Source organism: Candidatus Culexmicrobium sp. (assembly GCF_058356305.1).
Window position 1 is genome coordinate 1 of sequence record NZ_JBTVBB010000001.1, and the last position, 57,671, is coordinate 57,671.

At 33.8% G+C, this 57,671-nt stretch carries 63 protein-coding genes (1 of these 63 running past the window's edge); 33 read left to right on the forward strand and 30 right to left on the reverse strand.

What is annotated here, in order from left to right; translation table 11 throughout:
- The 3 genes from ACW8TM_RS00005 to ACW8TM_RS00015 all read right to left on the reverse strand — a co-directional run.
- The coding region (locus tag ACW8TM_RS00005) for a hypothetical protein (RefSeq protein ID WP_491531214.1) at positions 1–199 on the reverse strand (199 nt) is incomplete at its 3' end.
- 229 nt (positions 200–428) lie between these two features.
- Entirely contained in the window at positions 429–761 is a 333-nt protein-coding gene (locus tag ACW8TM_RS00010; RefSeq protein ID WP_491531215.1) for a PadR family transcriptional regulator, read from the reverse strand.
- On the reverse strand, positions 746–2,188 hold the full coding sequence (locus tag ACW8TM_RS00015) for a radical SAM protein (RefSeq protein ID WP_491531216.1): 1,443 nt from the start codon (positions 2,186–2,188) through the stop codon (positions 746–748). Before ACW8TM_RS00015 ends, ACW8TM_RS00010 begins: the two co-directional genes overlap by 16 nt.
- 124 nt (positions 2,189–2,312) lie before the next feature.
- On the opposite strand from ACW8TM_RS00015, the gene ACW8TM_RS00020 reads away from it, so the two are divergent.
- From ACW8TM_RS00020 to ACW8TM_RS00045, 6 genes are all read left to right on the forward strand, one after another.
- Positions 2,313–3,926, forward strand: a complete 1,614-nt coding sequence (locus ACW8TM_RS00020) for an ABC transporter substrate-binding protein (RefSeq protein WP_491531217.1) — start codon at positions 2,313–2,315, stop codon at positions 3,924–3,926.
- Positions 3,927–3,984: 58 nt separating this feature from the next.
- The gene (locus ACW8TM_RS00025) at positions 3,985–4,911 is read left to right on the forward strand and encodes an ABC transporter permease (protein ID WP_491531218.1); all 927 of its coding nucleotides are present in this window, start codon (positions 3,985–3,987) and stop codon (positions 4,909–4,911) included.
- Positions 4,912–4,925: 14 nt separating this feature from the next.
- The gene (locus ACW8TM_RS00030; protein WP_491531219.1) at positions 4,926–5,795 is read left to right on the forward strand and encodes an ABC transporter permease; all 870 of its coding nucleotides are present in this window, start codon (positions 4,926–4,928) and stop codon (positions 5,793–5,795) included.
- Positions 5,792–6,760, forward strand: a complete 969-nt coding sequence (locus ACW8TM_RS00035; RefSeq protein WP_491531220.1) for an ABC transporter ATP-binding protein — start codon at positions 5,792–5,794, stop codon at positions 6,758–6,760. Before ACW8TM_RS00030 ends, ACW8TM_RS00035 begins: the two co-directional genes overlap by 4 nt.
- Before the next feature lie 9 nt (positions 6,761–6,769).
- The gene (locus tag ACW8TM_RS00040; protein ID WP_491531221.1) at positions 6,770–7,747 is read left to right on the forward strand and encodes an ABC transporter ATP-binding protein; all 978 of its coding nucleotides are present in this window, start codon (positions 6,770–6,772) and stop codon (positions 7,745–7,747) included.
- 121 nt (positions 7,748–7,868) lie between these two features.
- A complete protein-coding gene (locus ACW8TM_RS00045) occupies positions 7,869–8,405 on the forward strand; it encodes an NUDIX hydrolase (protein WP_491531222.1) in 537 nt (178 codons plus the stop codon).
- 10 nt (positions 8,406–8,415) lie between these two features.
- On the opposite strand, the gene guaA is transcribed toward ACW8TM_RS00045, so the two are convergent.
- The 4 genes from guaA to ACW8TM_RS00065 all read right to left on the reverse strand — a co-directional run bounded on the left by guaA (position 8,416) and on the right by ACW8TM_RS00065 (position 10,414).
- The gene (gene guaA / locus ACW8TM_RS00050; RefSeq protein ID WP_491531223.1) at positions 8,416–9,354 is read right to left on the reverse strand and encodes a glutamine-hydrolyzing GMP synthase; all 939 of its coding nucleotides are present in this window, start codon (positions 9,352–9,354) and stop codon (positions 8,416–8,418) included.
- A 198-nt stretch (positions 9,355–9,552) separates the two neighbouring features.
- Positions 9,553–9,780, reverse strand: a complete 228-nt coding sequence (locus tag ACW8TM_RS00055) for a nucleotidyltransferase domain-containing protein (RefSeq protein WP_491531224.1) — start codon at positions 9,778–9,780, stop codon at positions 9,553–9,555.
- Complete coding sequence (locus ACW8TM_RS00060) at positions 9,737–10,147, reverse strand: HEPN domain-containing protein (RefSeq protein ID WP_491531225.1); 411 nt, start codon at positions 10,145–10,147, stop codon at positions 9,737–9,739. Before ACW8TM_RS00060 ends, ACW8TM_RS00055 begins: the two co-directional genes overlap by 44 nt.
- Before the next feature lie 78 nt (positions 10,148–10,225).
- The gene (locus ACW8TM_RS00065; protein ID WP_491531226.1) at positions 10,226–10,414 is read right to left on the reverse strand and encodes a hypothetical protein; all 189 of its coding nucleotides are present in this window, start codon (positions 10,412–10,414) and stop codon (positions 10,226–10,228) included.
- A 193-nt stretch (positions 10,415–10,607) separates the two neighbouring features.
- On the opposite strand from ACW8TM_RS00065, the gene ACW8TM_RS00070 reads away from it, so the two are divergent.
- Positions 10,608–12,569 (forward strand): outer membrane protein assembly factor BamB family protein, encoded by a 1,962-nt coding sequence (locus ACW8TM_RS00070; RefSeq protein WP_491531227.1) that lies wholly within the window; start codon positions 10,608–10,610, stop codon positions 12,567–12,569.
- A 66-nt stretch (positions 12,570–12,635) separates the two neighbouring features.
- On the opposite strand, the gene ACW8TM_RS00075 is transcribed toward ACW8TM_RS00070, so the two are convergent.
- From ACW8TM_RS00075 to ACW8TM_RS00090, 4 genes are all read right to left on the reverse strand, one after another.
- Positions 12,636–12,815 (reverse strand): hypothetical protein, encoded by a 180-nt coding sequence (locus ACW8TM_RS00075; protein ID WP_491531228.1) that lies wholly within the window; start codon positions 12,813–12,815, stop codon positions 12,636–12,638.
- 63 nt (positions 12,816–12,878) lie between these two features.
- On the reverse strand, positions 12,879–13,106 hold the full coding sequence (locus ACW8TM_RS00080) for a hypothetical protein (RefSeq protein ID WP_491531229.1): 228 nt from the start codon (positions 13,104–13,106) through the stop codon (positions 12,879–12,881).
- A 151-nt stretch (positions 13,107–13,257) separates the two neighbouring features.
- Positions 13,258–13,464: a hypothetical protein gene (locus ACW8TM_RS00085; protein WP_491531230.1), complete on the reverse strand. Its 207-nt coding sequence runs from the start codon at positions 13,462–13,464 to the stop codon at positions 13,258–13,260.
- A 96-nt stretch (positions 13,465–13,560) separates the two neighbouring features.
- Positions 13,561–13,740, reverse strand: coding sequence for a hypothetical protein (locus ACW8TM_RS00090; protein WP_491531231.1), 180 nt, complete (start codon positions 13,738–13,740; stop codon positions 13,561–13,563).
- Positions 13,741–13,899: 159 nt separating this feature from the next.
- On the opposite strand from ACW8TM_RS00090, the gene ACW8TM_RS00095 reads away from it, so the two are divergent.
- The 4 genes from ACW8TM_RS00095 to ACW8TM_RS00110 all read left to right on the forward strand — a co-directional run bounded on the left by ACW8TM_RS00095 (position 13,900) and on the right by ACW8TM_RS00110 (position 17,042).
- Positions 13,900–15,036: an Ldh family oxidoreductase gene (locus tag ACW8TM_RS00095; RefSeq protein WP_491531232.1), complete on the forward strand. Its 1,137-nt coding sequence runs from the start codon at positions 13,900–13,902 to the stop codon at positions 15,034–15,036.
- Positions 15,037–15,398: 362 nt separating this feature from the next.
- Positions 15,399–16,064: a hypothetical protein gene (locus tag ACW8TM_RS00100; protein WP_491531233.1), complete on the forward strand. Its 666-nt coding sequence runs from the start codon at positions 15,399–15,401 to the stop codon at positions 16,062–16,064.
- Between the two features lie 101 nt (positions 16,065–16,165).
- On the forward strand, positions 16,166–16,600 hold the full coding sequence (gene hepT / locus ACW8TM_RS00105; RefSeq protein WP_491531234.1) for a type VII toxin-antitoxin system HepT family RNase toxin: 435 nt from the start codon (positions 16,166–16,168) through the stop codon (positions 16,598–16,600).
- The gene (locus ACW8TM_RS00110; protein ID WP_491531235.1) at positions 16,581–17,042 is read left to right on the forward strand and encodes a hypothetical protein; all 462 of its coding nucleotides are present in this window, start codon (positions 16,581–16,583) and stop codon (positions 17,040–17,042) included. The genes hepT and ACW8TM_RS00110 overlap by 20 nt, the downstream gene beginning before the upstream one ends.
- Before the next feature lie 188 nt (positions 17,043–17,230).
- On the opposite strand, the gene ACW8TM_RS00115 is transcribed toward ACW8TM_RS00110, so the two are convergent.
- A complete protein-coding gene (locus ACW8TM_RS00115; RefSeq protein WP_491531236.1) occupies positions 17,231–18,184 on the reverse strand; it encodes a succinylglutamate desuccinylase/aspartoacylase family protein in 954 nt (317 codons plus the stop codon).
- Between the two features lie 205 nt (positions 18,185–18,389).
- Between ACW8TM_RS00115 and ACW8TM_RS00120 the strand changes: the two genes are divergently transcribed.
- Both ACW8TM_RS00120 and ACW8TM_RS00125 read left to right on the forward strand, forming a co-directional pair.
- A complete protein-coding gene (locus ACW8TM_RS00120) occupies positions 18,390–19,343 on the forward strand; it encodes a hypothetical protein (protein ID WP_491531237.1) in 954 nt (317 codons plus the stop codon).
- A gap of 181 nt (positions 19,344–19,524) precedes the next feature.
- Complete coding sequence (locus tag ACW8TM_RS00125; protein ID WP_491531238.1) at positions 19,525–20,820, forward strand: ABC transporter substrate-binding protein; 1,296 nt, start codon at positions 19,525–19,527, stop codon at positions 20,818–20,820.
- Between the two features lies 1 nt (position 20,821).
- Here ACW8TM_RS00125 and ACW8TM_RS00130 read toward each other — a convergent pair whose 3' ends face one another.
- Positions 20,822–21,889, reverse strand: a complete 1,068-nt coding sequence (locus ACW8TM_RS00130) for a branched-chain amino acid ABC transporter permease (RefSeq protein WP_491531239.1) — start codon at positions 21,887–21,889, stop codon at positions 20,822–20,824.
- On the reverse strand, positions 21,873–22,847 hold the full coding sequence (locus tag ACW8TM_RS00135; RefSeq protein WP_491531240.1) for a branched-chain amino acid ABC transporter permease: 975 nt from the start codon (positions 22,845–22,847) through the stop codon (positions 21,873–21,875). Before ACW8TM_RS00135 ends, ACW8TM_RS00130 begins: the two co-directional genes overlap by 17 nt.
- A gap of 137 nt (positions 22,848–22,984) precedes the next feature.
- Here ACW8TM_RS00135 and ACW8TM_RS00140 point away from each other — a divergent pair, with 137 nt between their 5' ends.
- The 3 genes from ACW8TM_RS00140 to ACW8TM_RS00150 all read left to right on the forward strand — a co-directional run bounded on the left by ACW8TM_RS00140 (position 22,985) and on the right by ACW8TM_RS00150 (position 24,402).
- Entirely contained in the window at positions 22,985–23,185 is a 201-nt protein-coding gene (locus tag ACW8TM_RS00140) for a hypothetical protein (RefSeq protein ID WP_491531241.1), read from the forward strand.
- Positions 23,186–23,366: 181 nt separating this feature from the next.
- Positions 23,367–23,534 carry a hypothetical protein gene (locus ACW8TM_RS00145; RefSeq protein ID WP_491531242.1) on the forward strand — a complete coding sequence of 56 codons (168 nt, stop codon included), beginning with the start codon at positions 23,367–23,369 and terminating at the stop codon, positions 23,532–23,534.
- Between the two features lie 352 nt (positions 23,535–23,886).
- Positions 23,887–24,402: a TIGR00725 family protein gene (locus tag ACW8TM_RS00150; protein WP_491531243.1), complete on the forward strand. Its 516-nt coding sequence runs from the start codon at positions 23,887–23,889 to the stop codon at positions 24,400–24,402.
- On the opposite strand, the gene ACW8TM_RS00155 is transcribed toward ACW8TM_RS00150, so the two are convergent.
- From ACW8TM_RS00155 to ACW8TM_RS00165, 3 genes are all read right to left on the reverse strand, one after another.
- Positions 24,397–25,758, reverse strand: coding sequence for a TldD/PmbA family protein (locus tag ACW8TM_RS00155; protein WP_491531244.1), 1,362 nt, complete (start codon positions 25,756–25,758; stop codon positions 24,397–24,399). The two genes, ACW8TM_RS00150 and ACW8TM_RS00155, sit on opposite strands and share 6 nt — an antisense overlap.
- Before the next feature lie 16 nt (positions 25,759–25,774).
- A complete protein-coding gene (locus tag ACW8TM_RS00160) occupies positions 25,775–27,145 on the reverse strand; it encodes a TldD/PmbA family protein (protein WP_491531245.1) in 1,371 nt (456 codons plus the stop codon).
- Between the two features lie 80 nt (positions 27,146–27,225).
- On the reverse strand, positions 27,226–27,357 hold the full coding sequence (locus ACW8TM_RS00165) for a hypothetical protein (RefSeq protein ID WP_491531246.1): 132 nt from the start codon (positions 27,355–27,357) through the stop codon (positions 27,226–27,228).
- A gap of 157 nt (positions 27,358–27,514) precedes the next feature.
- Here ACW8TM_RS00165 and coaBC point away from each other — a divergent pair, with 157 nt between their 5' ends.
- Positions 27,515–28,774, forward strand: a complete 1,260-nt coding sequence (coaBC, locus tag ACW8TM_RS00170) for a bifunctional phosphopantothenoylcysteine decarboxylase/phosphopantothenate--cysteine ligase CoaBC (RefSeq protein WP_491531247.1) — start codon at positions 27,515–27,517, stop codon at positions 28,772–28,774.
- Here the strand turns inward: coaBC and glyA are convergent, their stop codons facing one another.
- Positions 28,775–30,091, reverse strand: a complete 1,317-nt coding sequence (gene glyA / locus ACW8TM_RS00175; RefSeq protein WP_491531248.1) for a serine hydroxymethyltransferase — start codon at positions 30,089–30,091, stop codon at positions 28,775–28,777. It lies immediately after the preceding gene.
- A gap of 170 nt (positions 30,092–30,261) precedes the next feature.
- On the opposite strand from glyA, the gene ACW8TM_RS00180 reads away from it, so the two are divergent.
- Positions 30,262–31,467, forward strand: coding sequence for an aminotransferase-like domain-containing protein (locus ACW8TM_RS00180; protein WP_491531249.1), 1,206 nt, complete (start codon positions 30,262–30,264; stop codon positions 31,465–31,467).
- Positions 31,468–31,592: 125 nt separating this feature from the next.
- Complete coding sequence (hsp20, locus tag ACW8TM_RS00185) at positions 31,593–32,138, forward strand: archaeal heat shock protein Hsp20 (RefSeq protein ID WP_491531250.1); 546 nt, start codon at positions 31,593–31,595, stop codon at positions 32,136–32,138.
- Here hsp20 and ACW8TM_RS00190 read toward each other — a convergent pair.
- On the reverse strand, positions 32,125–32,946 hold the full coding sequence (locus ACW8TM_RS00190) for a carbon-nitrogen hydrolase family protein (protein ID WP_491531251.1): 822 nt from the start codon (positions 32,944–32,946) through the stop codon (positions 32,125–32,127). The two genes, hsp20 and ACW8TM_RS00190, sit on opposite strands and share 14 nt — an antisense overlap.
- A gap of 145 nt (positions 32,947–33,091) precedes the next feature.
- Here ACW8TM_RS00190 and ACW8TM_RS00195 point away from each other — a divergent pair, with 145 nt between their 5' ends.
- Positions 33,092–33,514 carry a threonyl-tRNA synthetase editing domain-containing protein gene (locus ACW8TM_RS00195; protein ID WP_491531252.1) on the forward strand — a complete coding sequence of 141 codons (423 nt, stop codon included), beginning with the start codon at positions 33,092–33,094 and terminating at the stop codon, positions 33,512–33,514.
- A 140-nt stretch (positions 33,515–33,654) separates the two neighbouring features.
- Here the strand turns inward: ACW8TM_RS00195 and ACW8TM_RS00200 are convergent, their stop codons facing one another.
- From ACW8TM_RS00200 to metG, 5 genes are all read right to left on the reverse strand, one after another.
- Complete coding sequence (locus ACW8TM_RS00200; RefSeq protein ID WP_491531253.1) at positions 33,655–35,046, reverse strand: CARDB domain-containing protein; 1,392 nt, start codon at positions 35,044–35,046, stop codon at positions 33,655–33,657.
- 115 nt (positions 35,047–35,161) lie between these two features.
- Positions 35,162–36,988: an ABC transporter ATP-binding protein gene (locus tag ACW8TM_RS00205; RefSeq protein WP_491531254.1), complete on the reverse strand. Its 1,827-nt coding sequence runs from the start codon at positions 36,986–36,988 to the stop codon at positions 35,162–35,164.
- On the reverse strand, positions 36,988–38,820 hold the full coding sequence (locus ACW8TM_RS00210) for an ABC transporter ATP-binding protein (protein WP_491531255.1): 1,833 nt from the start codon (positions 38,818–38,820) through the stop codon (positions 36,988–36,990). Before ACW8TM_RS00210 ends, ACW8TM_RS00205 begins: the two co-directional genes overlap by 1 nt.
- A gap of 135 nt (positions 38,821–38,955) precedes the next feature.
- Positions 38,956–39,897 carry a hydrogenase formation protein HypD gene (gene hypD / locus ACW8TM_RS00215; RefSeq protein WP_491531256.1) on the reverse strand — a complete coding sequence of 314 codons (942 nt, stop codon included), beginning with the start codon at positions 39,895–39,897 and terminating at the stop codon, positions 38,956–38,958.
- 259 nt (positions 39,898–40,156) lie between these two features.
- On the reverse strand, positions 40,157–41,866 hold the full coding sequence (gene metG, locus ACW8TM_RS00220; protein ID WP_491531257.1) for a methionine--tRNA ligase: 1,710 nt from the start codon (positions 41,864–41,866) through the stop codon (positions 40,157–40,159).
- A 107-nt stretch (positions 41,867–41,973) separates the two neighbouring features.
- Between metG and ACW8TM_RS00225 the strand changes: the two genes are divergently transcribed.
- The 5 genes from ACW8TM_RS00225 (at position 41,974) to ACW8TM_RS00245 (ending at position 46,825) form a co-directional block, all read left to right on the forward strand.
- Positions 41,974–42,351 (forward strand): hypothetical protein, encoded by a 378-nt coding sequence (locus ACW8TM_RS00225; RefSeq protein WP_491531258.1) that lies wholly within the window; start codon positions 41,974–41,976, stop codon positions 42,349–42,351.
- 133 nt (positions 42,352–42,484) lie between these two features.
- On the forward strand, positions 42,485–43,819 hold the full coding sequence (locus ACW8TM_RS00230) for a glutamine synthetase family protein (RefSeq protein ID WP_491531259.1): 1,335 nt from the start codon (positions 42,485–42,487) through the stop codon (positions 43,817–43,819).
- Positions 43,820–43,827: 8 nt separating this feature from the next.
- Complete coding sequence (locus ACW8TM_RS00235) at positions 43,828–44,265, forward strand: Lrp/AsnC family transcriptional regulator (RefSeq protein ID WP_491531276.1); 438 nt, start codon at positions 43,828–43,830, stop codon at positions 44,263–44,265.
- 130 nt (positions 44,266–44,395) lie between these two features.
- On the forward strand, positions 44,396–45,613 hold the full coding sequence (locus ACW8TM_RS00240; RefSeq protein WP_491531260.1) for a DegT/DnrJ/EryC1/StrS family aminotransferase: 1,218 nt from the start codon (positions 44,396–44,398) through the stop codon (positions 45,611–45,613).
- A gap of 102 nt (positions 45,614–45,715) precedes the next feature.
- A complete protein-coding gene (locus ACW8TM_RS00245; RefSeq protein ID WP_491531261.1) occupies positions 45,716–46,825 on the forward strand; it encodes an SPOUT family RNA methylase in 1,110 nt (369 codons plus the stop codon).
- A gap of 100 nt (positions 46,826–46,925) precedes the next feature.
- Here ACW8TM_RS00245 and gyaR read toward each other — a convergent pair whose 3' ends face one another.
- Positions 46,926–47,945: a glyoxylate reductase gene (gene gyaR, locus ACW8TM_RS00250; protein ID WP_491531262.1), complete on the reverse strand. Its 1,020-nt coding sequence runs from the start codon at positions 47,943–47,945 to the stop codon at positions 46,926–46,928.
- 105 nt (positions 47,946–48,050) lie between these two features.
- Between gyaR and ACW8TM_RS00255 the strand changes: the two genes are divergently transcribed.
- A complete protein-coding gene (locus ACW8TM_RS00255; RefSeq protein WP_491531263.1) occupies positions 48,051–49,949 on the forward strand; it encodes a phosphoadenosine phosphosulfate reductase domain-containing protein in 1,899 nt (632 codons plus the stop codon).
- 12 nt (positions 49,950–49,961) lie between these two features.
- Positions 49,962–50,681 carry a phosphoglycolate phosphatase gene (locus tag ACW8TM_RS00260; RefSeq protein ID WP_491531264.1) on the forward strand — a complete coding sequence of 240 codons (720 nt, stop codon included), beginning with the start codon at positions 49,962–49,964 and terminating at the stop codon, positions 50,679–50,681.
- Between the two features lie 41 nt (positions 50,682–50,722).
- Here the strand turns inward: ACW8TM_RS00260 and ACW8TM_RS00265 are convergent, their stop codons facing one another.
- Entirely contained in the window at positions 50,723–51,061 is a 339-nt protein-coding gene (locus tag ACW8TM_RS00265) for a hypothetical protein (protein ID WP_491531265.1), read from the reverse strand.
- A 188-nt stretch (positions 51,062–51,249) separates the two neighbouring features.
- Here ACW8TM_RS00265 and ACW8TM_RS00270 point away from each other — a divergent pair, with 188 nt between their 5' ends.
- Genes ACW8TM_RS00270 through ACW8TM_RS00280 form a run of 3 tightly spaced genes read left to right on the forward strand, consistent with a single transcriptional unit; the run spans position 51,250 to position 53,335 of the window.
- The gene (locus ACW8TM_RS00270; protein WP_491531266.1) at positions 51,250–51,705 is read left to right on the forward strand and encodes a hypothetical protein; all 456 of its coding nucleotides are present in this window, start codon (positions 51,250–51,252) and stop codon (positions 51,703–51,705) included.
- Between the two features lie 11 nt (positions 51,706–51,716).
- On the forward strand, positions 51,717–52,715 hold the full coding sequence (locus ACW8TM_RS00275; protein ID WP_491531267.1) for an MBL fold metallo-hydrolase: 999 nt from the start codon (positions 51,717–51,719) through the stop codon (positions 52,713–52,715).
- 59 nt (positions 52,716–52,774) lie between these two features.
- A complete protein-coding gene (locus ACW8TM_RS00280; protein WP_491531268.1) occupies positions 52,775–53,335 on the forward strand; it encodes a DUF7529 family protein in 561 nt (186 codons plus the stop codon).
- Between the two features lie 213 nt (positions 53,336–53,548).
- On the opposite strand, the gene ACW8TM_RS00285 is transcribed toward ACW8TM_RS00280, so the two are convergent.
- On the reverse strand, positions 53,549–54,706 hold the full coding sequence (locus ACW8TM_RS00285) for an OBG GTPase family GTP-binding protein (RefSeq protein ID WP_491531269.1): 1,158 nt from the start codon (positions 54,704–54,706) through the stop codon (positions 53,549–53,551).
- Between the two features lie 105 nt (positions 54,707–54,811).
- On the opposite strand from ACW8TM_RS00285, the gene ACW8TM_RS00290 reads away from it, so the two are divergent.
- Entirely contained in the window at positions 54,812–55,285 is a 474-nt protein-coding gene (locus tag ACW8TM_RS00290) for a hypothetical protein (RefSeq protein WP_491531270.1), read from the forward strand.
- A complete protein-coding gene (locus tag ACW8TM_RS00295; RefSeq protein ID WP_491531271.1) occupies positions 55,282–55,833 on the forward strand; it encodes a hypothetical protein in 552 nt (183 codons plus the stop codon). The genes ACW8TM_RS00290 and ACW8TM_RS00295 overlap by 4 nt, the downstream gene beginning before the upstream one ends.
- Before the next feature lie 171 nt (positions 55,834–56,004).
- Here ACW8TM_RS00295 and ACW8TM_RS00300 read toward each other — a convergent pair whose 3' ends face one another.
- Together ACW8TM_RS00300 and ACW8TM_RS00305 are read right to left on the reverse strand one after the other, a co-directional pair.
- Positions 56,005–56,190 carry a hypothetical protein gene (locus ACW8TM_RS00300; RefSeq protein ID WP_491531272.1) on the reverse strand — a complete coding sequence of 62 codons (186 nt, stop codon included), beginning with the start codon at positions 56,188–56,190 and terminating at the stop codon, positions 56,005–56,007.
- A 25-nt stretch (positions 56,191–56,215) separates the two neighbouring features.
- On the reverse strand, positions 56,216–56,449 hold the full coding sequence (locus ACW8TM_RS00305) for a hypothetical protein (protein WP_491531273.1): 234 nt from the start codon (positions 56,447–56,449) through the stop codon (positions 56,216–56,218).
- Between the two features lie 110 nt (positions 56,450–56,559).
- Between ACW8TM_RS00305 and ACW8TM_RS00310 the strand changes: the two genes are divergently transcribed.
- Positions 56,560–56,949: a hypothetical protein gene (locus ACW8TM_RS00310; RefSeq protein ID WP_491531274.1), complete on the forward strand. Its 390-nt coding sequence runs from the start codon at positions 56,560–56,562 to the stop codon at positions 56,947–56,949.
- Between the two features lie 38 nt (positions 56,950–56,987).
- Here the strand turns inward: ACW8TM_RS00310 and ACW8TM_RS00315 are convergent, their stop codons facing one another.
- On the reverse strand, positions 56,988–57,671 hold the 3' end of the coding sequence (locus tag ACW8TM_RS00315; protein ID WP_491531275.1) for a helicase HerA domain-containing protein. The gene runs 2,298 nt beyond the window's last position; the window shows 684 of its 2,982 coding nt (coding positions 2,299–2,982); the start codon falls outside the window, past its right edge; it ends in the stop codon at positions 56,988–56,990.

Below are 57,671 nucleotides of genomic sequence, written 5' to 3' on the forward strand. Positions count from 1 at the left end.
CAGCCCAAACCCAGCTCATTCCCAGCCATCTACCCATTTCTTGCTTTCTAGACTGAATTGTAGGAAGGCTAGAGGCATACTGAAATGAATAGCTGCCGGGAATAGTGTCAAGTAAGCTTTCAATTCCCTTTTTTGGGTTCACATAAATAATTCTTTTCTTTTTTAGGGTTAAAAGACTTTCTGAAAGCTTCTTTCTCATACTATCATGGGAACCAAATAAACTTGCAAGAAATTAATGATAAAAGTTCCAGTTGCGGACTATATTTAGTTGTGTGAAAGTATACCTTTAAATTGTAATCTTAATTTCTCATTTGCATTATATTTGTTGACGAGTAGTTAATTAATTTAATAGGCTAATTTAATTGGATTTGCAGTGATGTTTGAGGGAATTTAATAGTTTTCTTTTGTATGTAATTTTATTGGTTGGTTTATTCTTCTTCTATTAGGTATTGGATGAAGTGTTTTAGTTTTTCTGATATGTCTTCTTTTATTTTTTTGAGGGTTATTTGGCCTTCTTTTGTGATTTTGTAGTATTTTACTTTTCTTCTTTTTCCAATGGATTTCCATGCTCCTTCTATTAGTTTTGCATCTTCAAGCTTGTATAGTATTGTGTATATTACGCTTGGCCCTATTTTTCCGTTGAGTAGTGCTGATAGGTTTTTTAGTAATTCGTAGCCGTACATTGGTTTTTTGGATAAGAGCCATAGTATGAATGCTCTGAATAGTCCTTTGATGGTGTCTTCAACTAATTCGATTGACATGATATCTTTCTCCAGTATTCTTCATTTCTAATACATCCTGGATCTGGTGCAAGATAGTCATTGAAGTATGCGTATGCTCTAGCTCTACATCCACCACAAATATACTTGTATTCACATGTGCCGCAGTTTCCTTTTAGTTTATCTCTATTTCTTAGGTTGTTGAATACTTGGTTGTTAGTCCATAATTCTTCAAAGTTGTCTTTAATTATGTTTCCAACTTTTATTGGCAGGAATACGCATGGCTGTATTGAACCATCAGGTTCAATTGCACAGTAGAGTCTTCCAGCTCCACATCCACCTATGAAGTCAGCTATCTCCATTACTCTGCCAACTGCAGGTATATTGCAGAAGTGAGTTGGCATTATTAGTGCTTTATTCTCGTTTTCTCTTGCAATTTGAATTGCAATCCTAGCGTATTGAGGTGCTGTTGATAGTAGTGTTATGTCACTATTCATATATGTTTGTTTAATAAAACTTTTTAATAAATTCTCCCTCTCTATGGGTGTTAAGTCAAGTTTAACTATATTTTTACCTCTACCTGTAGGTATGAAGTTATATGTCATTAACCATGGTACCCCTAGCCTCCTACATAAATCTATTATACCCCATATTTCATGATAATTGTGTCTTGTAATTGTAGTTGCAATTTCAACAAATAATCCCTCTTCAATACAATTTCTAATACCCCTCAACGTTTTTTCATATGCCCATGGTACACCTCTAAATGAATTGTGTGTTTCAGGTTTAGCTCCATCAAGGCTTATTTGCACATATTTAATGCCATTCTCTCTCAGTTTCCTTGCAATTTCCTTAGTGATCAGTGTGCCATTAGTTGCAAGTGCAATATACATTCCATAGTCATATGCAGATCTAGCTATTTCAAAGAAATCTCTTCTCATTAATGGTTCTCCACCTGAAAATGCAATTGAAGTTACATCTGAATCAGCTAATCTATTAACTGTCAATAATGCTTCATCAGTACTCATTTCATATAAATTATTTTGTCCAGCCGAGCTATAGCAATGCTTACACTTTAAATTGCATTTATAGGTGAAATCCCACACCACTAATAATGGTGCTCCAGGTGTAAATGGCTTTCTAGCTCCAAATCTAACTATACCTTTAAGTGTACTTGCAATACCCTTCCTCCAATATGACTGTTTAAGTTGCTCCTTCAATTCACTTTCATCGACCCCAAATAGCTTAGCACCCTTAGCAATAAACCCTCTAATTATTGGAGCAACTATATGTGTACATGTAAAGCATGCTGTTTTTCTAGTTCCAGCAATCAACTCTAATGCTATTTCAACTCTACTATCACCATCAATTCTACACTTCTTAACTGATTGATTCAAAACAAATCTTGAAGGCTTAGATGAAATTACACTTCTTAATAGGTCAACACTACTTAAAGGCGAAAACCTCAACTATTTCACCCCATGAATATTTCAAAAATTGAAATATAAGTTTCACGTAAGAATTGGTAAAAAATTGAATTGTTATGGAAAGATATATACAATTGCCTTTCAAAATATGTTTAGGAGGTTATTTATGATTGAGAAGAGAATTCTCATAGCGATTATAGTGATGATTGTTATTGCCTCTGCTGCTGGCTATATATACTATCAATACCTAATTCCCAAGCCGCCACCTAAGCCTAAAAGACTTATTATTGCAGTATCCTCAGAGCCTGATACAATGGATATTTCAAGGATGACTTGGGCTACTACTGTTCTAGCTGATATTTATGATACACTTGTAACACAAGATCCAATTACCCTAGAATTTAAGGATGGACTTGCTGAAAGATGGGAAGTCACTGAAGATGGTTTGAAATGGACCTTCTATTTGAAGCGTGGAGTTAAATTTCATGATGGAACTCCAGTTAATTCATCTGCCATTGCATGGAGCTTAATGAAGTTGAAAGAGGGGCCCTCGGCATACATGGTGGACCCAATTGAAGAAATGCAGACACCCGATCCATACACCTTAGTCTTCATTATGAAGCGTCCTGACGCTAATCTACTTTGGAATTTAGCTACAATTTATATGTGTATTATGAGTCAAAGTGCATATGAGAAGTATGGTGAAGATTATGGTACTAAGTATGTAGTTGGCTCTGGCCCATTTATTTTGAAGGAGTGGATTCGTGGAGAAAGAATTGTTGTTACAAGAAATCCAGATTACCGTTGGGGGCCAGCTTGGTGTACAAATAGAGGACCAGCATATATTGAGGAAATAGTTTATAGAATTGTTCCTGAAGAGACTACTAGAATTATGATGTTTGAAGCTAAGGAAGTTGATATGCTTCTAGAGGTTCCTCCACATAAGGCTAAGGATTATGAGAAGAATCCTGAGATGACTGTTTTGTCTGGGCCTGGATATGGAACTTATTCCTTATGGTTTAACCATGAAGTTTGGCCATGGAATACAACTGATGGACTAATAATTAAAAAGGCAATGGCATTTGCTATTGATAGAGAAGCAATAGCTGAACACGTGTTCTTTGGATATGCTGATCCAGCATATGTACTATTACCTCCAGTAGTTCCTGAACATGAAATTCCAGAAGAGTATCACTTCAGATATAACCCAGATTATGCTAAAGATTTGCTAGAAGATGCAGGATGGATTGATGTTGATGGCGATGGAATTAGAGAGAAGGATGGAAAAGAACTTATACTTAAATGTTTAGCTCATGATGCATCAGAAATAGTTAAGACTATTGAGGTCATTCAGGAACAATTAATTGAAATTGGAATTAAAATTGAAATTGAAGTTTATGATTGGACTACTTTTCATGATAAATTGAGGGCTGGAGTACAGCAAATGTATATTAGATGGTGGTTCTGGCCTAATGCTGATATTCTAGACTGGTTCTTCCATTCAAGAATGATACCATTTCCAAATCATTCAAGGTTTAATGATACTGAATTTGATGGAATGCTTGAATATGCAATGGAAGCTCCAACATGGGAGGAACGTGTAGCCAGGTTTAAGCAGGCTCACATCTATGCGATACAGAAAGTTACATGGGTTCCAATAATATATCCAAGGATAATTGCAGCCTATTATAAGCATGTTACTGGTGTTAAGATGGGTGTCTGGGGAGTTGTTGACATTAAGCTTGACTGGGATATTACCCCTACCTCCTCAGCTGATTAAGCCAAGTAACAGCGCTTAAATATACTACCCCAATTTTTTATTATGGAGGACTAATTTAATGGATATGAGAACCTATTTAATGAAGCGTCTTCTCATGGTTATCCCAACAATATTACTTGCAATATTCATTTCATTCTCAATATTACTACTTACACCTGGGGATCCAGTATTGCTACTTTTAGGTCCGAAGGCTCCCCCTGAAGCCTATGAGAAGCTTAGAGCAGAATTAGGTTTAGACTTACCTCTCCACATCCAATACTTTAGATTCCTATCTAAAGCCTTGACTGGAGATTTTGGTAGATCTCTCTATACTCATGAACCTGTTTTAACTATGATTATGGACAGACTACCTAAAACAATTGAATTAATGCTCACTGGACTAATTATATCTATGTTACTTGCAATTCCATTTGGTGTAATTTCAGCTATAAAGCAAGGATCAATAATTGAGAAAATATTAACATCAACTTCACTGCTTTTCTATGCTACACCAAGCTTTTGTATAGGATTAATTTTCATTTACTTCTTTTCAATGCAACTAAGATTGTTTCCAATTGGAGGTAGTGGTGATATTAGATATTTAATCTTGCCAGCATTAGTTTTAGGTTTATCTGGAATAGCTTTACCAGCATCACTAGTTAGAAGTGGATTGATAGAAGTATTAAGTCAAGACTTCATTTTATCATTAAGAGCTAGAGGCTTGTCTGAGAGAACAATAATCTATAAACATGCATTAAGACATGCATTAATATCATTCATAACTTTACTAGGCTTAAGTTTAGGATGGATTGTTGGAGGATCAGTTGTAATTGAGATGGTTTTCGCCAGACCTGGCATCGGAACCCTACTTATAACTGCAATTAGAAGACGAGACTACCCTGTTGTTCAAGGAGTTATTTTCCTATTGAGCTTCTTCGTTGTGATTGGAAATTTAATTGCAGACATACTCTACGCTCTTGTAGATCCGAGAATTAGATATCGTTAATTGAGGGATGATTGATGAGCTCAAAAGTTTATCACGCTCAAAGACTCCTACAAAACTTAAAGTTAATTTGGAGTAGAAGGGATGGTAAAATTGGTATAATTTTAACGTCAATAATAATGTTTATAGCAATTGCAGCTCCAATACTCTCACTTAAATCACCATATGAACAAACACTTGAAGACAAACTTAGTCCACCATCTCCAGAATATTTCTTTGGAACCGATTATCTTGGGAGAGATTTAATGAGTAGAGTTTTCTACGGAGCTAGAGCCTCATTAATTGTAGGTGTATTTTCAGTTTTCGTAGCAATAATTATAGGTGTACCCTTAGGATTAACTGCTGGGTATTATGGTGGAATAATAGATCAAATAATAGAGGTAATTACAAGTGCATTCTGGTCATTTCCAACCTTTCTTATAGCATTAGCCTTTGCAGCTGCATTTGGACCTGGACTTCAAAATGTATTGATTGCAATTGGAGTTGCATGGTGGGCTGGATTTGCAAGAATTGTTAGAGGAGAAGTATTATCATTACGTGAGAGGAGATTTATTGAAGCAGTTAAATGTCTAGGAGCTAATGACTTACAAATAATAGTATTCCACATATTTCCAAACTGTATAAATCCACTACTAGTATACGCTATACTCAACATTCCATCCATGATATTAATTGAAGCTGCTCTGAGTTTTCTAGGGATAGGAATTCAACCACCTCATCCAAGTTGGGGTAATATAATTGGTGGTGGACGCCCATATTTAAGGGAAGCTCCATGGATCGTCATGTTTCCAACAGCATTCCTAGTACTAACCCTACTAGGATTAATCATGCTAGGAGATGCAATAAGTAACGTCTTAAATCCAAGGTTACGGAGGAGGATGATATGAAGAAATCACTATTAGATATTCAAGAACTAAAGACATACTTCTATCTTCCAGAAGGAATACTTAGAGCAGTTGATGGATTAGACTTAACAGTGAATAGCGGTGAAATAGTAGGAATTATTGGAGAAAGCGGTTCTGGAAAAACTGTCACTGCACTATCAATATTAAGGATAGTTCCACCACCAGGAAGAATAATTGATGGAAAAATAGTATTTGATGGAGAAAACTTATTAGAGAAAAGCGAAGAAGAAATGGTTAATATTAGGGGTAAGAAGATTTCAATGATTTTTCAAGATCCAATCTCATCCCTTGACCCACTTTTCAGAATAAAAGACCAGATAGGCGAAATAATTAAAGTGCATCAAAATATTACAGATGAATCAGAAATTAGAGAACAAGTAATAAAGCTTCTATCTATGGTTAAAATACCAGACCCAGAAAGATTAATGAATGCATATCCACATGAACTCAGTGGAGGAATGGCACAAAGAGTTATGATAGCAATAGCATTAGCCTCAAATCCATTACTTCTAATAGCAGATGAACCAACAAGCAATCTAGACTTAACTATTCAGGCACAAATACTAGAATTGCTAAGGGAACTCCATGAGAAGAAAGAGCTAGCAATACTCTTAATATCACATAACTTTGGAGTAATAGCAGAGTTATGTGATAAAGTAGTGGTAATGTATTGTGGAGAAGCTGTTGAATCTGGAAGACTAATAGATGTATTTGAAAATCCAGCTCATCCATACACTAAAGGATTACTAAGTGTAGTACCAAAACTACATAGTAAAACAAAGTACTTCGGAACAATTCAAGGTAGCCTACCAAGCCCCATAAACCCTCCATCAGGATGCAAATTTCATCCAAGATGTCCCAAAGCCATGAAAATATGCCGTAAAAATAAACCCAAAAAATGCATAATAAACAATGACCATACAGTTTCATGTCATCTATATACTTGATGGAGGATGATGATGACTCAAAATAACATTATCCTAAAAGTAATAAACCTGACAAAATACTTCTACTTAAGAAAAGGGATATTCAGGAGAATTATTGGAAGAATACATGCAGTAGATGGAGTAAATCTAACTATAAGAAGAGGAGAAACACTAGGATTAATCGGTGAAAGTGGAAGTGGAAAAACAACTCTAGCAAGATGTATCTTAAGATTAATAGAACCAGAAAACGGAAAAATATTGTTTAATGGAACAGACATTTTAAAACTACCTAAAGGAGAATTCAGAAAGTTAAGGAGAAAAATGCAAATGGTATTTCAAGATCCAGCATCCTCACTAGATCCAAGAATGACAGTTGAAAGTCTAATAACAGAAGGATTAAAACTACATAAAATATGTAAAGATAGAAATAGAAGAAGAGAAATAGCAATAAAAATTTTAGAGGATGTAGGTTTAAAGGAGGAACATTTATATAAGTATCCCCATGAGCTAAGTGGAGGTATGAAGCAGAGAGTAGCTATAGCAAGAGTATTGGCACTTCAACCAGAATTTTTAATCCTAGATGAACCGACATCAGCATTGGATGTATCAGTTCAAGCAAAAATATTGAATCTACTAATGGAATTACAGAAAAAGTATAATTTTACATATCTATTTATAACCCATGATATAAGCATAATAGCACATATGAGTGATAGAATCGCCGTAATGTATATGGGGAAAATAGTTGAAATAGGAGAAACAGACCAGATAATAAACAATCCCCAACACCCATATGTAGAAGCTTTACTTTCATCAATACCTTCAATTAATCCACGATTAAGAGGGAGATTAAAATCACCAAAAGGTGAACCTCAAAGCCCAATAAATCCACCACCATACTGTAGATTTTATGACAGATGCCCAATAGCAAAACCAATATGTAGGGAGTTAGAGCCAAAAATGAAGAAAATTGAAAGTGAACACTATGTAGCTTGTCATCTAAAATAGTCTACACTATTAGATTCTAAAGTTTAAATTAGTGTATTTCACTTATTAAATACCCTCTGTTGTCGATAAGCTCTATTAATTTGTTTCGCGTAATATTCATGTTCAGTGGGGTTAAAGAATAATGATTCTAGATAAACTGTATTCTAAGCTAAGGAAATTCGAGTTAAATTTACGAGCTAATTTGAGTAGAGCTGCTGTAGCTGTAGTTTTATTTGAAAATAATGGTTTGGAATTATTGTTTGTTAAGAGAAGTTTTAGCCCTACGGATCCCTGGTCTGGGCAAGTGGCTTTTCCTGGGGGTAGATGTGAAGATTGTGATGTAGATGTGGTTGATACTGCTATCAGGGAGGTATATGAGGAGTTGGGCTTCAAGTTGAGTAGAAACAATGTGATTGGAGTTTTAGGAGTCTTTTGGCCATTAAATAAACCTGAATTAAAGGTTTTCCCAGTAGTTTTTAGAGTAAAAGTTAAGCCTAAAATGAAGTTTTCATTTGAAATTGAAGATTGCTTTTGGGTGCCAATAAAAATGCTAAATTTCTCTAACATTTATTTTATGGGGAGGATTGTAGAGGGATTTGTTTATAGGGATTATGTTATTTGGGGTTTAACAGCTAGGATTACTAGGAGGTTGCTTGAGCTTTTAAATTGTTTTGCATAGTTTCATAAGTTTATTCGAATTCTATTGTTGATGGAGGTTTTGGAGTTAATTCATATAGGACTCTTACTACTTCCTTTATTTCTGATGTTATTCGATCTGTAATTCTTCTTAGCTTTTTGAAGGATATTTCTATTGGTTGTGCTGTTATTGCATCTTCTGAAGCTACAACTCTTATGGCAATCATATATCCATACTTTCTTCTTCCATTTTTAATTCCAGTTGCTCTTCCTGGTAGTAGAACTGCAAATTTTTGAAATGCCTCTAAATCCTTTAATTCTTCTTCAACTATTTTAGTTGCTTTCCTCACTATTTCAACTCTCTTCGGATTGACTTCTCCTACAACTCTTATCATTAATCCCGGACCTGGGAAAGGCATTTTCTCTGAAACTTCCTTCGGCAGTCCTAGATGTCTTGCAATTACTCTAACTTGAGGTTTGTATAGTTCCCTTAATGGTTCAACCACCTTGAAGCCATAATCTATACCTATCTGTTCAAGGACGTTATGCTGAGTTTTTATTCCACCTTTTGTTTCAACTATGTCTGCTGCAATGGTTCCTTGAACTAGAAATCTTATGTTATGAGTTTTCATGAAATCTGAAATCACAGTGTAAAATGTTTCTCTAAAGATCTTCCTCTTATTCTCAGCATCTCTAACTCCCTTAAGATTTCTATAGAAGTCATGTTTTCTATCTAGTAATATTGGATTTAATCCAATACTGCTTAGTAGTTTTAGTGTTTCCTCAACTTCACCTTCACGTCTAAAGCCATCATCAATATATATTGTCTTAAGCCTATCTCCTAAAGCCATTTTAGCAATATATGCTGAAACAGTACTGTCAACACCTCCAGAACATGCAGCTACAGCCTCTTCTTCACCAACAATACTTCTTATTTCCTCTACAGCTTTAGATACAAAGTCGGATGGATTAAAATCTAAACTTGACTTCATACTAGATCAAACTAGGAATTTATGCAGAGAATTATATTAGATTTTTTATAGGGAAACCTTAAATTTACTCTAAATTTCACGTGAAATACTTATGTCAACTTAATCCAATATTCCCTTGCATCTTGAAGAATAACACTCTTATTCATTACTATTTCAAATTCACTTGGAGTATAGGTTAGAAATTCAAAGGAGAGTTTTCTACTGGCTAAATTCTACAATTTTATATCTTTCACCTAGAGATAAATTTTCAAAGTATGCTGGAATTACTATTAAGTCTATATCACTATCTTCAAGCCATTCCCCTCTAGCATAACTACCAAATAAATACACCTCAACATCACTGTAAAGCTTCTTTAGCTTTAAGATTAATTCTTCTAAAGCTTTAATTACATATGGAGGTATGGAATAATTTTTCAGCTTTTTCAATGACAATTCTTGCCACCTCTAATGCACGTATAGACTGAGATTTAGAAAAACTTATTGAGGGTCTCCTAATTCCAGCATTAGGATATCTAGCTGTGACATAATATTGGGAAACCTCTGGAAGACTTTCAACAACTTCAAGGGGAAGAATTAAAAGTTCCTTTAACTCCTCATATAATATTGTCAAGTCACGTGTTCGAGGCGGCCTTTTACGAAGAAAAACAATAAAACAAGCCTTAAAAACCCTTTCAATTGCCTGTTGTGACATATAGCATGACAAGCTATAATCACAATTCTCTAAAGCTCTCTTAGCTCTATCAAAGTCGACCTTTCCCTCCTCAAACCAATCCAGCGACTCCTCTCTAACCATTCACTTAAGACCTCCAAGTATTACACGTGGAAATACTTACTAATATTGCTATAAAACATTAAAAACTAATAAGACTAGCTAATCTTGAGAAAATGAAACCTTTACAACTCTTAATTCCAATTCGTCTGGCAAGAGAATTAAAATTATGATCACTCCAATTGAAGCTATTAAAATAATCTTCAATACAGCTAGAAGCCACCTAGAAGTTTTAATCATATCAAGTGCAACAAGAATCTCCCATTTAGCTGACAAATCCTTGATAAGCAATAAATTGGCTGGAACCACTAGAAATAGCAATTGAAGATATAGCTGAGAAATTATGGAGGAGAAGCAGTTAGAAGTTTATTTCGTTTAGTTATTAAGTGTTAATTAAATATTAAATTTCTATTAAATTAATTATTAAAAGTTATATAAAGTCGAAGTCAAAACATTAAATGACTATTCATTTGGGGAGAACAGTATGAGAAGAAATTACCTTATACTATTAATTTTACTTCTAGGGTTTACCATCACTTACGATGTAAGTTCAATTGAAGCTCCATTAGATGAGTGGATGCCTCCAATAAATATTAACTGGATTTGTGAAACAGGCGATGTAAGCGGATGTATTTCAGCTTCACCAATACCTAACATTGACACCATACTTTGGAGTATAGGTGGTGCTCCCCCCAAGAAGGGTTTCAGCATTAGTACTGAGAGAGGAGGTTTCCCATTAACACCAATAATAGTTGAGGACACAATTATAATTTATGACAGAGAATCTATTTTCGCTTTAGATTTAAATAATGGTGAATTAAAATGGGGCTCAGCAATCTATGGTGACTCATTATATCCATGGTATATTGATAAAGCCTTTGGCCTTGAAGTCTTCATTGTGAGTGTCGCGTCTAATAGTGAATACTTATATATTGCAACTTCAGCTGACATCTATCAAGAGAAAGGAAGAGTAGTTTGCTTATCAATTTCAAGTGGAAATCTAGTTTGGATTCAAACTCTACCAGAAGACGGTAACACAGGTGTAACATCCAATATTATTGTCGCTAATGGCAGAATATATGTGGGTTCAATACACTTTACCCATACAGTTTACTGCTTAGATGCAAGTAATGGAGAAATAATTTGGAAAACAAAACTTGATAGAGCCTCAAATATTAGAGGCATCTCCCATAGTGAAGATAAAATAATTATAACCAATGAACATGGAGACATCTACGCCCTAAATACAGATAATGGAGAAGTTTTATGGTCAACCAATCCTGGAAGTTTAGAGTTAAGCATACCAGTCGTTAAGGGTGCAAATGTATATTTAACATCTGGCAGAGGTGAATTAATAAAAATAAACATCAATAACGGTGAAGTAATTGAAAAGAAAAATTTTGCAACCACACCAAAATTTGCACCACAAATTTATGAAGGAAAAATATTCATTGCACAGGGACTTGGAGAAATAAAAGGGTTAATTGCAGTTGATGAAGAATCATGGGAAATACTATGGAAATTTACAGATCCATCAATAAACATATTCAGAACAAATCCAGTAATAACAACTGGGACAAATGCTAAAATAGTAATTGGAGCAGAAGGCAACACTGAAAATAATTTATTCGCAATATTTCTAAATGGAAGCTTAGCATGGAAGCACACAATACCTAAAAGACCATTCATAATAAGTGCATCACAAGGAAAACTAGTTTTAGCACAATGGGGTGAAAATAGATTTGAAGGAACAGTAACAGTATTCGGAGAATATGAAAAACCAGAGATTAGAAATATTGAACATAAACCAGCTAAACCAAGAAGCATTGACAAAGTAGAAGTCATATGTAATGCCTTCGATGAAAAATCAGGCATATATAAAGCAGTATTATCTTGGAGCAAAGATAAGGCAACATGGAACCATATTACAATGGATTTAAATGAAAATGGAAAATGGATAGCCAATATAAATCCACAACCTAATGGAACAACCATCTACTACAAGATAACCATTATAGACAATGTAGGAAACTGGGTAATATCAGAAACCTACAGCTACACTGTATTTGATCCACCAACACCACCATCAATAAAAATCTTAGAAATCCAGAACGGAACAACAATTGAGAAAGATGAAATTACAATTAAGTGGAGTATAACTGAAGGATCATTCAAAATTAAGAAAACTGAAATAAGACTTAACACAGGAAATTGGATCGATGTTACAGGAAAAACAACCTATACATTTAAACAGCTAAGTGAAGGAACCCATACAATCACAGTTAGAGTATATGATGAAAAAGGATTAACCAGTCAAAGTACCGTTAAAATAACAGTCAAACTACCACCACCCAGACAAGATGCAACATTCATGGTAATTGGAGCAGTAGCCGCCATAGCAGCTATTGGAGCAGTAGCTCTAATAGTTAAAAAGAAAAGCAAATAATCAAATTTAATTTTTAATTTGATTATTTACCTTTACCTAGAATTATTGAAGCTTATTTATTTAATTTCATTTTATTTCAATTATTTTTCCAACTCCAAACTCTATAAAATCTTCCTTAAATTCCTTTGCAAAGGCTTCTCTAACCAAATCACCCGTACAATGTGATGGAGCAACTTTCTTCACTCCAAGTTCTCTAAACTCCTGAACCACACTTATAGGTGGATGATGAAAACCTCCAATAACCAAATAATCATCCTTCTCTGTTAATTCTTTGGCTTTTCTAATTATATTGACTATTCCAGGATGAGCTCAGCCAGCGATTATTATTAGTCCTCTCTTTGAATTTATAATTAGGGATTGTTCATTTGGAGGCCCATAGAGCTCACCAGTAGTATGGACAAAGCTAGAGATCTTCATTGGTTTAGAAACTTCAATGAATTTTGCTCCATAACTTATTATCATTTCTTTAATTGAAGCTGGGAATGAAGCTGGAATAAAAACTGTAACTTTACTGTTTTTCTCCAAGAAACCATCCAACCCACCAACATGATCTCCATGTATATGTGAAAATAACTACTTTACTAATTGATTTTGGGTCAATTCCCATTTGCTTCAAATTAAAAAGTAAAATCCCAGAATCTCCTCCAGTATCAAACAATATTAATTCTTTGGGAGTTTTTATTAAACATTAGAAAACCCATGCAGTTTTAAGACTGGAGTTTATTTTGTAATTGTCATAAACTGAAATTAGAGTTCTTTCTGCCCCTTCACTCTCTAACTCAATAAGGTTTTTAGATGAAGTCTCTCTTTCAATTTGAATTAAAGACCATACTCCAACCCCCAATGAAACCAAGATTACAATAGTTACAATTATGACAATAATATTCTTGTCCATTCCATGTTCCCCTATTTTTCTTACTTTAAAAATTTTAAGTATCTTTTAGCTGGTAAAATCTTAAATCATTCTATTTTAAATTTGCATGATGTCTCATCATAAGCTTATTATAATTTCTCTATAAGAGGCATTAGTATAGCATCCTAGATTAATAATTACTACTTTAATTTTGAGCATTTTATTGATGTATATATGCTCCAAATTGATGGAATTTAATGATATTATTTCTAGGATTGTTACTCCTGTTATGTTGAAGTTTTCCCTAAAATTAACCATGTTGTCATTGATGCTGAAGCTATAATTATGCTTACATCTGATGGATAAACTACATTAATAGTGAAATTTTATTAACAATTATTGTCGATAATTCAATTACATAAATAATATCATAAACTATTTATCCAATTAGAGCACAACTCTCTAGGTGGGTTTATATTGGAATTCTATGAGAAGAGCACACCTAAACCTATTGAGGATTATGTTAGAGTTAATGCTGAAAAACTTAAAAAGTTTATTTATGACATTTTTTGTACTTTAAATGTCCCTAGAGATAGTTCTATGATTGTCGCTGACGTACTTGTTACAGCTGATCTCTTCGGAATTGAAAGTCATGGTGTTCAGAGATTAGGTAGATATGTTAAAGGGTTAATGGATGGATCTATTAAGATTAACCCTGATATCAGAGTCATTAAGGACTATCACGCCTGTGCATTAATTGATGGTGATCATGGATTGGGACAGGTTGTATGCATGAGAGCTGTTAAAATTGCAATTGATAAGGCTAAAAAGTATGGTGTTAGTGTTGTCGGCATTCGAAATAGTAATCATTTTGGAATTGCAGGCTACTATTCACTTAAAATTTCCAATGAAAAAATGATAGGTATTGTTCTAACTAATTCTAGACCATTAGCAGCTTATACAAATACTATTGGAAGGAACATTGGTACTAATCCAATTTCAATTGCAATTCCAACAAGAAATCCACCTCCATACTTATTTGATGCATCTACCTCTATTGTGCCCATCGGTAAAATTGAAGTTTTAGTTAAGAAGAAAAAACACGCACCAATTGGATGGGGTATTGATGATAAAGGTGAATTGACCGATAATCCAGAAGTAATTTTAAAGAAAGGATCACTACTTCCACTTGGAGGTTTAGGTGAAATTTTAGGAGGACATAAGGGCTCTGGATTATCAATTTCTATTGATATCTTATGTGGAGTTTTAACTGGAGCTAATTGGGGATTAAATGTTGGTTCAGCAGTTGAAGGTAGAAAAGCTAATGTTGGCCACTTTATATTAGCAGTTGATCCAAGCAAATTTACATCATTAAATGAATTTTTAGATAGAATGGAGGAATATAAGAGATATATCAAGAGCTTAACTAAGCATCCTAAGGCTGAAAGAATATGGATCCCGGGAGAGAAAGCTTGGCTTACAATGAAAACTAGACTTAGAATTGGAATTCCCATTCATAAGAACATTATAAATGAGTTAAAAGAAATAGGAGAAAAAGTTGGAGTGAAAATTAATCTAGAGGAAATGAAAGTGAAAACGAATATAGTTCGATAAAATCGCTTAATAAATATATTCTTCATCCCTTCTTGGATATTTTTAGTGCAGATATTTTACCTTTATATTTGAGATTGCATAACATGATGACGCAAGTAAACCAGAATAATTATTCCTAAGTATTGAGCTTACGGCACCTAATTCAACTATCCAGCTATATTTCTTTACTCCGTAAATCCATTTTTGAAATATAATGAAGAAAACTTATGAGCAAAATTTCCTCATGTATTTTCTTGCTACCTTACAAAGTCTTTTGATAATACATAGCCTGAAATTAATACTTCTCCTTCGGACAATTTAAGAGAGAACATGGTAAATTTTAAATTGTCAATTGAGTTTTAGTAGTTATACGGATGGAGTTTATGCAGTCACTCTTAAATGATTTTATCATTGGTTTAATTGTGGGAATTCCAATTCTTATTGCAATTAAAGTTACAGAGAGAATTGGTGTTGAATATTGTTGGGTTAATAGGAAGATTATTCACTTTAGCACTATTCCCGCACTCTATGCTTATCTCTATATTTTCAATGAGGTTTATATTTGGATAATTGCTTCCTTTGCTTTCTTTCTCTATACATTGATCCCACATTTAAGGAATAGTGAGAGGAAATGGTTTCAGATTAAAGGTAATTTTGGTGAAGTATACTATTGCTTAATGTACCTTGTTATCGGCTCAGCTTTCTTCTATGTCAATCGTCCCTTAGCAGTTACAGCAATGCTTCTAACTGCAATTGGTGACGGTGTCACTGGGATTATACGCTTTTTCCTGTTTGAGAAAAGGGAAAAGGCTTTTTCACTTTACACTTCAACTGATCCAGAAGTAAGAAAGGCATGTAAGACTCTAGTTGGCACAATAGCCTTCATCATTGCTGGAATTCCAGTAGCCATACTGCTTCTAGGGATATTGAGAGGAACTGTTATAACATTAATTTCAGCAATTGCAGAAAAACAGCATTTACTTGATGATAATCTCGCCATTCCACTTGTCACTTTAGCATCATACTATATAATCTCAATTCTCATATGAAAAGTTAGGTTAGAATTATATACAGTATTTAAGCTTAATTTAAATTAGCTTAAAGTGAACTTAGGTTAAATAATGGTGAAGTCTGACTTGGAGAATAAAATATGGTTAAAATTGATAGGGAGTATGCTGGAAATTTAGTTAATGAAGTTGGAGAGGGCTTAGAAGAAGTTGAAAATCTCATTCAAACAAGTTTAGAAGAGTTTTTGAGGGATAGAAGTAAAAGGTTTGCGATGCGATATGCAATAATATTTATTGTTGAAGCAGCCACAGATCTAGGGTTACTAATACTTAAGCAAGTTTTTAATGAAAGTGCAGAAAGTTATAGAGAAGTATTTTTGAAATTGTTGGAGAAGGGTGTATTAAGCTACCAAGTCGCTGATGGCATGACAAATTTATCTTCATTACGCAACATGATTGTGCACAGATATTGGAATATTGACGATGCAAGAATTTATAGGGAAGCTAAAAATAGTGGAGTAAGCATTATCAAGAAGTTTATCAAAGAGGTTGAAGCATATGTCAATAAGGATCCTTGAGGAAAAAAGAAAATTTAAATTTCATAAAATAAATGATAACGAAAAAAATAGGATAATCAAAAAATTATCTCAAATTTTAAATAAAGAGGAAAAAATTCAATTAGCTGTGATTTTCGGAGGATTCATTAAATTCAAATTTTTCAGAGACATTGACATAGCCGTATTTACAGGATATAACATACCATATAATAAGGTGGAATGCTACGAAGAAGAATTGTCAAAAAGAATAGAATCAATAATAAAGTTACCAGTAGACATTAGAATTATAGACTATGCTCCTCCATGGTTTATAATGAGAGCTTTAGATGGTAAGATTCTAGCAGAGAAAAATCCTATTATATCGATAAAACTAAGATTTAGAGCACATCAAGAAGTTAGAGACATAAAAATGAAAATAAATAAAATTAATAGAATCCTAAGTTGTCAAGAGATCACTAGATAACTTATTAAGCTTTATATTTTTAACTTCAATATTAATATTGGCGATGAAGAATTCAGCCTTGTCTGATAGTTGATGATGGATCAACCGGCTGAGCCAACATTTACTGTTAACCTAAATTTTGATGTCATATTTCATACTGCTTAGCTAAAAATTACTCCATAAAATAAATTATAGTTTGATTTGTTAATCTATTGCTCCATTTTTATTGCAATTGATGCGACAGTTCCTCCTGTAGCTACTCTTGATGACGCATTAATACTTATGATATATCCGTTCCATGGGCTTCTCACTTCTCCAATCACATCTCCAAATATATTTCGAATAATTGCAACTACTTCATTTTCAACAACTTTTTCACCTAGTTTTTTACGTAATTCAACTAGTCCTCCATAGTTGCTTTGAATGGTTTCTCTTCTATAATTCTTCTCTCTTATTACTGGAACTAAATCATCTACTTTTTCAAATTCACCGCTAAGCATTCCAATCTTAATTAGAAGGTTTTTTAGAGCTCTATATCCTGCTTCAGCTCCAATTTCATCCACACCTCTATATCCTGGAAGCTCAACTGTAAATGATGGAATATTCTCCTTAATTGCAACACCTGGTAGACTTTTTGCTAAAGCACGTCTCTCATATTTTTCAGGTGGAAATTCATCTAAAACTGTTATACCCATGGAGTGTGCATAATCTTCAATTTTACTTCGGAGAGGTTGCGGTGCAGGATCTAATAATACGAAGGGTATTGACTTGCCAGCAGTATGAACATCTACAATTAATTCATGCTCTTTAGCTACTTCCCAAATCTTAGCTACAATTCTCTCAGCGAATGATCCTTTAGGATCTCCTGGATAGATTCTATTTAGGTCAATAGTGGATTCAGGGATACCTCGAACATTATAATTGAATCCTTCAGGATTCATAACAGGAATAATTGTTAACTCTCCCTTAAGCCCACGTCTATTTATATAGTCTAAAAGTTTCCATATGCTAACTTGACCTGTAACTTCACTTCCATGAATAGTTACTCCTATAAAGACTTTAGGGCCATCAATTTCACCTTTAATTTTAATTAAAGGTAATTGAACTTTAGTTCCATCAGGTCTCTCTCCAATCTCAATTAATTTCTTTTCAATCTTCACCATGATTCTACACCCTCCTCAATTAACTTGTAGTATGGGTAAAATAACTCAGGGTCTTCAAACTCTCTATCAGCAAAAATAACAATCTTCTCATAAGCTAGAGACAAGAACAATCCCCCATAAAAGTAGGGAGAATGAAATACTTGACTCTTCTAGTCACGAAAGATTTAGATTTAACTTTCAAGCAAGTTATCATGAATGTGGAAAAATGAGTGAAAAAATAGATTTCTGGGGTAAAGAAAGCCTAGTGGAATTAACTGAAAATGAAATCAGATTATATATTGGCATTGGAGAAGTTCAACCATTTCTAGGACGACTTGCAGCTCCATCACTACTAGAACAATATCAAGCCATGTACGCTTCAAGTCTCAGTGAACTTAGAAAACCCACCAAAATAATTCCATTAAAACAGTTAAAAAGAGTTGAATTAATCAGTAATACCATTAAAATATACTGGGAAGAAATCAATGAAGATGACTTGTATAAAACTAAGACAATCACAATAGAACTACATGAAAAAGAAGCAGAAAGATTATATAATGCATTAATTGAAATTCTACGCGGCAGAAGCTTCAACGAAATTAAAGAAAAATATAAAGTTAAAGTGGAATATGACAAAATAAAGATCTATGACCCAGAAATAGCAGTAGTGTTCTGGGACAACTATAAAATATTCACCTTAATGGATCCAGAACTCTTTAAGGAATACTATAGTGAGAAAAGAAGAGAAGATACAGCTTTAGCCAGATTAAAAAGACTTCCAACACCCTTCAGATCCGCACAAATAATAAGCTATTATAGAGAAGACCTTCACTATGAAGACCTTCTCAAAGTTGACTATCCAAGAAAAGTTAGAGGAGGAAAAATTGAAGTTAAAGTTTACTTAAGAGAAGAAGTAAAGAAAATAAAGTTTAGAGAAAAATCCAATGCTATAAAGTTTTATGAAACCATTAAAAAACGCATACCTAAAAAACCAGTTAGAAAAACCGAACAGAGAAAAACAGGAAAGATCCTTGGATTAGGAGCATTAATTGCAATAATGGCTTATGCAGTGATAACTAACATATTTAATGTCGAATCAAGATTTGCCAGCCTAACATCGATTCTAATCGGAACAACCTTATCTCTAATGATAGAGTTAATCCTTAGAATACAGAAATAGGATGTTAATGATAAGATTAAATGCGACATAAAAGTTTATATTAAAAGAATTATTAGATAAGAGTAAAAGTTATCTTATAAGTATTTCTTTATAAATTTAAATTAATTAGAAATAATACAAGCCTTTCATTGACAAAATTTTATAACTTGCATTTACAAAATATTTAGTTGGTGATGACAAATTGAGTATTTTTGAAGGGAAAACGCTAGGTGTGATAGTAATCATAGCAATAATTTGTCTAGGTATAGGCTACGGCATCGGTTATACAACGGTACCTCCCAGAGAAGTAATAAAAGAAGTAGAAGTAATAAAGGAAGTCCCAAGACTAAGAGGGGAAATTTTAATTGGATATATCGCAGCTTCCCCAACATACGTAGAATATACTATGCCAGCGGTAAAAATAGCTGAAGAAGAGGTAAACAACTACTTAAAATCCATGGATTTAGACATCACAATTAAAGTATTATATGAACATGCAGAGGGCTCAGCAGTAAAAGCATTAGAAAAAGCTCAAAGCCTTTACGCAAGAGGAGTAAAGTTTCTAATAGGCCCCGGATGGAGCTCAATGTGTAAAGCAATTCTCGACTATGCCAATGAAAATAAAATACTTATAGTTAGTGAAGCTTCAACTGCACCCTATCTAGCAATTCCAGATGACTATCTATTTAGACTCCCTGCAACAGACGATACTCAATGCAAGGCCTTAGCAAACATGTTAAAAGAAATTGGAATTCAAGCAATAGTTGTAATTCAAAGGGCAGATGCATGGGGAGATGGAAACTATGAATACATCAAAAAACACTTTGAAGATCTAGGAGGAGTAGTATATGAAAGAATAAGATACAGCACTGAGAAAACAGAGTTTTCCGCTGAAGTTAAAGCACTAGCAGACGCTGTAAATGCAGCAGTGGAAGAATATGGAGTAGATAAAGTAGCAATAGGTATTTGGAGTTTCGAGGAAATAATAATGATACTAACAGAAGCATCTCAATATCCAGTACTATTTGAGGTTATATGGGTTGGATCAGATGGAATTGCCTTTAGAATGAAGGATGTCATAAAGGAGGCTGGAGATGTAGCTAGAAACTTAAAAGTTCTAGGAATGATGATTGGAGCCACAAGATCAGACAAATATGAAAGCTTCCGTGAAAAATATGTATCAATAACTGGAACAGAGCCAAGAGCCTATGACATCTTCGCATATGACGCATTATGGATTTTAACAAAGGCAATACTTGAAGTAGGAGAGTATAATCCAGAGAAAGTACAAAAGATAATCTCAAAAATAGCTGAAGACTACTTTGGGGCAGGTGGATGGTATAAGCTCGATGAAAATGGAGATAGATTTGGTGCAACCTTTGAAATATTCACTATTATTGAAAAAGAAGGACAATTAACCATTGAAAGAGCAGCAAGCTTCGATATGGCAACTATGAAGACTTCATGGATATTTAAACCTACATGGCTACCAAGCTAAACTATTTTTCACTCTTTTTTACAAATTTGTTGAAATATTTGACTCCTCTAATTTTAGTTGGCTTTTCAGGTAAAAGTCCTTGAGGTTTAAACATCATTAAAAGTATTAGTGTAATTGACATCATTATTTGCTCAAGCCAAATAGCCTCTACTCCAATAAAGGGTTTTATATCATGCTTATAAATTACTATAACTCTCCTAGCAATTGTGAAAATCAATACCCCTAGAAGTGTCCCAACATTATTACCCTTACCACCAAGCATAACCATCAGCCAAGGCCAAAAAGTCCAGTCAATTCTTGTAAATGCAGTTGCTAATACAGCTCTACTATAAAAGGCGTATAAAACTCCAGCTAATGATGCAATCATAGAGCCAGTAACCATAACAATAATCTTAACCCTCGTAGCATTTTTCCCTAAACTTTCTACAACAATTTCATTTTCTCTAACAGCTCTTATAAGTCTACCAAAAGGTGATGTAACCATCAATTGAACTAGTAGGAAGACTATTAATGAAATAGCTATAAAAATTAATGGTAAGCCTATAACTCTGAAGTTACCCATCCATGCAAATACATTGGGTACATGAACCCAAAATGTGCCACCAACTAATGGATAATAATTTTCTCCAATTATTCTAATACCTTCAGCCAATGCTATTAAAACCATCATTAAATAAATTGCCTCCAATCGAATAGCAGGATATGAAGCTATTAAACCAATAAATGCATTAATCAACATAGAGATTATAATTACTATGAAAAAAAGCATAAACCCTCCAATTGGATCATGCATTAAATGCTTATTGATCATAGCAGTAATTTTGCTATTATGCTCCATAAAGTCTAGATTTAATCCAACCCCATAATATATTCTAGCAATTCTTCCAGCTAAGGCGCCGGTAACATAAGCTCCACCTGCAACAGATAAAGCCAATCCAAAATTAGGGATACCAGTATAACCATATTCAAAGTTTAGGGCAATAGAAACTATGAAGTAAAGTACAAAGTAAACTGCAATATCAGTCAATATTGTTATAACTAAATTTAATAATTCAGGAGGAATCATCATTCTCCCCCTCCAAAGAAAATCGTGAAAGTGAAAATTTAATTTTTATTTTCTCCTCAAGCTGAATATATTCAATTAAACCCATAAGTCCTCGAGGAGCCTTTAAAAGTAAAATACTCATAACAATTAAAGGTATTAAAGGTCGATACGAAGAAATCCAAGTACCAAATAAATCCATCAGAAAAATTGTACCTAAAATTTCTGTTAAACCAATGATATATCCACCGATCACTGCACCATAAATACTTGACAAACCACCAAGAACACTTGAAGCAAACACACTGGTCATCAACTTTGAACCAGTTTCAGGAATACACTGAAACCACAATGGTAAAAGAGCTCCAGCTACACCTGCAAGTCCTCCAGTGATAGACCAAGACACAAGTGAAACTAACTCAACATTAACACCCACAATTGAAGCTAAACTTGGATTCTCAACAGTCGCCCTCATAGCTATTCCAAATTTAGTTTTAGTTAACAAGTAATGTATGAGAAGTATAGTAGAGCTAGCATATAAGATTGAAATAAGTAAAACTCCAGGCAAACCAAAAACAGATAGATCATATCTTCTTAACAAGAAAAATCTAGCATATGCACCTGTAATACCCCGGAGAAAATCTGCATAGATATTAATGAAGGCTAAAATCATAACTTCAATAGCAATGGTGACTATACTGAGGGAAATTAATGTGGCCCCATACATCTTTAATGTTTGGATAATAAACTTATAAATGAACATTGAAATTAAAGAACAAAAAATGAAAGCTAAAGGCATAGCAGTATATGGATTTAAATTAAATAGCTTAACAAGTGTAAAGGTCAAATAGAGACCGATAGATGAAAGCGATCCATAAGCAAAATTTGGAACCTTTGAAGTTAAATAAGTGAAAGTGAAACCCATACTTAGGATCATCAATAAGTTAGCATAAATAATAGCACTGATAAAATATGCTGGGACCATATTCTCATACCATAAACAATAACTGTACACATATTTTTAAGCTTAATGTTACTAGGTAAAATATAGCAGTATAGTATTATTGACAAAATAAAAATAATTATTTATCATATGCTATTAATTTTCTCAATAGATGTAAAATGTTTATAGAATATGTAGCCATTGTAAAAAATCTAAGAGGAGTTATCATATTCAACTTAGAGGAAAAAGGTGTAAGAGAAAAAATAAATTGGCTAGTTAAAAGATTCAAGTACAGAAACTTAGGAGTAACATCAAGATTATTAACAAAATATCACAAATTTTTAAATGAAAAATTAAAAGGAAACCATTTAGAAGGCTAGTGTATTCAATAGACACCTTAAAGAGAGCAGTATAAATTTTTCACAAGGTCTCCAATTGCCAGAAATACTAGGAGAGGCTATAGTTTTTCATCAATTTATATTGCACCACTACTGATGATTGGAGATACATACAAGGAACACATAGAAAAATGCTGTTGAAAATATTAAAACATGCAAAGAAATGGACATAAAGTCATGGAAACTACATTTAAGAATTGCAGATTACTCAATTTTAGACATGTATGAAGAAAATGTTAATGAGGCGCTAGAATTTATTGAAAGAATAAAGAAAAATAAAATTGATAAAGATTATGTGAACATATTAGTTAAAAAAGAATTTCAAGAGTAAAAGAAGATTCGAAACGTTTTTTGGCGTATTAAATGTAACAAGGGAAAACCCTTTTCTATTTTATATTAATCCATTAGTGAAGATAATTCTAAAGGTAATTAAAAAATGAAATTGATGTTAATAAATTAATGGAAAAACATGCTCCATGTTTCACAATAATTCCAGTAATATATATTTAAACAGCATAACACTTAAAATCCATCAAATATCAATACCTTCTAATGATAATAGATTAGTTTGATATCAAAAATAAATTTCACATGAACAAATATATAAGAACACTATTATGGCAAATTAGATTTAACTAGTTTGTTGCAATTATATTAATTGTGTTAAATTTTAGGTGATATGCATGGTTAAATATGTAACGGTAATTGGTAGTAGTGGAGGGATTAACGAGGAGATTTACAGAGTAGCTGAAAAAATAGGTGAATTATTAGCTAAAAATAATTTTATAGTAGTTACTGGCGGTAGAAGTGGAGTTATGGAGGCAGTATGTAGGGGGGCTAAGAGAGCTGGTGGTTTAACAGTTGGAATTTTGCCTGGATTTACAAGAGAAGATGCTAATCAATACGTTGACATAGCTATTCCAACGGGATTAGGATATGCGAGAAATGCCATAAATGTGCTTGCAGGAGATGTGATTATAGCTATTTCCGGTGGGCCTGGAACACTGTCAGAAATAGGATTAGCACTAGCCTATAATAAACCATTAATAATCCTAAGAGGTAGTGGAGGAGTATCAGAGTTAATTAGTAAAAAAGAAATTGAAGGATATAATATTGTAATTGCAAATACACCTGAAGAAGTATTAGAAAAAATATTGGAAATAAAAAGGAGCCATGTAAATTTTAAAGAAGCATTATAGAACTACTTGTACATCAGCTATTGCAACTTTAGGCAATATGAAATTATTTACTTGTCTTGGCTTATCGTCTACTAGAGCTATTTTATTCATTAATTCATAAATATTTCCAGCTAGCATTACTCCTTTGACCGCATATTTAACTTCACCATCCAGTATTCTCCAGCATGGAACGGCTGCAACTGAGAATTCACCTGTTTCCGGATTAGATTGATGTGCTCCTTGAACATCTCGAACATAATAACCATTCTTAATTTCGCTTATTATGTCGCTTTCGACTATATTCTTGGCTTCTAGAATTACGTTGCTTAATTCAACATATGGTAATGTAGCATAGGGTGGAAGTAACAATCCAGCCCCACCTCTCCAAGCATTACCAGTACTTTCAACACCAGCTATCTTTGCCCAATAATTGTCATAAATGAATCCTTCAAGTATACCGTCAACAATGATAGGAGTATTCTGTCTTGGAGAGCCTTCTAGATCACATTTACCGCTGAATAGGCCGCCTGGAAGGGTACCATTATCATAAAATGAAATATTTTGTGATGCAACTTGCATCCCAATTTTGCCTTGATATGGGCTTCTCCCTCTCTCTACCATATCACCTTTAATGGCTTGACCAAAGGTATATGTTAATATTGAAGACAATGCTATTGGATCAAAAACAACAGTGAATTTACCTTCTTCGGCCTTTCCAATTTCTGTCGCTTTAACTGCGAGTTCAGCTGCCTTTTTACCAATATTCTCAGGATCTACTTCATATATTCTTGAAGCTAAAAATTCATAGCATATTGGTGAAACAATATTTCCCCTTCTAGCTATAGTTGCTAGGTAACATTGAATTAATGTTGCTCTATCTTCAACTTCAACTCCCTGACTATTAGCAATTGCATAATAAATTATATTGAAGGAAGTCCCACCAAAGGCTGGAATTACATTCCGATTATATTCAACCGCCGCAATTATAGCTTCCTGTGAAAATTCAACTGTTTTTTCAGCTGGAAGAGAGACAATTTTCTCATCATAGTCTTTAGTAATTGAAGGATAACTTTTGGGCTCAGGTAAACTTGACCATTTTTCATCCTTTAAATTTGCCCTTGCAACTTTAACAGCTTCTTTAACTACCTTCAAAATACTTTCTTCATTTATTGTATTTGTATATGCAAATCCTATTTGACCATTAATTATAGCTCTAACTCCAATACCACTATCAATGATATTATTGCAACCCTTAATTTGTCCTCTTTCAATTTCAGCGCTAACAGATCTAGAGAATATTAATGTTGCTTCAATTTCAGTAACATTCAGTTTTAATCCTTCATTAACAGCCCTAATACAGAAGTCTAAATATGACATATTATTTCAACCTCCATTATCCAATTAATATTCGCTTAACTCTTATTGGTGGTCCCCCTGAACTCTGAAATATATATTGCCCCTTTCCACATCTCCCCATCTCAAGACCGAAATCTTTACCGATAGCATCAACCTCCTTTAATGTTTCAAGGGTGTTTCCACTAATTCCAATATTTCTTACTGGTGACCCTAATTCACCCTTGACAATTTCGAAGGCACTTTGAATTCCAACTGTGAATGTTCCATCTAGATTTGCCTGTCCACCTCTAAAGGATTCAAGGTAATATCCAAACTTTATATCCTCTAATAATTCATCGAAGCTGTAATCTCCAGCTTCGAAGTAAGTGTTTCTCATTCGAATTAATGGAGGATTTCTAAAGTCCTGTGCTCTAGCATTACCTGTTGGTTGAGCATTCATTTTAGCTGCAGTTTCACGATTATGCATCAATCCAACTAAGATACCATTCTCAATCAAGGTTGTCTCTTGACCTTTAACACCTTCATCGTCATAGACTAGATAGCCAAAACCATCTTCAATTAAGGCACTATCCTTAATAGTTACAATATCACTGGCAATTTTCTCTCCCATTTTATCTAAAATAGCACTTCCAGCTAGAGTTAAGTCAGCCTCACATATGTGGCCTAATGCCTCATGAGCTAGAACTCCAACTACGTTAGTTCCAATAACAGCTGGAAATTGACCTCGCCTAGGTGTTTTAGCATCAAATTGAAGTACAACTTTTCTTGAAACTCTTTCAGCAATCATTTCAGGAGGATTAGTTTCAAATAATTCATATCCATGTGCACCAATCTCATCTCTAGCACTTGCAAGAACACCATTACTTTTACCTGTAACCCAGCAATAATTCCATACAAACATTTTCAATTGCTCAATATACGTCCCTTCACTTGTAACAAATATCTGGTTAGTAGCAATGTCAGCATATCTAATAGTGACACTTTTAATTCTATTGTCAAATGAAAAGCAGCTTCTACTTATTTCTAATAGATTCTTCACCTTCAAATCAACATCAATATTTCGAGGATCAATCTTAAAGGGGATGCCAACTTTATCCTCGAAAATCTCCACTGGTGCAAGCTTAATTGGTTCCCTAACATTTAGACTAGCAGCTCTAGCCATTTTAAATGCAGAAATAGCAGCCTTATTTAAAGCATCCTTAGATAAGTCACTAGTTGTACTAAAACCCCATGCACCGTTAACTAAAACTCTAATAGCAGCACCACTCTCTAATGCACGAGTAATAGCTTCAACACTAGCATCACGAATATTAATTAGAGTGTTCTGAACATTTTGAACTCTAACCTCAACATACTCTGCTCCTAATCCTTCAACATGACTTACTAGATTTTCCAATAAATCTCTCATAAGCAATCCTCATTACAAATAATAATGGTATAGGTTTAAAATAGTATTTGCAAAACTATTACAAACATAATACATTAAATTTAACCAAGCTTTTTTACATTCTTAGAGCCACAATATGGACATACTACTTCTTCAACTTCACTCTTCAAGCTAAAATATCCACCTCTCCCACTATAATTACAGTCCTTACAAACATACCGTATCCTTCCCATGAAAATCACCATTACTTAAAAAACCCTAGAAAATATTTAGTTTTCCCCAATAAGCGTGGGTATACTAGATATTCATTCAAAGGTGAATAATGCTAAAATTCAAATCCAGTAGAGAGTAATTTTATTAAGTATATAGGAGAAGTCGTATTGAAGAGAAATGAGGCATCCAAGTAAGGAGATTATTGGAACTTGGAGCAATCTACTAGAAGGTAGAAAGATCGTTTTATGCATATGTGGTAGTGTAGCAGCCATAAAATCCCCTGAAATCGCTAGAGGATTAATGAGACATGGGGCAGAAGTATATACAGTTATGAGTAAAGCTGCAACTGAACTCATCCACCCATATTTAATGGAATGGGCCACTGGAAACCCAGTTGTAACTAAGTTAACTGGTAAAATTGAACATGTAGAATTATGCGGAAAAACTGAGACTCATGTTGATCTAGTTTTAGTTGCACCAGCAACAGCTAACACTATAAGTAAGATTGCATGTGGAATTGATGATACACCAGTTACAACCTTCGTGTCAACAGCTTTAGGCACAGGAATCCCAGTTATAATAGTACCTGCAATGCATGAAACCATGTATACGAATCCATTTGTAAGTGAAAATATCGAGAAACTTAAGAGTAAAGGCATAATGTTTATTGGGCCAAGAATAGAGGAAGGGAAAGCTAAAATAGCAACAGTAGAACAAGTCATAAACGCTGTAATAAGATTCTTCACACCTAAAATTCTGAAAGGAAAACATGTATTGATAACTACTGGACCTACAAGGGAATATTTAGATGATGTTAAGTTTCTAACAACTCCAAGCAGTGGAAAAATGGGTGTTGCAATAGCTGAAGAATGTATTGCAAGTGGTGCTGAAGTAACCCTAGTTATGGGTCCATCAACTGTTGAACCACCCCTAGAAGCTAAAGTTATAAATGTAGTTACATGTGAGGAAATGTTAGAGGCAGTCGTGAATGAATTGAAAAATAATAAATACGACCTAATATTCCTTCCAGCAGCACCACTAGACTTTAAATTCGCTGAAAAAACTAGCGGTAAAATTTCAAGCGACCTCAAAGAATTGACAGTAAAGTTAATTGCAACACCTAAAATATCTGGCGAGATTAGAAAATATGCACCTAAAAGTGTAATTGTTGGATTTAAAGCAGAATATGGAGTATCAGTAGAGGAGATGATTGAAAGAGCATTTAGAAGACTATTACAAAACAATTTAGATTTGATCGTAGCTAATGACGTATCTAGAAGTGACATTGGATTTGGATCAGACTATAATGAAGTCTATATAATTGATAGAAATAAGAAAGTGACTCATATACCCTTAATGAGTAAACGTGAAGTAGCTAGAGAAATAATTAAAAAAGCATTAGAAATGAAAGGAAATAATAAAATAATTCATCATTGATTATCGAATCTTAATGTAGGCATATGCATCAGTTAGACTTTCAAAGCAATAATGAATCTTCTGATACTGCCTTCTAAACTCAACAACATCTCTTCCAACCTTCTCAGGAGATTCTTTATCAATGACTACTCGCTTCATAAACTCTGCAATTTCCTCCATTTCACTCTCTCTCATTCCAAGCCTAGTAACCTCAGAGGTGCCTAACCGTATACCTCCAGGATGTTTGTAATGTCTACCCATCTTAATATCCCATGGAAGTAGATTTCTATTTACAATAATATTCGCATCTTCAAGCATTTTCTCAATTTTAGCTCCATCACCATACTCCCATATATCAACTATAAGTGTATGAGATTCTGTAAAGCCTTTATGCTCACCTAAAACTTTAAATCCACGCTCATACAATGCTTGTCCAAGAGCTTTAGCATTACGAATAATTTGCTGAGCATATTCCCTACCAAACTCCATCATTTCAGCTAATGCCACTGCCACACCAGCAACATTATGTAGGTGATGATTGCTAACTAATCCAGGAAATGTTGCTCTCTTAATTTCTTCAGCATACTTTTCCCATGAAACTACCATTCCATGCTGTGGACCGGGAAGTGTTTTATGAGTACTCATGGAAACAACATCTGCACCCTCACGTAACGGGTCTTGGAAAACTTTTCCTGCAATTAAACCTGCAACATGTGCAGCATCATAAGCTACAGTTGCACCAATACTATGAAAATATTCACCTAACTCTTTAACTGGATGTGGAAATGGAAAGACACTTGCACCAAACATTACTAGACTAGGCTTATGACCCTTCTTCATTAATCTTTCAACTCTTCTAATCGTTCTATCAACATCAATATTCAATTCATGGTCGTCATAAGCTAAATACTGAACCTTCAAGCCTCTAACAGCTCCAGCTGTCCCACCAAGCTCCTTCTTACCCATAGAAATATGTCCACCCTTCGGTATTGGTAAAACATAGATGTAATCTCCTGGCTGAGTAAATGCTGTGTAAATAACAAGATTAGCTACAACACCTGAAATTGGCCTAACATCAACAAATTCAGCATCAAATAATTTTTTAGCCAACTCAATGGCAATTAACTCAACTTGGTCAATATACTTACAGCCAGCATAAACTCGCTCTCCAGGCCAACCCTCAGCATATCTATTGCCAAAATCACTAATTATAGCTTCACGCACAGCTGGACTAGGAATATTTTCACTAGCAATCAATGGAATAACACCCTTAAACCATTCATGATGCCTCTGTAGTAACTCAAACACTTTGTCATAGTAAACTCTAGCTTCACCCATAATGTCACCACAACAATGTTATTCACAATATAATATTATAGTTTTGCTAAAAACCTCTCAAATTAAATTCTAAGTATGGGTGGCTTGTAAAGTAATAAGTAACAAGTCTTATTAAGGAATAGTATTGACACTCTAGTGAAATTGGACAAACATGAATTGGAGGCAGCATATTGAATTATGAAGAAATATTTGCAGAAAGAACTAAACTAATGAAAGCATCAGAAATAAGAGAATTATTAAAATGGGTTGCTAAAGGTGATATCATAAGTTTCGGCGGAGGAATGCCAGACCCTAAACTCTTCCCTAAAGAGGAAATCGCAAAAATAACATTTCAAATAATCAATGAGCATGGCGAAAAAGCATTACAATATGGTCCAACCCAAGGAATTGAAATGCTTAGAAAGGAAATATTCAATTTCATGTATAAAGAGAAGATAAAAGTTAAGGGAATAGATAGTATTGTGATAACTAGTGGAAGTCAACAAGGATTAGATATACTTGGAAGAATACTAATAGATCAAGGTGATGTCATAATAGTGGAACTTCCAACCTATCTAGCAGCTATTAATGCATTTAAGATATATGAACCTAAAATTGTTGGAATTCCAATGGATGATAAAGGATTGAGAACAGACATTCTAGAAAAAAGAGTAAAGGAGTTAAAGAAGAATGGGGAAAAAATTAAATTCATATATACAATCCCAACATGCCAAAACCCAACAGGACTATCAATGAGCATGGATAGAAGAAAAAGTCTCCTTGAAATAGCCTCCAAATATGATCTAATAATTATTGAAGATGACCCTTACAGCTACTTTCTATATGAAAACATTAAGGTGACACCATTAGTAACACTAGATAATGAAGACAGAGTACTATACATGAGTACATTTAGCAAAATATTATCTCCAGGTCTGAGACTAGGATGGATTGCTGGAGATGAAAAAATAATTGAGAAAATTATAATTGCCAAACAATCCATGGACTTATGTACATCAACGCTAAATCAATACATAGTAGCAGAAGCATTAAGACAAGGCATCATAGAAAAACATATACCGAAAGTTAAGAAGGTGTATAGAAAGAAAAGAGACACAATGCTCAAAGCCTTAGAAGAAAACATGCCTAATGGTTGTAAATGGGCTAAACCTATAGGTGGAATGTTCATATTGGCATGGGTGCCAGAAAAGGTAGATACAAAGAAAATGCTATACAAATGTATTAAAAAATATAAAGTTGCATATGTACCAGGCCAACCCTTCTACGTGGATAGAAGTGGAAGAAATACAATGAGGTTAAACTTCACCTATCCAACAATAGAACAAATCAATACGGGAATAGAACGTATATCTAAGGCTATCAAAGAGGAACTCTAATTAAACTAAGATAACAATGAGAATTTATTCTTATAATTTTTTACTTAAAATAGAAATAATGAATACAAAATATTTAAGCGCTAAATTTAATTCCCACGATTTATTAATAGAAGACGGTGGTAGACATGTCTTGGTGGAGAAGGAAAAGGAGAAGCATTTGGGATGACTTCTTCAGAGATTTCTTCGAAGAATTCGAGGAACTTGAAAGAGAATTACGGAGATTAACTAGGAGATTCTCAATGTTAAGGCCAGAAGAATTAATGGGAGACATAGAAGTTAAAGGCCCATACATATATGGATTCTCAATAACAATTGGACCAGATGGAAGACCAATAATCAGAGAATTCGGCAATGTAAAAAGAATTGCAGGTAGACCAAGCATAGGTGAAGAAAGAGAACCACTAATAGACGTGTTTGAAGATGAAAAAACAGTTACAGTAATAGCTGAAATGCCAGGGATTAACAAGGAAGACATAAAAGTAAAGGCATCAGAAAACTCACTAATCATTAGTGCCCAGACAGGAGACAGAAAATACTATAAAGAAATAGACCTACCAGCAAAGGTCAAGCCTGAAAGTGCAAAGGCCAACTATAAAAATGGAGTGTTAGAAGTTAAACTAGAGAAAATAGGTAAAGAAGAAGAAAAAGGCTTTGAAATTAAAATCGAGTAATCAGATCCCCATAAATATCAGGTCGACGCTGATTAATCAATGGAAGCATTTCCCTAACATTTTTTAGCCTCTCTAAATCAAGCTCAGCATAAATAACTTTCTCCATATCACCAGCATCAGCCAACACTACACCGAAAGGATCAACAATAACACTTCTACCACAAAACCTCGGTCCAGGCTGATTGGCAGCCACAATATAAACACCATTCTCGATAGCTCTAGCTTTTACCATAGTAAGCCAATGCTCCTCTTTAAGTAAACCAGAGTACCAAGCAGCTGAAACACAAATAACATCACAATCCTTAATCGTAAGGATTCTAGCCGTCTCAGGAAAACGAATATCATAGCAGATTAGCATACCAATATTAAAGCCACCTATAGATACTGGATCTGCAAAGATGCTTCCAGGCTTAATGAAAGATGACTCCTTATACTTAAATGCATCAAATAAGTGGGTCTTCCTATAAATCGATTTTACTTCACCATCTTTTGAAATAAAAATAGAGGTATCATAAATTTTATCCTCAGCTTCACTACAGGTTTCCCAAGTATTAAAAACAATATTCACTCCATGTTTCTTTGCGGAGGACAATATAGACTTAATAAAATCACCATCTATAGGCTCAGCAATTCTAATGAAATCCCTTTTAGGTAGTGGAAAATACATGGCACACTCTGGAAAAACAATTAACTCAGCATATTCTGAAGCTTCGTCAATATATGACATTATTTTATCTAGATTTTCATTCTTATTATTTGAAGCTTTAAATTGAACTGCAGCAACCCTAAGCTTAGAGGATTTTATCATCCACAACCCCAAAGTCAATTAAACATAAATCAAGTTATTTAACCATTTCCCAAAACCACTGATAACAAAGCTAGTTAAATATAGAATTATTTAATCGAAAAACACTAACATAACCTAAAATATAACCAGTAAGGGAGGAAAGTTAATGCGAATATTACTTGTCCATGCAGAAAAATTTTGGTGGAAAGTAAGTCAGCCAGCTAAAATTAGCATACGAGACAAGTTAATTGATAAAAATAGAGAATTTAAAGCATCAAACGTACTAGTAGCCTTCACTACAGTTGAAAGAAAAGATGAAGAAGAATTAGAAGAAAAATCTGGAAAAGCAGTCAATGCAATTATTGAAGTAGCAAAGAGACTAGGAGTTAAAACTATAATTCTATATCCATATGCACATCTCTCAACCGACTTAAGTAAACCTAGCAAGGCAGTAAAAGCATTAAAAATCATATATAAATTGTTAAAGGAAAGGGGATATGAAGTTTATAAATCACCCTTTGGATACTATAAGGAATTCATTCTACATTGTAAAGGCCATCCATTAGCAGAGTCATTAAGAGTTATTTAATGCTCTCTAGAAAACAAACAAGATCATAGAGAAAATTAAACACAAATAGCAATAAATGTTACCTTAAAATGTTGAGTCAGCTTTATTGAAGATTCATTAAAATAAAAATTTAAGAGTTTAGTTATTAACGCTAGCCTCATTTACCTCTTCATTTTCGTAAAGAAGATCACAGCTATAGCTATAGCAATAATTGCTATAGCAGCTATACCGATTGTCTCCATTGAAGGACCTGTTGGCCCAGGTTCTTCAGGGGGCTGCTCAGGATTAACTGTGAAACTTCCTGTTAAACCATTAACTTCCACTGAAAAAGTGCCTGGTGTATTAGCTTTAAAACGAAAGACTACTGTTGTAGTTTCACCAGCATTTAGAGTTACTTGCTTGGAATCTTTAACCTCACCATCCACTTTTAATGTTACAGTGTAACTGCCAGAGCTACCACCAGTATTGGTAACTTTAACTGAAATTGCTACTTCATCACCAACGGTGACGGAGATAGGATTAATGTCTAAACTTGAGACTTCAAATTTCGCTGGAGAAGCTACTCCAACAAAGATAGTTCCACTTTCACCGCAAAGTTCAATTAAATGTTCACCTTCATCATCAATTCTAATGGTAAAGGATACTGTTTCCGTCTCCCCTGCATTTACAAGTAAAACTTTGCTGTCCACTAGTTTTCCATCTATAAGGAGTGTAGCATTGTAAATAGCGAAGGTGCCACCCGTATTAGATATATCAATACTCACTGTAACTTCTTCACCAGGCTCTACTTGTAATTGACTAATTTTGAATGAAGAAAAGTGTAATTTAGGCAGTTCTTGGGGCTCCTTCATAGCTATTGACATAAGCTCCCATTTAAACCATTGCTGAGTATCTGGAGATTCAACATATAAATATACAAGTATCCCTCCAAACTTTGTTGGAGCAATCCAGCCTTCAACAGTCCATCTAAATTCCTGGGGGGCTGTGGGGTGAAAAACGTATTTATACTTATAAACGAGTAATGATGTCTCCCCATAAGTACGGGTTTCAGTTCCAAGGAAAACCACATGGCCATATTCATAAACATAATGCCACTCAATCAATGTAGGAAAGCTCCAAGACTCCCAGAAAGCTTGAATCCAAAACAACCAGGAGTTCAATAGAAGAGCACCAATAGCCTCAGCAAGTTGTCCAGTAAATATTGTATCATCCAATCTAGCCTTTACACAAAGACCAGTGCTCTTTGAAATCCATAAAGTGCCATTTGAAATCGGTTCCTCAGCTTCAAGAGTTACACTAACCTTCCAGCAATCAATTGCATTTACCTTCTCTTCACCTAAAACTTTAGCAATGATAGTTATGTTGTTGCCTTCATAATCTGTGAATGAACCTGAAATTTCAGATATTACATTGAAAAGGTCCGCCAAAGTTTCTATTCTAAAAACTTCACTCTCTTGAGTTTGAGAATAAATGATGCTAGCATTACTAGGCGTCCAAAATGGCAACACTAGAAGGATTATTGTCAGTATAACTAAACCTACCTTACCTCTCATTACACTCACCTAATCCAATTCTAATTTCCCAACATTCACTATAATTATTAATATCAATTATAATCATAATAAATTCTTATGCCCTACTTAGACCACATAAGATACTGTGATTATATTAACTGCCATTATTATTTGAAACTATTTGACTAACTTCCACTGTCTTTATCTGTGACTTATAGAAGTTATAGTATATTCCCTTCTTTGCCATCAATTCTTCATGTGAACCTTCTTCAACAATTTCACCTTGATCCAATACGATTATTCGATCCCAATCTCTAACCATACTCAATCTATGAGCTATTATTAGCGCTGTCCTACCTTCTAACAGTTTTTTGATAGCGTTTATTATCATTTGCTCCGTCTTTGCATCAACACTAGATATTGCTTCATCTAGAATTAATATTGGGGGATTTCTAAGCATTGCCCTTGCAAATGATATTAATTGTTTCTCCCCAGTTGATAGACGTATCCCAGCTTCACCTGCATCAGTGTCATAACCGTTGGGAAGTCTCATTATAAAATCATGTATCCCTAAACGTTTACAAACATCAATAACTTCTTCATCTGATGCATCTGGCTTGCCAATTCTAATGTTTTCCATTATGGAACCAGGAAATAAATAGGTTTCTTGAGGAACAAAACCTATATGCTTCCTTAAAGATCTTTGCTTCACTCTTCTAATATCATGTCCATCAACTAGGATTACACCATCTTTTACATCATAAAATCTACATAGTAAATAGACTAATGTTGTTTTACCAGCACCTGTTGGACCAACTATAGCTATTTTTTCACCTGGATTGATCGTCAAGTTAATATTCTTTAACACTGAAATTCCAGGAACATATTCAAAGTAAACATTCTTGTACTCAATTTTCCCTTCAACTTTAGTTAATTCAATTGCATCAGGATCATCCTTCACTTCAATTTCTTCGTCAAGTATTCTAAAAATTCTCTCAGAAGCTGCAAAGGCTGCTTGAACTGCATCATACATGTTAACTAAATTCATTATCGGACGAGTAAATCTTGAAACATAAGATAAGAAAGCTACTAAAACTCCAATTGAAATTGCATCTATTGACTTCAAGTAGCCACCATACCATAAGACGATAACAGTGGATATAATTGATATCATACGTACAAGGGGCCAGAAAAGTGCCATAAGCCTCCCAGCCATAACATTAGCTTGAAAAGCTTCAAGTGAAGCTGACCTGAAAGTCTGCTGAATCATATCTTCTCTACTGAAAGCTTGAACAACCCTAATTCCAGAAACACTCTCCTGAACACGCTGTGTAACTTTAGCAATTTTTTCTCTAGTTAACCTATAAGCTCGCCTAAACTTAGAACTTAAAATATAGGCTACAGTGATCATCAATGGAATTATAGTTAATGATGCAAGAGTAAGTGGAATACTAAGCATAAACATTGCAATTAGTACTCCAAAAAGAGTTAAGGTATCACCTATAACACTAAAAACTCCTGAGATTAAGACCTCCTGAAGAGTGCTTGTATCATTAATTGCTATGGAAATCAAATCTCCAGCCCTACTTCTATCATAAAAACTTAAGGACAAGTTTAGATATTTATCAAAAATCATTCTACGAATATTTGCTAGGAAATTTTGTCCAACCCATTGAAGTAAATATGATCTAAAGCTTTGAACAAGCCATTGAACTATCATTACTACCAAGTATATGACGCTCATGTAAATTAAACCATTTAAATCACCCTTCAAAATATAATGATCAATAGCCATGCCTAGAATGAATGGGCCACTTAAACTTGTAATAGAGTTAATAATGATTAATATAACAATACCAATGAAGGCGGCTTTATATGGCTTTAAATAACCTAACAATCTTTTTATCAGCACCCTTGCAGGTAATTCAGTTTTCTTAGATTTTTCAAGCAAAAGGCTATGTCTCCAAAAATGAGCAGTCATTACTCATCATCACCTCTAGGAATTCTTGGTTTAGGATAAATCTTGACTCCCTCCTCCAATTTTAAAAAGATATTATAGAGGGAATAGTATAAACCCTTCCTTGAAATTAACTCCTCATGTGTTCCCACCTCGACAATCCTACCCTTATCCAAAACAACTATTCTATCAGCCAATTTTACAAGTGAAAGTCTCTGAGTTATAATGAAAGTCGTCCTCCCCTTCATTATCTCCCTTAAATCTTCAACCAGCCTCTTTTCAGTTTCAGCATCTAAGTTAGAGGTTGGATCATCAAGAATTAGAATTTTGGGATCAGCCACCAATGCTCTTGCAATAGCTAATCTCTGTTTCTGACCACCAGACAGAGTGATTCCTCTTTCACCAATAATTGTATCATACTTCTTAGGTAAAGACATTATAAAATCATGAATTTTAGCAATCTTTGCAGCTTTAATAATTTCATCCATACTCGCATTAGGATTTCCAAAGGCAATATTCTCTCTAATAGATCCAGCAAATAGAAATGGTTCCTGTGATACTATAGCTATTTGCCTCCTAAGCGACTTCAACTTTACATCACGTATATCACAACCATCAATTAAAATTCTACCCTCAGATACATCATAAAATCTTGGAATTAGACGAATCAAAGTACTCTTTCCAGAGCCTACAGGTCCCAAAATAGCTATTTTTTCACCTGGCTTAACTATTAAATTAATATTCTTTAATACAAATTTACCCTCACGGTATGCAAAGGATACATTTTCAAACTTAACTTCACCCTTAATTGGTGGAAGCTCAATAGCATTAGGTTTCTCTTTAACATCTGGTACAAGCTCCATGATTTCAAATAACCTATTGGCAGCAGTCATAGATCTCTGAAAGCCAGATATAAAGAAGCCTATAGATCTCATAGGCCACATTAACATTAATAAATACGCATTAAAGGCAGTTAATTCACCAATAGTTAACTCTCCACTTATAATCGCACTACCACCATAAAACAAGATTATTGTCAATCCAATTCCAATAATCAGAGAACTACTATAGCCATAAATTGACCTAATCTTCGAGGCCTTCAAAGATAATTGAAGTAATTGCTCATTCTCATTCGAAAAACGATTAAATTCAACATCTTCAACTGCCAATGCCTTAATGGTTCTAATACCGACAACATTATTGTTTACAATTGAAGTTAAAACGCCTACTTGATGTCTAATTGCAGAGTATATTGGACGGATAAGAGAACTATACTTCAAGTTAATAATAATCATGAAAGGCAATATTATGAAGGATAGAGCTGCAAGCTTAAAATTCATTTGAAGCATATAGGCAAAAGACAAGACAATTAATACACTTGAGCTAATTAGAGTTCTAAGCTGAAATGAAAGAAATCTGGACATTCTATCAGTATCATTAGTAATTCTAGCAATCAATTGACCTATAGGCATTCTATCGAAAAAAGCAAAGGACTGTTTTTGAACAGCTTCAAAAACATCATTCCTTAAATCCATAATAATGTTTTGAGAAAAAAGTATGCTTGAATAACGTTCAAAGTAATTAAAGACACTTATTAAAATAGTTATTGAAAATATGAGTAAAACTTGAAACGAAATGATATCATATTTACCTCCAACAATACCCTCATCAATCACCCTTTGGGAAATCGAGGGTATGAGCACACTTAATTGAGACGAAATAAACATGAAGATAATTGATAAAACAAAATACTTCCACCTCTTGAATAAGTATGGAAAGAGCTTTAGAAAGACCTTTAAACTTTCACTTCTCTTCAAGGACTTCTGGGATTGCTGTATATAAACTTTGTTACTCAATAACCTCACCTACCTAGGTATATGTCATAGCTGGATATAAAATTATCTCAAATACTCTCAAACTAACCATTTTCCATCCCATAAATATAGATTATAAAATATCATTGAAAGAAAAATATAAAGATTCCTGCTAAATTAAGCATTCAACCTACGTCCATACTTATAAACAATTGCACATGAACCCTCACTTGAAACCATACATGGACCAACTGGACTTAAAGGAGTACATGCTCTGCCGAATAAGGGACACTCATGAGGCATCAGCAAACCTCTCAAAACTTCACCACACTTACATCCCGGCGGCATACTATAAGACTCATCAACCTTAACGTCAAACTTCTTAGTAGCATCATAATCTTCAAATTCACTCTTCAATTTTAAGCCAGATCTAGGAACAAAACCTATCCCCCGCCAATAAGCACTACAAACCTCAAAGACTTCATACATAATTCTAATAGCCTTCTCATTACCTTCTTCTCTAACAACACGAACATACTCATTCCATACATCGAAGACTCCATCATTAATCATTCTAATAATCATGACAACTCCAAGTAAAACATCTATAGGTTCAAATCCAGCTATAACCATTGGAGCTCTATACTTCTTAGCAATAGGTCTATATGGCTTAGCTCCAATTATAGTTGATACATGGCCTGGACATATAAAACCATCAATCTTTAATTCTCCAAGTTTAAGGAGATGTTCCATGACTGGTGGTATAAGTAAGTGAGTACATATAATCGAAAAGTTTTTAGGAGGATCCATTAAGAGGACAGCTGCAGTTGAAGGAGCAGTAGTTTCAAAACCAATTGCAAAATGAACAATCTCTTTATTAGGATACCTTCTAGCAAGTTTAACTGCATCCCAAACACTATAGACAACATTTACTTTCCCACCCCTAGACTTAGCCTCCATTAATGACGAACTTATACCCTTAACTCTAAACATGTCCCCATAAGTGGTCACTATAACATCCTTCTTAAATGATAATTCAACAGCCATTTGAATATGACTAGGGGAAGCTACACAAACAGGGCATCCTGGACCAGCCCTCAAATCTACTTCGGAAATCAATGACCGTATACCACTATGAGTAATAGTATATTCATGTGTCGGCCAGCCCTTAGGGCTGTGTACCGCATACATGCATTATCAACAATTTCCTATCATAAACAAGACGGTCAATGTAATCGACTATCTTCTTAGCTAAACGCTTATCCCTATATTGAAGCACTAGGTCCTCTAGCCTCGTAATCCTTCACCCCCAAATGAAATAAAGATTGACAATTAATATGATTTATCCATGAATAAAACAAGTAACATGAAGTTTAAGTTATTTGACAAGTAATGGTCTATTAACTTGTTTTCTAATATCCCTCAATCTACCGTTAACCTTTTCAATAAAGTCAACAGGTAATTTTCGGAACAATGGTTTAGGCTTATTGATAACGTGTCCAGAAGATAAGGTTAACTTTGATGCATCATCCCAGTTAGCGTCATGAACAGAGCCCCTTAGACCCAGCATACTCCAGAGTTTTTCAGCTGAAAATGGCATAAATGGTTCCATTAATATTGCTAAAGACTTAACAGCGTTAGCGGAGATCCATAGAGATGTTTTAGCTATGTCTGGATTAGTTTTAATTTTATGCCAAGGCTCCTTGACATTCAAGTAATGATTACCATATCTTGGAAGTTCAAGTAATGCTTCTCCAGCTAACTTTAACCGCATATTTTCAATTAGTCCACCAATTCTTTTAGGCATACTCTTTATTTTATTAATAAAGTCTTTATCTTCCTCGTCAAATACATCTGGCTCAGGTATTAAGCCATCATAATACCTATATATGAAAGTTAGAGTTCTATGGATGAAATTGCCAAGATTATCATTTAGATCTGAATTTACAATTCTATAGAAATCTTTCCATGTAAAGTTTAAATCTCTAACCTCAGGTCGCATTAAAACTAGGGCAAAACGCCAATAGTCAGCGGGTAATAACTCTAAGGCTTCATCAAGCCAGACCCCTACCCCTCTACTCTTACTGAACGCTTGACCCTCAAACATTAAAAATTCAATAGATGATATCTGCCAAGGCAATACATAGCCTTCATGTGAAGCAAAAAGCATTGCAGGCAATATTATAGCGTGAAATGGAATGTTATCCTTACCAATAAAGAAAACTGTTCTTGTCTCAGGATCCTTCCAAAAGCTCAGCCACTTCTCAGTCTCACCTCTACGTTTAAAGTATTGTAAAGTCGCAGATAGATAACCTAAAAGTGCTTCAAACCAAACATAAATTGTTTTCCCCTCGGAGCCAGGGAAGGGTGCAGGTATCCCCCAACTACTATCTCTAGTTATAGCTCTAGGCTTCAAACCCTCCCTAAACCAGGCCTTACAGTAATTTTTAACATTATCAGGAAAATTGGGATGATTTTCAATGAAATCTCTTAGCTTATCGCTCAGTTTAGGTAAATCAAAGAACCAATGCTTAGTACTTTTCAATACTGGCTCAGAACCGCATAATACACATCTCGGATTAATAAGGTCAACTGGATCTAATAGTCGACCACAGCCATCACATTGGTCTCCTCTAGCATTAGGATAACCACAATGAGGACAAGTTCCTTCAATAAACCTGTCAGGAAGAAAAATTTTACACTTTGTACAATATGGAAGAGTTACTTGTTGCTCATAAATATAACCGTTTTCATATAGTTTCATAAAAAATTTTCTAACAAATTCTATGTGATCCGGATTCTCAGTCCTAGTATAATTATCATAGCTCACCCCAAAATCCTTGAAAAGCTTTACGACATAGCTATGTAATTCATCAGTTAATTTTTTAGGTGGAATATTCTTTCTCCTAGCCTCAACCTCAATTGGTGACCCATGCTCATCTGAACCACTAACAAACACTACCTTCTCACCTTTAAGCCTGAGATATCTAGCAACAACATCAGGTGACAGTACACATGCAATTAAAGTGCCTAGATGGGGTATAGCATTTACATATGGCCATGCACCACATATAACCCATTTACCCATTTACAAACCTCCAAGTCACAGCTGGATTCTTATAATGTAAATGTAAAAGTAGAAATTAAGCATTACTCAAAGTTTAATTAAATAATTAAACAATATAATTTCTTGAGATGAAATATAGATATATAAGATTAAAAGACGCCATTAAAAGCTTCTTAAGGGAGAATAAATTAGAACTTAAGGATATAATAGACGCAATGGATGAACAGAAGGAAGGCATTAAAGAGTCATTAAAGAAAAGAACCTGGCTAACAGATAGACAATTAGACTTCTTAGTACAAGCCTTCCCAGCAAGTGAATTGAACTATTTAATCTTTGTACTGCAAACATTCTACATTATAAATCCAAGCGGATTATATGAAGGAGCCATAATAATTCCAAAAAGAGAGAGAATAATTGAAAATGGAAAAGCTACATCAAATGGCATTAAAATCTTAATAAAAGAATTAAACTTAAGAGGATTGTGGGAAAAATACAGTAAAATATAAATTTTTCATCTCAGCTAAAGTAGCAATCAAGAACAAAAGGGATGAAGCTGAAATTCAATAAATACTATACATAGAAATCTTGAAAAACTTTTATAAAAATATATAAATTATGAAACTTATTCAATATTAATACATGAAGAATGAAGTAAGAGAACAGCTAAGAGAACTAGAGAAAATAGATCCAAAATATATGCGCTTAATAATAGTAGACATTCACGGCATCCCTAAAAGCATCATAATAAAAAAAGAAAAATTCGAAGAAGCATTGTCCTATGGAGTTGGATTTGATGGATCATCAATACCCGGATATGCAGAAATTGAAAAAAGTGACCTAATAGCAATACCTGACATAAAAACTCTAACTAAAGCCATCTGGGAAGATAATAGAACGGCGATTGTAATATGTGACACCTACACTCCAGAATACAAACCATTTATGGGAGATCCAAGGGTACTCCTAAAGAAAATAGTATCCAGTATTGAAGAAAAAGGAATAAAAATTAAGACTGGAATAGAAGTAGAATTCTTCATAGTTAAAAAGTTAGATGAAAATGGAGTAATTGTAGCTCAAGATAATGCACAATACATGGATTCAAAACCCCTAGACTATGGAGACCTAATAAAAAAGCATCTTGGAGAAATACTTGATAATTGTGGTATAGACTATGAAAAGCTACATCACGAAGTAGCTCCAGGACAACATGAATTAGCTATAACAGCAGCAAATCCAATTGAATTAGCAGACAAAATAATTATCACAAAAATGATGATAAAAACAATTATAAAGGAAAGTGGATACATAGCCACCTTCATGCCAAAACCATTTATAGGAGTAAATGGAAGTGGTGCTCATATACACATAAGCTTAAACGACAAAGATTACAGAAACCTATTCTATGCAAATGAAAGAAAAGATATCTCAGAAATGGCAAAACAATTCATAGCAGGAATACTCAACTGTGCAAGAGGCTTATCATTAATCCTAAATCCACTAGTCAACTCATATAAGCGACTCGCTCCAGGATATGAAGCTCCAGTCTATATTTGCTGGGGATACAGCAATAGAACTACATTAATAAGAATACCAAGACCAATCAGAGAGCAAAACTGTAGAATTGAATATCGACAACCAGACCCATCATTCAACCCATACCTAGGCCTAGCCACGATAATAGCGGCGGGAATCTGGGGAATCAAAAATAAAAATTCACCGGGACCCCCATGTCATGAAAATGCATATCACTCCAATGAAGAATTCAAAGTATTACCAGCCAATCTATATGAAGCAATAGAAGAATTCAAGAAAAACAATATAATCCAAGAAGCCCTAGGTCAACATTTAACAAGAAAAATAATCGAACTAAAAATGAAAGAATGGAAAGAATACATAAAGCATGAGGGCCCATGGAGTCAAAATAAAAATAAAATAACTATATGGGAAATAGAAAAATACTTGGAGAGATTCTAATGACTAAAATTAAAATTGATGAGATAGATCTCAAGATAATTGAGGAATTAAGGAAAAACTCTAGACAAACATATAAAGAACTAGCTGAAAAATTCAACATTGCCATTGGAACAGTATATAATAGAATTAAAAAATTAGAAGAAGCAGGAGTTATAAAGGCCTTCACAATCGACATAGACTATTCAAAACTTGGATATGACTTAACAGCAATAATAATGATCCAAGTAGAAGGCCCCTACATAATTGAAGTTGAAAAGAAAATAGCAAATTTTAACGAAGTAATGAGCATATATGATATAACAGGCGAATTTGATATAGCAGTTATCGCCAAATTCAAGGATAGAGAACACTTAAACAAATTCATTAAAGGGATCCTAACCATGCCACATATAAAACGAACTGTAACAAGTATAGCTTTAAGCGTCGTGAAGGAGAATTATAAATAAGTGATAGAACTATAATACAACAATAAGCATACTATTACAAGCTTCCTAAATTTTCGAGTTGACTCACGAAATGAGTGGAGTAAAAAATATAAACTAAAATGGAGTAAAAAATAGTTAATAAGGTGATAAAATGATAGAGAAACCTGCAATTGAAGGAGGAAAACCAATTAGAAGTAAACCCATATCAGCATTCCCTAAATTCACTGATGAAGATATAGAAGAAATAGTTAAAGTTCTAAAATCTGGAAGATTAACAATGTTAGTTGGAAGTACCACCAAGAAATTTGAAGAAAAATTTGCTGAATATCATGGAGTTAAACATGCAATTGCAGTATCCAACGGAACAGTAGCATTACATGTAGCATTAAGAACCTTGGGAATAGGTCCTGGAGATGAAGTCATCACTACGCCATTTACATTCGTAGCATCAGCCTCCTCCATACTCCATCAAAACGCTATACCAGTATTTGCAGATATAGATAAAGAAACCTTCAATATAAACCCTACAAGTATTGAAGAGAAAATTACAGAGAAAACTAAAGCAATAATCGTTGTTCACTTATGTGGGCATCCAGCCGAGATTAATGAAATAATGAAAATTGCCAATGAAAATAATTTATATGTCATTGAAGATTGCGCTCAAGCAATTGGAGCAAAATATAATGGAAAACTAGTAGGAACATTTGGACAAATAAATTCATTCAGCTTCTATCTAAGCAAGAATATAACTACTGGTGAAGGAGGAATGCTCCTAACAAATGATGATGAAATAGCAGAAAAAGCTAGACTAATAAGACATCATGGTGAGCCAAGATGGTATCACTATGTATTACTAGGCTATAACTATAGAATGACAGAGCTACAAGCTGCACTAGGAATTACACAATTAAGAAAAATAAATGAACTCAATAGAAGAAGAAAAGAAATTGCCTCAATATACAAGGACGAACTTGAAGATGTTGAAGTCATTCAACTTCCAATTGAAAGAAGAAACGTTGAACATGCATGGCACATATATAACATCATCCTAGAAATCGAAAAATTAAGAAAAAATAGAGATGAAATTGTAAAGGCAATAAAAGCTGAAAATGTATGGATTAGTGTTGCATATCCAAGTGTCTTATACCTCGAACCATTATTCCAAGAAAAAATCGGACATGGAAAAGGCTGTCCATGGTCTTGCCCCTTCTATGGCAAAGAAATTAAATATAAAAAAGGATTATGCCCAAACGCTGAATGGATAAGTGAGAGAGTAATAACTTTACCAACTCAACCCGCTTTAAACGATGACGAAGTAATCGACATTGCACGTGCAGTAAAAAAGATCGTAAAATACTACCAAACTTAAAATCTACTTCCAATCCAATTAGCAATTAGAAAATACAAAACACCCATAACGAAATTGAATACAGCATAATCTTAAAAGCTTTAAACATAAACCATTTCATAGGTGATATCACTGAAGAAGAAACTTGAAAAAATAGACATCCTAGTCAAAACAGCATTAGGATTTGAAGATTTAACAGCAACCAGAATCAAAGAAAGAATACCTAGCATAGAAATAATATCTAAACCCTATGGCTTCATGGGTTTAATAGCAATAATCACCGATAATAAACTCGAAGTCGCCAAGAAAATTAATGAAGAAATAGTGGAAGCAGAAAGAGTAATAATTGTAGATAAATGTGTAAAGGCAAACTTAAATGAAATAGCTGAAAGTGTAGCTAAACTAGCTAAAGAAAAAATTGGAAAAAATGAAACATTCGCTGTAAGGACAGTTCGTAGAGGAAAGCATAATTTTACAAGCATAGATGTAAATGTAGCTGCAGGAGCATCCGTTAAAGAGACTACTGGTGCAAGCGTAGATTTAAAAAATCCATCAAAAATAGTTAGAATTGAAATTTTAAAGGACATTGCATTAATAGCAATTGAAAGCGGGAAAAAAGAATGGAAAAAAATTACACCAGAAAAAATTCCATTAATAAATTTCCTTAGAAGAATAGCAGTAGTACAAATGCCATATCTTGGCTCAATCGAAGCAGCCAAAGTTATGGGAATTAGAATTGGTAGAGGAGTTCAGACTTTTGAAGTTATGGAACTAGTAATAGCACCCATAGGGATGGTAGAAGGAAGAGAAATGAAGGCATTCCTAGATGGTATATTTGAAGGAATAAAATCTAGATATGAAATCCAAAAAAGAACTTATGGAAGATCCGTGAGAATTGTACCAGTATACATTCAAGACTTACATCAACTAGTAAGAGAAAGAAAACGTAGGGAACCAATAATAGTATTTGAACCTGAAGGAGAACCAGTACCAAAAGTAAAAGATAAAATCATAGAACTGATAACTAGGGAGAAAAAAAGAATAAACATTCTAATAGGCTCACGTGAGGGAATACCACTTGGAATATATAGGTTTGCAGATTTAATTGTAGATTTATGTCCAGGAGTTACAATTTCAACTGAATATGCTGCTCCAGCTGCAATAATAGCAATTGCAACAATTCTTGAAGAAGAATTAATAAAGAAAACTAGGAGAGAAAAGCTAACACCATGAAAATAACTCATCACGTTAAGGGGAATTTTACACTAGAAATCTAGATAGAATGCTCAAAAATGTTAGAGCTGATCATGAAAAAATAAAATATTCGAGTTATTCAGAGATGAACTAGTCTAAATCCAGGTGGTTTCACCTTCAAGACATCCTTATTAACTAGGTTTGGCGGAATTTCCCCGTGGGCAAAAGATAATAAGTTCTCAGCAACCATCAAGGCCATCTTCTCTCTAGTTTCTCTTGTAGCACTACCAATATGAGGAACAGCAATAACATTCTTAAATTTAAGTAATGGATTGCTTCTAGGAGTGGGCTCAACTTCAAATACATCTAAGGCTGCTCCAGCAATCCATCGATTCCTCAAAGCTTTAATTAAAGCTTTCTCATCAACAACTGCACCCCTAGAAGTATTTATAAGGAAGGCAGTTGGCTTCATCATTTTAAGCTCTCGCTCACCAATTAAATGATATGTAGCCTTAGTTAATGGGACATGAAGAGAAACAAAGTCTGATTCCCTTAACAAATCATCCAAGTCCACGTAGACAGCATTAAGCTTCTCCTCTAACTCCACTCTACGCTCAACATCATAGTATAAAATCTTCATGTTAAAACACCTAGCTCTCCTAGCTACAGCACTCCCAATTCTCCCAAGACCAATTATACCTAAAGTCTTACCGTGAACATCAACTCCAACCATCATATTTGGATGCCAACCAGTCTTCGTATTCTCCCACAATCCACTTCTAACGAAATTATCTGCCTCAACTATCCTTCTAGCCACAGATAATATTAAAGCCCAAGTTAAATCAGCTACAGCCTCAGTTAAAACACCAGGAGTATTAGTGACATAGATTCCACGCCTAGTACACTCTTCAATGTTAATGTTATCATAGCCCACAGCATACTGTGCAATTATTCTTAATCTAGAAGCCCGATTAAGTAATTCACTATCAATCTTATCAGTCAATAAAGATGCAAGAGCATCAACATCGCTAACCTTCTCCAATAACACACTTCTAGGAGGAGGAAAATATTTACTCCAAACCTCAACATTATAAGTCTTTGAAATTAATTCGATAGCTCTACCCGGTAAATCACGTGTTATAAAAACCTTAGGTTTCAAAGCTTTCCTCTCCAAGGTTAACTTTAAATGGGTGATTAATTAGATTTTGGATGAGCTATATTTATTAACTAAAACATGTATGATAATGAAGAGTTGAACTCAAATATGACGAAAAATTACAAGTGGAGAATTAAAGCAAATATTGGATGGTGTAGTAACTGTAACATTCCATTAATTAGTCCAAAGTGTAGTGTATGTGGAGAAATTGGAAGGAAACTTCATGCATCACCACCAATGGATGTAAGACCAGCATTTAAAGGTGACCAGGAAAAAATAAGGAAAAGCATTTTAGATGAATTTAATGACAGGAAAACTCTACAAATTCTAGCACCAAAAAACAAGATTATCCTCCTAAACAAAGTAGTCTACATAGATCAAGCAGACGAAGTAATAGTTGATGGATGGACTATAGGACACTGCTTCTATGATCCAATAAAAGAAAAATGGAGATTTAAACCAGTGGCAGAAGGATGTGCAAGACTAATAGAATCCAAGTTAGGTTACTGGGCCCAAATAAAATACGGAAAAGTCAAGCTCTGGGAAAAAATTCCTAAATCCGATATAAAAAGGGGTGAATTACCAGAAGAAGAAGGAAAGTTTGTAGCCATAGCATCAAATAGGGGATATTCAATAGGATTAGGAGTTTATGAGAAAAAATCAATTAAAATTATAAAAACATGGAAGAAACAGAAAACCCATATCAAAAAAACATCAAGCAGTCTAGATAAGGCAATCAAAGGAAACTTCAACCAACTACAAAAACTAGAAAGAAAATCTAAAGTCTTTCTGGAAGAAATTAATAGAAAAATAGGCAAACCAATAGTTGTCTCATTCTCAGGAGGTAAAGATAGCCTAGCAACATTAATATTAACATTAGAAGCATTAGGAGAAACACCAATAATGTTTAATGACACAGGAATCGAACTACCTGAAACAATCCAGAACGTATATTATACAGCTAGTAAGTATGGATTAAAATTAATTGAAGCCAATGCAAAAGACAGCTTTTGGAAATCCTTTAAAATTTATGGCCCCCCTGCAAGAGATTATAGATGGTGCTGTAAGGTATGTAAATTAATTCCAATTGCAACTACAATGAAAGAAAACTTTCCCAATGGCTCACTAAACCTCGTAGGACAGAGAAGATATGAATCACTAGCACGATCAAAATCTCCATCAGTATGGAGAAATAAATGGATGCCAGGAATAATAGGTGCCAGCCCAATTATAGACTGGACAGCACTACACATCTGGCTATACTTAAAAATGAAGAAATGTAACCCAAATGAACTATACTTCAAAGGATTCGACAGAATAGGATGCTGGCTATGTCCATCATGTGAATTAGCTGAGTTCAAACTAGTCAGTCAAATACATCCAAATCTATGGCGAAAATGGGAGACACATCTATACACATGGGCCAAAACAAGAAATCTACCTGAAGAATGGGCAAAATATGGGTTTTGGAGATGGCAGAAAATACCTGGAGACCAGATTAAATTTGCAAAGAAACTAGGAATAGAGTTAAAAATAAAAGAATCAAAGGAAAAAAGACTACCAACAAAAATTGTGAAAATAAAGGGATACGAGCCATGTGCAGGCACATACGCCATTGAAGCTGTAATCAACACAAAAATAAACTTAAGAAAAATAGTTAACGTAGCCCCAATACTAGGCGAAGTTGAATATACACCCAAAATAAAAGTTGTATTAATAAAAAGCAAAGAAGGTAGCATAAACATCAATAGTATGGGAAGAATATCAGTAACATCATCCAATGAAGAAAAAGCTGAAAAAATATTCAAAGAAACATTAAGACTAATTTCCAGATCCATATTCTGTTCACTCTGCTACTCATGTATAAATTCATGTCCAAACAATGCAATAGTAAAAGACAAACCACCAAGAATTATAAAGGATAACTGCATAAGATGCATGAAATGCCAAAGAGCATGTCCCTCGGCAGATTATATTGGGAAAATGCTAATAAACCAGTTAAAATAATGGTGAAGAATAATGGAGAAACTAAATAATATTAAGGCAATTGCAGTAGATGTCGATGGAACACTAACCCAGGAAAATGGAATAATACTACTAGAAGCAATCAAAGTTATAAGAAAATTGAAGAAAAATTTGAACATTAAAATAGTGTTAGCATCAGGAAACGCATATCCAGTATTAATGGGATTAGCAAGATATATTGGAGGAGTAGACTTAGTCATCGCTGAAAATGGAGGAATAGTAGGAATAAAAGATAAAATAAGAATAATTGGAAATCCCCAAATAGGATTGAAAGCGAGAAACCTAGTAAGGGAAAAATTAAACTACATACTCTATGAGAGTTGGCAAAACAATTTTAGATACGTAGATTTCGCATTCAAACTAAGAAAAGGATACAAATGGAAGGAGGCAATAGAGAAGACAACTGAATTATTAAAAACATCAATTCCAGAAGCAACAGCAGTGTTTAGTGAAGTAGCCATACATGTGAAAGATAAAAAAGTAAACAAGGGAAACGGATTGAAAGTCGCTGCAAAAATGCTCAACATAAAAACTGAAAACTTCATGGCAATAGGCGATAGTGACGTAGATGTAGAAATGCTTAAAGAAGCAGGAATAGGAGTAGCAGTTGCCAATGCCTCAAAAAAAGCGATACTATATGCTGACATGGTGACCAGTAAATGTGGAGGAGAAGGGTTTATTGAAGTAATAAATAAAATTTTTAAATTAAAATAACAATAAGTAAAAATTCCAAATATATATCAAAGTAAAATCGATCAAACGACTAATTTTTCCAATTTCTCTAAAGCATCACGCATATCTTCATAGAATAAAGGAACAATCTGCATAGGAGAAAATACAAGTTTACTCTTAACTTCAGAAGGAGCAACCAAAATTGCAACTACATCCTTGACATCTATAGCCTTAGCACATATAGCCAGGGTAGCAAGATTGATATCTTTAGAAGCTCGAAGAAAATCAATTGCAACACGTTTATGATTATCATATGCCACAATGTCAAACTTATGTTTTACACCACTCTCACCACGCAGTGACACATTAAACTTAACTTTATAGCCCAGATTCTCTAGTGCACGTGCAAAATTATTACGCATAAGTTTCACCTCACAATTAAGTTTTTCATAAGTACTCATCATACTAACTTCAAATCAGAAAACCAGCATATTTTAATATTATGTAAATTTTTTACAAAACCTCACCATGAAAATTTTGTAAAAAAAGAAAAAACAATTAAAGTAATCCTTAATAAACAATTAAAATAGAAAAATGGATGGTGCTCCAATTGACATTGGAACCCTTTCCAGTAATTTCATTTGATAAAATTTTAATATTTATTTTAAATAATTTAGATAAACCTATAATTTATACTTTAATTTCATTAGTAATTGAAGTTTTACTATTTAAAATATCTTTAAAGGAAAATAAATATATGAAACTTTCATTAATTTCAAATTTAATTTCAACACCACTTACATGGTTTTCATTGACAGTAATATTTCTCCCCATACTGTACAGTTTACTTGTAACAACACCAATTACTACATTAGATGAATGGCGATATATTTCAATAATTTATGCGTCAACATCAATATTCATATATATCCTATTCGCATCATTTATGGAATATTTAATTGCAAAGTCACTTAAAATTGAAGGCAAGGGATTTGTAGGGATATTTTTGCTATCCAATTTTATATCACTAACAGCCATACTATTCATATTAGCATTGATTACATAGGAATACTAGAGATGATAAAAGCAGAAATAACAGTTAATGGTGCTATACGATTAGGGAGATATTTTTCATGTGATGCTCATGATCCTGAAAGACCAGTTAGAATAGTTACTCACGCACATATAGATCATATAATGAATTTAAACAAAAGTTTCAATGAAAATAAATTAATTATAATGACAGCAGCCACTAGGGATTTACTTGAAATTCTATATCATAGAAACATGGAAAAAGTAGTGACATTAAATTATAATGAACAGTTTAACTGGAAAGATGAAAAATTAACTCTCATCTATTCAGATCACATCATTGGAGCAGCTCAAGTATTAGTTTTATCAGAGGGAGAGAGGATAGTTTATACTGGAGATTTTAGGCTTCCCAAAACACCAATTATTGAAGCAGACACTTTAGTTATAGAAGCAACTTACGGTAAACCGGAATTTAAAAGACCGCCAATCGATATAATAAGGGATTCATTAATTAAATTAATTTTAAAAAATATTCGAAGAGGACCAGTACATATATTTGGTTTTCATGGAAAATTACAAGAAGTAATGGAATTAATTAGAAGTGAAAGCATAGACATTCCCTTCATAACTACACGGAGAATTTTTGAGGTGACTAAAATTTGCATAAAGCATGGAATGCGTATAAATAACATCTATATGAAGAATAGCGGAGAGGCAAAAGAAATTATGCGTGACCATGAATATATAGCATTCCATCACGCATCGACCATTAAAAAAGTTAAAGTCAACGGTATAAGGATATACTTAACTGGCTGGGAGTTTAGGAAAATTATATGGCAAGTTAGTGAAAATGAGTATAAAGTAGCTTTAAGTGATCACGCAGACTTTACACAATTATTACTATATGTTGCTACTAGTAAACCAAAGCTAGTTATAACTGACAATTACAGAGTTGGATTTGCAGTAGAACTAGCAAAACAAATAGAAAAAAGACTGGGAATAAAAGCTATGCCCATGCCATTTAAACATAAAAAGTCACGTTAAATGGAAAAGCTTAACTTTATTGTTAACGATTAGATAAGTTAAGGAAATAGTGATGAATCATGGGAATATTTGGTAGATTTAGAAGAAAGAAAATTGAACCTGAAAAATTAATTAAGGATTTTGAAATAGGAAGACAAATTCTACTCAAAAAAACCCATGAAATAGCTGATAAATTAAAGAAAAAGGGCTATTCAGTCTTAGAAATAATCCCATTACTAGTCTCTGTAGGTAAGGCAGAAAAGAAGAGTCCATTCGGCATCATGATAATTGTAACGAATGATATCTTCAAAAAATTCCATGAATATGCCGATAAGGGGGTATACAGTAATAACCAGTTAAGCATGTTCTATATGGGTGAATACTCATTCTTATTAATAGTCGCTAGAGATGACAACAAAAAACTAGCAATATGTTATCCTACAGCTTTTAGAAAAAAACATGTAGGTAAACTTAAAAGCATGGACACAATCTACATCTACATAATTGATGCACAAACACAAAAATACACACTCATCTACTTCCCAAATGTAAGGTGGGGTGTACAAAAGGAAGCCGACATCAGTTTAACGGAGAAAAATGAAAGAAAAAGTGATGAACCCCCAAAAACATTATATAGATAGCAATGCTGAGGGGAGACGCGATGAAAAATTTAGGCAATTTAAAGGATTTGATTTTCCCATTTGTAGCTCTAATAATATTCTTTTCAGGTTATCTCTCATGGTTTCTAAATAGATCCCTAAAGATAGATAGCCTCACCAGTTTCACTATAAGTATGGTAGTGATAGCAACTTGTACAGTAATGATAATGTTAATCGAAAGGAAAAAAGACTAAACTATTTAGTTCGAATTTCTACGATATCACCATCACTTAGTATGTGATTTCTACCAACCTTCTGGCCATCAAATTTAACGGACTTACCCCAAACTCTAGCATATTTAAATTCTCTATAGAGACGGCTGTGAATCATTTTAGCCACATCGATTACACATGTGCCAATAGGAACAACTAAGGGTTTCTTGGAAACAGGTCCATTAACTTCCTTAGTATAAACACGGATAACTTTGAGAAGATTGAAAATTTCTCTTTTAAGAGCTACTACATTAAATTTAGATTCAAATGAAAAAGGAATAATCTTTACTTTATCTCCAATGAATTTCTTTAATTTCAAATAATTCTTCTTTGCCACACTGCTATCATATTTACTTCCAACTATTATCGACGGCTTATAAACTATGTTTAATCCTACATAATCCTCTAAATCTTTAATACAAACATCACCCCATATTCTAATAATTGCATTATTAACTCCATAATCTCTAAAAAGCCTCTTAATATCATCTAAGGAGCAATCAATAAATTTCCCAGTTGAGAGAACTTGAATTCCACCTGAAGATCTTCTCTCAATATCAATTCTGACTTTAGGCTTTTTAAGTGAAATTCTAGCATCTCTTAAACATTCAGCTATAAACTTCAATTGATTTAAAGGATCCCTAGATAAGTCGACTAGAAGTATAAGTGCATCTGCATTTCTGGCTAAACTTAAAACTTGTGAAAGCCATGGAACTTGAGGAGAAATAGCAGGAGCCTCAATAAGCTGAATTTGAACATCTTCATAAACCAGCATACCCGGGATAGGAGTTTTCGTGGTAAAGGGGATATCAGATACTTTGGGCTTAGCATTAGTTAAGGAGGCAAGCAAACTACTTTTACCACTCTTAGTATCACCTAAAATTACTACTTGACCTGCACCTTCCTTTTTAATAGCAAACTTACCGCTTGAAGACTTTACACGCTTACGTTTACGCTCCTCCAACTCCCTCTTCAATTCAGCTAGTCTACGCCTCAATTGCTTTCGAATATTCTCAGTTCCCTTATGTGTAGGTATCGCTGAAATCAACTGTTCGAGAACTCTAATCTTCTCTGGAATAGTCCGCGCATCTTGATATTCTCTCAGTAATGCTCTGGCTCTAGGCGGTAGATTAGCAGGCATATCAAATAATACAATAACTAATTAAACTAATATTTCTCACTATACTCAATAGATGAGAAAAGTAGGAAGTAACAAAATTTAACTTTTCAAATAAAGAAAAATTACTTGATGGAGAAAATTACTACACTAAAATCAAATAATGTCGAAGAAAAAGAATTTAGAGCTATTAGTGGAAATATCATCATTATAGTTTCAAATAAAAATATTGAAGTATATGCGCCACCAGAAATAGGAGAGCCGCCTGAACTGTTAGACTTAATTCCATTAAGAACAATTAGATCAGTTCAATTAATAGAGGAAGGAGTAAAGATATACTATAACTTACCAGTAGACAAATACATCTATAAAGAAATAACCAAAACATTCAAGTTGAAACCAGATGATGCAACTAAATTATACGATATAATATTAGATAGATTAAGAGAAGAAAAGTGGCTAAAGCCAGAAGTAAAGCCAAAGAAATGGTTAATAATGATATTTGACGATGAAAATATAGTTGAAATCAATAGAAAAAACCTTGTAATCTATGATCCATTAGTGTATAAGGCATACAAGAAATACAGGAAACACAAAGATTGAAAACAAGATTTTCCATGATGCTCTCAATAATAATTCATGTACCACCAATAAAAATTCCAGTCGAAAATATAAGGGAAGTAAAATTAATACCGAGAAGGTCAAGTGAGAAGCACTACCTAGCAGAAGTTAGATATCTAAAAAGAAAAAAGAAAGAAAAAATGACTTTGAAATTAAGAGAATATGTCAACGCAAAAAATCTAGTGGAAAGGTTAAGAGAAGCAATGAAAATAGCTGAACCAGTGATAGAAGAGAGAGGAGGAGAAATAAATCCAATAATATTTATAACAATGCTAACATCATTCCTAGCACCATACATTATATTTTCAAGAAATCTCAACTATAATCCGTTAAATGCTTTAATACTATCACTCACAACATCATCAATCATACTATTAAGAAAAATTAAAGGTAAAGAAACTAGTCACCAAAACAACCTTAAAAAACATCAAGAAAAATTAACAAAAGCCTTCACCAATATTAATCTACATTACAGCAATATTAAAGATGAAGCTGTATCTTCCATTCCTATCAGTTACAATGACGCTTAGGGTATTCCCTCCAAATCTTTTGATCAAATCATTCATGATCTTACCTATAATTAGAATTAGATTTATGAAAAGAGATAAAAGGCTCCAAAGTCAACTTCATAGTTCTATCATCCATGATCCCAGCATACATTTCACAGTCTATTTAGAGTAAAAACTGAACCTAAACAAGCATTAAAATCCATTTTCCTCCATTAACTTCACCTCATATTCAACTACATGAAGCACAAACTTGAATTTGAGAATTTTGAGGCTTCCAACTCCCACTTCACTTAGAAACATCCTCTTCTTTTGAAGAGAATCCTCTGAAAAGTCCTGCAATTGTCCACATCGCAATAAAGGATGAAAGCTAACCTTCAATTCGTTTACTCAAGTAAAAAGCTACCTACTTACTCTCAACGTCACCAGATTTAGTTAAACCCCATACGCCAGGAGATAATTGTTCAAAATAATGTTCACAATCACAGTTGGAACAAATTAAATGTAAATACGCCTTCTCCTTCGCCTTCATAAAGTTCTTTACACTCAACTCGACTAAGAGAAGAGAGCCATTACACTTAATGCATTTCAATAAATGTCTAATATCACTTAAAATCCTAGTAACAACAGAATACTTCACGGAAATCCCCCTTCAAAATGAAGAGGGAATGTTTAAAAAAATTACGCATACAAGTTGATTTTAAAGTTCAAATATATGAAGAATTTATATAGGATTGTAGGGAGAGAGAGATGGGTGAAAATTTGAAGAACAAATCGATGCCATCAACACTAATCATAGAAATACCTGAAAACGATTTAGCCAGAAAAATGGCAATAATAAATGAATTACATAAAAATAGAATAGTATATGATATAGATGATGCAGGAAATATTCTAATTGATGGCTTCGGATTAGAAAAAGTTAAGGAAAAACGTACAGAATCGTTCTTTATTAAATATGAGGTCTCAATTAACAAGCCACTAATCAAATGGGTATATGTTAAAGCCAAAAACCCAAACATATATTATAGGATAAAGGCTATGTACTGTCCAACTACGAAGGCTTATATTAGAGCACTTAAAAGAAGAATGCTCCCTCCAAGTTGCCTAAAAATGGCAACATATAGTCAAAAAATATAAACAATTCAATATGAGTATTAACTCTGATTTCATCAAATCTATGGTTTAAGGCAGAGTTTACATCCCCTTTTAGTTTTAAAGAACCTTTTAATTTTAACAGTACAAGAGGGACAAATCTTTCTTCCACAGTTAGGACAAACAACGATATGTTCTAAACAAATAAATCTTCCACATGCAGGGCATTTAAAGACATGTTGTTCACATAAAGTTTTACCACAAATAGAGCAAATATAACGCTCTTCTTCACTACAGAAAGTTTCTTCACACTCATCACATACCCATGAATCATCGACACAGACATTTCTACCACATTTTGAACATTTATTAATGCAGTCTGGACAGAAAGGCTTTCCACAAATATCACATTCAATGACAGCTAATGAACATACATTCCTACCACAACTAGCACACTTTAATAAATGCTCTTCAAAATGCTCCTTACAGTAGGGTAGAGCACAATCATCACAATTTAAAATATGCCCTAAACAATAAGCCTTATCCAAACCACACTTAACACAGTGTCTCACACAATTATTACATAAAAGTGCACCGCAAACCTCACATTTAAACTGTGGCTCTCTAACACATAAAATCGCCTTACATTCACTACAAATCCAAGAATGTTCAGGGCAAACTGAAATTCCACATGATGAACAAATATTTACATGTTCAAGGCAAATAGGTGAAAGACAGATACTGCAAATCCAGTTCTCATGAAGCAT

What these genes read in the sequence shown, in the direction of transcription:
- ACW8TM_RS00010 (WP_491531215.1), bottom strand. Translation starts at nt 761, where the DNA reads ATGTCAATCGAATTAGTTGAAGACACCATCAAAGGACTATTCAGAGCA.
- ACW8TM_RS00020 (WP_491531217.1), top strand. Translation starts at nt 2,313, where the DNA reads ATGATTGAGAAGAGAATTCTCATAGCGATTATAGTGATGATTGTTATT.
- ACW8TM_RS00025 (WP_491531218.1), top strand. Translation starts at nt 3,985, where the DNA reads ATGGATATGAGAACCTATTTAATGAAGCGTCTTCTCATGGTTATCCCA.
- ACW8TM_RS00030 (WP_491531219.1), top strand. Translation starts at nt 4,926, where the DNA reads ATGAGCTCAAAAGTTTATCACGCTCAAAGACTCCTACAAAACTTAAAG.
- ACW8TM_RS00035 (WP_491531220.1), top strand. Translation starts at nt 5,792, where the DNA reads ATGAAGAAATCACTATTAGATATTCAAGAACTAAAGACATACTTCTAT.
- ACW8TM_RS00040 (WP_491531221.1), top strand. Translation starts at nt 6,770, where the DNA reads ATGATGACTCAAAATAACATTATCCTAAAAGTAATAAACCTGACAAAA.
- ACW8TM_RS00045 (WP_491531222.1), top strand. Translation starts at nt 7,869, where the DNA reads ATGATTCTAGATAAACTGTATTCTAAGCTAAGGAAATTCGAGTTAAAT.
- guaA (WP_491531223.1), bottom strand. Translation starts at nt 9,354, where the DNA reads ATGAAGTCAAGTTTAGATTTTAATCCATCCGACTTTGTATCTAAAGCT.
- ACW8TM_RS00060 (WP_491531225.1), bottom strand. Translation starts at nt 10,147, where the DNA reads ATGGTTAGAGAGGAGTCGCTGGATTGGTTTGAGGAGGGAAAGGTCGAC.
- ACW8TM_RS00070 (WP_491531227.1), top strand. Translation starts at nt 10,608, where the DNA reads ATGAGAAGAAATTACCTTATACTATTAATTTTACTTCTAGGGTTTACC.
- ACW8TM_RS00085 (WP_491531230.1), bottom strand. Translation starts at nt 13,464, where the DNA reads ATGGACAAGAATATTATTGTCATAATTGTAACTATTGTAATCTTGGTT.
- ACW8TM_RS00090 (WP_491531231.1), bottom strand. Translation starts at nt 13,740, where the DNA reads ATGGTTAATTTTAGGGAAAACTTCAACATAACAGGAGTAACAATCCTA.
- ACW8TM_RS00100 (WP_491531233.1), top strand. Translation starts at nt 15,399, where the DNA reads ATGCAGTCACTCTTAAATGATTTTATCATTGGTTTAATTGTGGGAATT.
- hepT (WP_491531234.1), top strand. Translation starts at nt 16,166, where the DNA reads ATGGTTAAAATTGATAGGGAGTATGCTGGAAATTTAGTTAATGAAGTT.
- ACW8TM_RS00110 (WP_491531235.1), top strand. Translation starts at nt 16,581, where the DNA reads ATGTCAATAAGGATCCTTGAGGAAAAAAGAAAATTTAAATTTCATAAA.
- ACW8TM_RS00115 (WP_491531236.1), bottom strand. Translation starts at nt 18,184, where the DNA reads ATGGTGAAGATTGAAAAGAAATTAATTGAGATTGGAGAGAGACCTGAT.
- ACW8TM_RS00120 (WP_491531237.1), top strand. Translation starts at nt 18,390, where the DNA reads ATGAGTGAAAAAATAGATTTCTGGGGTAAAGAAAGCCTAGTGGAATTA.
- ACW8TM_RS00130 (WP_491531239.1), bottom strand. Translation starts at nt 21,889, where the DNA reads ATGATGATTCCTCCTGAATTATTAAATTTAGTTATAACAATATTGACT.
- ACW8TM_RS00135 (WP_491531240.1), bottom strand. Translation starts at nt 22,847, where the DNA reads ATGGTCCCAGCATATTTTATCAGTGCTATTATTTATGCTAACTTATTG.
- ACW8TM_RS00140 (WP_491531241.1), top strand. Translation starts at nt 22,985, where the DNA reads ATGTTTATAGAATATGTAGCCATTGTAAAAAATCTAAGAGGAGTTATC.
- ACW8TM_RS00145 (WP_491531242.1), top strand. Translation starts at nt 23,367, where the DNA reads ATGGACATAAAGTCATGGAAACTACATTTAAGAATTGCAGATTACTCA.
- ACW8TM_RS00150 (WP_491531243.1), top strand. Translation starts at nt 23,887, where the DNA reads ATGGTTAAATATGTAACGGTAATTGGTAGTAGTGGAGGGATTAACGAG.
- ACW8TM_RS00155 (WP_491531244.1), bottom strand. Translation starts at nt 25,758, where the DNA reads ATGTCATATTTAGACTTCTGTATTAGGGCTGTTAATGAAGGATTAAAA.
- ACW8TM_RS00160 (WP_491531245.1), bottom strand. Translation starts at nt 27,145, where the DNA reads ATGAGAGATTTATTGGAAAATCTAGTAAGTCATGTTGAAGGATTAGGA.
- ACW8TM_RS00165 (WP_491531246.1), bottom strand. Translation starts at nt 27,357, where the DNA reads ATGGGAAGGATACGGTATGTTTGTAAGGACTGTAATTATAGTGGGAGA.
- coaBC (WP_491531247.1), top strand. Translation starts at nt 27,515, where the DNA reads ATGAGGCATCCAAGTAAGGAGATTATTGGAACTTGGAGCAATCTACTA.
- glyA (WP_491531248.1), bottom strand. Translation starts at nt 30,091, where the DNA reads ATGGGTGAAGCTAGAGTTTACTATGACAAAGTGTTTGAGTTACTACAG.
- hsp20 (WP_491531250.1), top strand. Translation starts at nt 31,593, where the DNA reads ATGTCTTGGTGGAGAAGGAAAAGGAGAAGCATTTGGGATGACTTCTTC.
- ACW8TM_RS00190 (WP_491531251.1), bottom strand. Translation starts at nt 32,946, where the DNA reads ATGATAAAATCCTCTAAGCTTAGGGTTGCTGCAGTTCAATTTAAAGCT.
- ACW8TM_RS00195 (WP_491531252.1), top strand. Translation starts at nt 33,092, where the DNA reads ATGCGAATATTACTTGTCCATGCAGAAAAATTTTGGTGGAAAGTAAGT.
- ACW8TM_RS00200 (WP_491531253.1), bottom strand. Translation starts at nt 35,046, where the DNA reads ATGAGAGGTAAGGTAGGTTTAGTTATACTGACAATAATCCTTCTAGTG.
- ACW8TM_RS00205 (WP_491531254.1), bottom strand. Translation starts at nt 36,988, where the DNA reads ATGACTGCTCATTTTTGGAGACATAGCCTTTTGCTTGAAAAATCTAAG.
- metG (WP_491531257.1), bottom strand. Translation starts at nt 41,866, where the DNA reads ATGGGTAAATGGGTTATATGTGGTGCATGGCCATATGTAAATGCTATA.
- ACW8TM_RS00225 (WP_491531258.1), top strand. Translation starts at nt 41,974, where the DNA reads ATGAAATATAGATATATAAGATTAAAAGACGCCATTAAAAGCTTCTTA.
- ACW8TM_RS00230 (WP_491531259.1), top strand. Translation starts at nt 42,485, where the DNA reads ATGAAGAATGAAGTAAGAGAACAGCTAAGAGAACTAGAGAAAATAGAT.
- ACW8TM_RS00240 (WP_491531260.1), top strand. Translation starts at nt 44,396, where the DNA reads ATGATAGAGAAACCTGCAATTGAAGGAGGAAAACCAATTAGAAGTAAA.
- ACW8TM_RS00255 (WP_491531263.1), top strand. Translation starts at nt 48,051, where the DNA reads ATGACGAAAAATTACAAGTGGAGAATTAAAGCAAATATTGGATGGTGT.
- ACW8TM_RS00260 (WP_491531264.1), top strand. Translation starts at nt 49,962, where the DNA reads ATGGAGAAACTAAATAATATTAAGGCAATTGCAGTAGATGTCGATGGA.
- ACW8TM_RS00265 (WP_491531265.1), bottom strand. Translation starts at nt 51,061, where the DNA reads ATGCGTAATAATTTTGCACGTGCACTAGAGAATCTGGGCTATAAAGTT.
- ACW8TM_RS00275 (WP_491531267.1), top strand. Translation starts at nt 51,717, where the DNA reads ATGATAAAAGCAGAAATAACAGTTAATGGTGCTATACGATTAGGGAGA.
- ACW8TM_RS00280 (WP_491531268.1), top strand. Translation starts at nt 52,775, where the DNA reads ATGGGAATATTTGGTAGATTTAGAAGAAAGAAAATTGAACCTGAAAAA.
- ACW8TM_RS00285 (WP_491531269.1), bottom strand. Translation starts at nt 54,706, where the DNA reads ATGCCTGCTAATCTACCGCCTAGAGCCAGAGCATTACTGAGAGAATAT.
- ACW8TM_RS00310 (WP_491531274.1), top strand. Translation starts at nt 56,560, where the DNA reads ATGGGTGAAAATTTGAAGAACAAATCGATGCCATCAACACTAATCATA.